The organism is Streptomyces sp. NPDC005706, from assembly GCF_040631045.1.
Classification (GTDB): Bacteria; Actinomycetota; Actinomycetes; order Streptomycetales; family Streptomycetaceae; genus Streptomyces.
Map to the genome: position 1 here is coordinate 55323 of NZ_JBEXYS010000014.1, position 56832 is coordinate 112154.

Sequence of the window (56832 nt, forward strand, 5' to 3'; positions counted from 1 at the left end):
CGTACCGGCGGAAATCTGGGAATCGGGCTCGCCATCGAGGCGAGAATACGCGGCTATGAGCTCGTACTGATCACCGACCCGGGATATTCGAAAACCAAGAAGCGGCTGGCCGCCCGGCTGGGTGCGACGGTAGTGGACCGGGGGGTCAGCTTTCCCGACTGCGAGGACAACGAAGCCGCTGTGCAGCGGATGATGCGCAGTGAACCCGGGCGTTACCACTATTTGAACCAGTTCGGGAATCACGCGAATCCCACGGCTCACGAACGGGGTACCGGAGCGGAGATCCTGGCCCAGCTCATCGGTCGCGGATACGGCCGTGACACCACGGTGAGCATTGTCAGCGGACTCGGCACCGGAGCGACCGCGCGAGGCGTCTCGTCGACCCTGCGGCAATGGTTCGAGCGTGTCCGTGTGATCGGAGTCGAGCCGCCGAACTGCGACCTCAAGACCGATGTCCATGGCAGTCACGGCCTGCAGGGATTCTCGGTCGGGCAGCCGGCTCCCTTTTTCCCGAGCGGTGAACTGGACGGCATCGTGCCCGTCACGGACGAGGAAGTCACCGCGGCGGAGCGCACGCTGTCCGCGACACACCGCCTGTTCGTCGGCCCCAGCAGCTGCGCCAATTTCGCGGCCGTACTCAAGGTCCGTCCTCCGGGTACCGGAAGTCCTTCCTCCCGGGGCGTGTGCGTCTCCTTTCTCTTTGACCGCGGGGAGGACTACGAATGAAGGACACCGTGCCGATCCGGCGGATCCAGGCGGACATCAGAGGGATCCTGCGTCCGGTGAGCAAGGGGCTCGCGCGCAGCGGACTCGGCCCGGCGGCAGTGCAGGAGCTGATGGCGGACGTCCCGCTGAGGGTGCTCGAGGACCTCTACGCACTGGTGGTCCGGGACCCGGCGGCCGCCTCGAGCCCCGTCTACGCGTACGAGAGCTACCTCAGCTTCCGCGCGCTGCTGGCGCACCGCGTGGCCCACGTGCTGCATCGGACAGGCGCCGCCCTTTCCCAGGGCCGGCAGACGGACAACGGGATCGCGATCGCCGCCCGGTGTGTCGCCGAGACCGCCAAGCGGCAGAGCGGCGTGGAGATCCACCCGGCGGCCGTCATCGGCAGCCGCGCGGTCATCGACCACGGCTACGGCACCGTCATCGGCGAACAGGTGCGCATCGGCAGCGACTGCTACCTGCTCCAGAACGTCGTCCTGGGCAGCCGGTCGATCCGGAGCGGCCCCGCTCAGTGGGCGGGCAGGCGGCATCCCCGGATCGGGGACCGCGTCGAGATCGCCGGGAACGTCTCCGTCTACGGACCGGTCAGCATCGGTGACGACTGCCGCATCGAGTCGGGCGCGCGGATCACGACCGACGTCCCCTCGGGCTCCCGCATCCGGGTGATCTCCGTCCTCCAGGTCACGAGCACCGGCGCGAGACGTCCGGCGGGTCTCGCCGAGGACATCGAGGACATCGACGGCGTCGAAGAAGCCGTGTAGGGGGCGTGCGTCCATGCGTCTGATCGCGCTCAGCGACGACCAACTGCGGGCGGGCGGTGGCCTGAAGTGGGGCCGCGCCCCCGACGACGTCGTCCCGGCGGACATAGCGGAGCTGGACTTCGCGGTGGCACCGCCCATCCGCGCGGCGCTGTCAGCCGCCGTCGAACGCTCCGCGCTCGGCTATCCCGACTACACGGCAGGCGCTCCGGCGCGCCTGGCCGAGCTGTTCGCCGACCGGACGCGGCGCACCGGCGGCTGGCGCCCGGACGCGCGGGCGGTGGAGGTCTGCGCGCAGATCGTCCAGGGCTTGTGCTGCGTGATTCTCGCCTTCACCCGAGATGGTGATGAGGTGCTCGTCCACACTCCCACCTATCCGCCGTTCCTGGAGGCGATCCGCTCGCTAGGGCGCCGCCCGCTGCTGCTGCCCGTGGGGAACATCGGCGACGACGCCGTGGCGGCCGCCTGGGCCGGCGTGGAACGGGCCCGGCGGTTGCGCCTCATCCTGCTCTGCCAGCCGCACAACCCGACCGGTCACGTCTTCGACCCGGCCACTTTGGAGGCGCTCGCCGGCCTGGCCGCGCGCCGGGACACCGTCGTCTTCACCGACGAGGTCCATGCGGAGATCGTCTACGACGGGACGGAATGCCGTTCGATCGCCTCCGTACGTGAAGCCGCCGAACGCACTGTCGTGTTCACTTCGGCGGCGAAGAGCTTCAACATCGCCGGGCTCCGCTGCGCCGTCGGCCACTTCGGCAGCGACGAGCTGCACACGAGGTTCCGGACGCTGCCGTGGCACCTGCGCAGCGGGGCCAGCGCGCTCGGGGTCGCGGCCACGATCGCGGCGTGGGAATCATGTGGAAGCTGGCTGGATCAATTACGGGCGCAATTGAGCATCAACCGAGCCAGATTGGCAGATTTCATATCAACATTCGAGCAAGTGCAATACACGCCGCCGGCTGCCACCTATCTTGCGTGGATCGATCTTCGGGGTGCGGGTGTCGACTGCGACGCCCGTGACGTCCTGATGAAAGCGGCAAAAATCTCGGTGTTGCCTGGTAGTGTCTTTGGCGCATCGCTGGGCGGATTTGTCCGTTTCAATTTCGGCACGTCGGAAGCCCGCCTCGAAATTCTGCTGCAAAGATTTGGTCACGCTCTCGACGCGTGCGACGGGAAAGGATGAAAGTAATGAAGGTCATTGGTCTCCTCGGCGGCATGAGCTGGGAGTCGACGGTGTACTACTACCAGGAGCTCAACCGAGGGGTCCGGGATCGCCTGGGCGGTCTGCACTCGGCCCGCTGCGTGCTGCACTCCGTCGACTTCGCCGAGGTGGAGAAAATGCAGGAGCGAGGAGACTGGGCGCAAGCGGGAGAGTACTTGGCGAAACACGCCCGCCAACTGGAACTGGCGGGCGCGGACTGCGTACTGATCTGCACCAACACAATGCACCGTGTCTACCCCGCGATTCAGGAGGGCCTCGGTGTTCCGGTCCTGCACATCGCCGACGGTACCGCGGACGCCCTGGAGCGGGCCGGAGTGGAGAAAGTCGCTCTGCTCGGCACGCGGTACACGATGGAGCAGGACTTCTACCGGGACCGCCTGACGGCGCGCGGGTTCGACGTCCTCGTCCCGGAACCGGAGGAGCGGGCCCGCGTCCACAAGATCATTTACCATGAGCTGTGTCTCGGCCACGTTCTCGACTCGTCCCGCGACACCTACATCAGGATCGTCGAAGGGCTCGCCGCCCGCGGCGCCCAGGCGGTCATCCTCGGCTGCACGGAGATCGGCCTGCTGATCGACGAACAGACCAGCCCGCTGCCGGTCTTCGACACCACCCTCATCCACGTTCAGTCAGCCTTGGACTGGGCGCTCAGCTCGTGACCGCGCGGGCGCGCACGGAGCCGCTCGACAGGCTTGACGCCACGCTCCGCGCCCGCAAGGGCCTGCGGCTGCGCCTCGTGTGCCCCTCGCAGGAGTTCAGCGCGGAGGAGATGTCCTTCGGGGTGGGCCGCTGGCTGTCCTCCTCCCGGGGACTCTGGGAGTCGCTGCGTGTGGCATCGGAAACCGATCTCGCCCTGGTCATGCTGCAGGCCCCCGCGATAGGCGCCGATGTCGAGGACTACCTCCTGCGCATCCTGCCCGCGAGCCCGGCGTCCGCCGCCGACCGCCGTGCGCGGCACGCCCTGGTCGAGATCGACGACGACAGCGACCGGCACCTGAGCGAGAAAGTCCTCGACGACGCCCGTCTCGTCCGGCGCCTGCGGCGGACCGTCGCGCTGGCACGCCGCTCCGGGCACACCGTCGAAGGCCTGGCGTGCTTCGCCTCAAGCCCGCGCATGGCACACCTCGCCCAGGCCCTGGGAACCGACCTGCTGGAGGCCGATCCCCGCACGCTCGGCTGGGGCCACAAGTCGGGCAGCAGGCAACTGTTTCGGGCGGCCGGTGTACGCCACCTCCCCGGCTCCTACGTCGCCGAACACGGTGTGGCGTCGCTGGCCGTCCGGCTGGCGACGCTGGTGCGCCTCCACGGCCCCGGCCACTGGGTCGTCAAACTCGACCACGGATTCGGGTCCGGGCACGGCAACGCCTTCGTGGCCGTCGACTCGGACCGCCCGTCCATCGTGGAACGGGAACTCTGCGCCTCCCTGAGCCCGATGGGCGCAGGCGTCCGCCGGGCACACTTCCTGCGGTGGCTCGGCACGGTGGGCGCCGTCGTGGAACGGCGTGTGGAGGCGGGGCCCGGCGGCGCCGTCCAGCACCCCAGCGCCCTGGGGCACTTGCGTCCCGAGCCGGACGGATCCGTCCGAGTGGAACTGCTGGGCGTGCACGACCAACTCGTGGGAACCGCCGGTGACTACCTCGGCTGCCGCTACCCGGCCCATGCCGGGTACCGCGACGAGGTGGAGCGCCAGGCGCTGAAAGCCTTCGCCGCGCTCGCCGCGCGGGGCGTCCGCGGCCACGTCGGCATCGACTTCATGGCGGTCCGCGCCGGCCGCCGGGGCGAGGGCACCGCACTGTTCGCCACCGAGATAAACATGCGGCAGACGGGCAGCACCCACCCCAACCGCACCGTGCGGGCCGTACTTCCCCTGCACGCCGCCGTACCCGATCGGCTGGTGGCCCCTGACGGCCGCGACGTGTTCTTCCGCGCGACCGACAGCGTACTGTCCCCGTCGAGCCGCGGAACGTCCACCGCCACACTGATCACGGCCCTGCACCAGTCCCCCCGGCTCCGCCTCGACCGCGACGCCGGACGGGGTGTCGTCCCACACCTGTGGCCGGCGCTCGCCCGCTACGGGAAGATGGGGGTCACGGCCATCGGCAGGTCGGCGGCGGAGTGCGAGCAACTCGTCAGGGAGTTCAACCAACTGCTGGACACACTGGGTGAGTCCAGGCCGCGTCCCCGGCCCGCGTGACCCGCCCAGGGGCTCGCCCCGCCACCCCGCGCCCCCTCCGCACCCCGCGCTCCGGCCGGCTGCCCCGAGGTCCCGGCCCTCACCGCCGGCGTCCGCCGCGCCGCAGCGACTCCCTCGCACGCACCGTACGGGGATGTTCGGCCCCGAGTACCTGGATGAACCCTTCGAGGACGGCACGCAGTTCGGCCTCGGCCTCGGCGACGGAACCCCTGGAGTGCAGAGCGGCCGCACGGTTCGACCGGCTGGACAACGTCGACGGATGCAGGGGACCCCGCAACCGTGTGAACCCGGCGGAAACGGCCCGCAGTTCGGCCTCGGCCTCCTCGTAACGGCCGAGCGCGTGCAACACCACGCCCAGGTTGCCCCGGCTCGTCAGCGTCGAGGAATGGTCGTCGCCCAGCACGCGACGGAAACCGTCGAGGACGGCCCGCAGCTCCGCCTCGGCCTGCACCGTCCTGTCCAGCGACAGCAGCAGCGCCGCGAGATAGTTGCGGCTCGTGAGCGTCGAGGGGTGGTCGGGGCCGACGACCCGGGAGAACGCCTCGACCACGGCGCGGTGTTCCTTCTCCGCCTCCGGTGCCCTGCCCAGGGCCTGCAGGACGACTGCCAGATTCGACCGGCTGGTGAGAGTCGAGGGGTGGTCGGGGCCGAGCACCCTGGCGAAGTTGTCGACCACGGCCCGGTGTTCCTTCTCCGCCTCGTCCACCTTGCCCTGGGCGTGCAGGACCACCGCCAGGTTCTCCCGGCTGGTGAGTGTCGACGGGTGGTCGGGCCCCAGCACGCGCGCGTAGCCCTCGTACACCGAACGGTGCATCTCCTCCGCCTCGTCCAGTCGCTCCACGGCATGGAGCACCAGGGTGGGGCTGCCGCGGCTCGTCAGGGCGTCGGGATGGTCCGGATCGAACACCCGAGTACTGGTGTCCAGCACGGTCTGGTGCTCGGCCTCGGCGTCCTCCAGCCGGCCCAGCGACCTGAGCACCGCGGCCGTGTTAGGCGTGCCGGCGGTCAGTTCGGCCTCCGCGGTCTCGAGCAGCCGCTGGTAGGCCATCAGCACGGCGCAGTGCTCGGCCTCGGCCTCGGCCACCTGACCGAGATCGTGCAGGACGAAGGCGTGATTGTTGCGGTTGGTGAGGGTGGCGGGATGGTTGTCGCCGAGGTCGCGCATCCGTACGGCGCTGACGATGCGGTGCTGTGCCTCGGCCTCCTCCAGCCGGTCCAGATCACGCAGCACCAGGGCCAGATTGTTCCGGCTCACCAAGGTGGCGGGATCCTCCAGTCCGAGCACGCGTTCCCTGGCTTCGAGGACGGCCCGGTGCTCGCACTCCGCCTCGTGCAGTCTGCCCAGTACCCGCAGCACCGCCGCGTAGTTCCCTCGGCTAGTGAGCGTGTCGGGGTCGTCCTCCCCGAGCGAGGCGATCCGGGCGTTGCGCACTCCCTCGTACGCGCTCAGCGCGATGGCGTACCTGCCGTGCGCGCGGGCGATGGTGCCGATGCGCATGGAATCCGCGGCGTCCGCGAAACGCAGGGCCGCCACGAGCACCGTGTCGGTGACCGGAGAGGCGGCCGTGCGGATCGTCTCGTCCACGAGATAGTCGTAGACGTCGAAGGAGTCGGTGCCCACCGGGGTGAGCAGGGCGGTGGTCGTGCGGACCTCGTTCGCCCACTCCCAGGCCTGCGCCGGGGCCTCACCCGGGACGGGAGTGCCGCCTCGTCGGGGAAGGTAGTGGACGGCCAGTTCCTCCAGCGCGGCGCGCGGCAGGGGAGCGGTCACGCCGGCCCTGCGGTAGTCGACCGCGGCGGAGACCAGAGCGGCACCGAGCACGTGGTCACCGCCGTCGCGCGCGGCATGCCACAGGTGCAGGAGCTCCGGCCCGGCCGACAGGTACTCCGCGATGCCGAACCGGTCGGCGTGGTCGAGCGCGGCGGTGATGCGGGGATCCCAGGTGCGGGTTGCCGCACGGCCACGTTCGGCCAGCGAGAACATCCGGGGCAGGTCGATGCGATGGGCCAGCGCGAGCGCGTCCAGCACTTCGCGGTTCAGTGGGCGCGAACCGTTGTCCGTGCGCAGATAGGTGTTCAGTTCGGAGGCCCTGATGGTGGCCAGCACGACGCGGTGCTGCCCCTTGGTGTCGAGGAACCTGGTGATCAGGTTTCTCGACAGGCCGCCGTCGCCGAGGAACCGCTCCAGGTCGTCGAGCCAGAGCACCGCGCGAGGCGTGCCGTTCGTCTGCTCGATCGCGTAGGGGAGTGCCGTGCGCGCCTGGGGTGCGATGAGAGTGTGCTGAGGAAGCGTCGCGGTGAGCGCCTCGTACGCGGCGCGCGACTTCCCCGCCGTCGAATCACCGACGATCAGGACGAACGCGCCGGCGGCCGCGAGGTGTTCCCGTAACTCGTCGTCGATGTCACGGGGCACGTACGGAGGCTGGCCGGTGGACGTTCGGCCGGTTGTGCGGCGCGCCGCGTGCACACCGAGCCACGTCGGCTCGACGACGTCCCGGACGAGCGGCAGTTCGCCCTGGGTGGTCAGACACCCGTCGCGCACGAAGGTCGCGTTCTCCAGATCCTTCTGGAACCTTTGCAGCAGACTGTCCTTGAAGAATCCGGCGAACACGCCGACCACGGCCGCCAGTCCGGCGGCACTGGCCGCGACGGCCGGGGACTTGAGCTGGGCGGCGGCGAAGACACCGGGGAGCGACACCGCGACGGCTGCGCCCGTGGCCAGCAAAACGGGCCTAATGTTCTTGGCCATATTCCCCCGTACCGGAACCGGCGATCGATGTCCTGCGTACGACGCAATCCGTACGACTAAATCATCGTCAGGCCCTCGTGCCTAGGCACGCAAGAGAAACGACTCTCGTCGTCCCGGCACTTCTGTCGCGCTGTCCTCACGAGGAATCAGTTGTCCGCCGAGGCGCGGAGGAATGCTGAAATCGGGAGAGTCGTGGCCAATGATTCTGGCCAATTCTCCGTCCGAAACGCCTCCGTGGAACTGGGTGTCTCACGAGGACAAAAGTGCGGCGCCGATGATGAGCCGTCACTGTGGTGGGTGCTTCACCTCACGATGCAGACACGCGCTCGCGCGCGCGACCTACCGCAGGCTGTCGTGCCGACTTGCCCGAGTCGGAAAGCCGGAACACTCCAGAAAGGACCCTCGTGCACCGAGTTCCCACCTGCATCCTGAGCAACGCCGCTCCACCCGCAGTCAGTAACGGCCATGCCGTCGACCGCTTCGTCGAAATCGGCTCTCTCACCAAGGTCATCACCGGCACCGCTCTGACCCGCATGGCCGAGGGCGGGCTGCTCGCGCTCGAAGACCCCCTCGAGCGGTGGCTTCCGGCGACTCCCGGAACGGGGATCACACTGCTCCACCTTGCCCAGCACACGTCCGGCCTGCCGCGTCTGCCGCCTCGCCTCCCGCGCCGGAACCCGTACGCGACGTTCGACCGTCGTACCGCTCACCAGTTGCTGAACCGGCTCGACACCGTCGTCACCCGCCCACCCGGTCGGCATGAGGAGTACTCCAACCTCGGTTACGCCTTCCTCGGTGAAGCCCTGACCACTGCGGCCGGCACCACCTATGAGGAGTTGGTGACCGAGTACGTCCTGCGCCCGCTGGCCATAACAGAGGTGACCGCGAGCCCGGACCCGGGCCGCCGCCTACTGGCCCGAGGCCGCTTGGGAAGAGTTCGCAAACCCTGGACCATGGACGGCGCGATCCTGCCCGCAGGGGGCCTGTGGGCCACCCCTCGCGCGGCCGCCGAACTGGTCGAACGAATCCTGGTCGAACGCAGGTTGGGGGAGCCCGCGCCATCCTGGCAAACGGCGGGCCCGCTGCGCTGGCACAACGGCGCGACGCGCGACGCCTCCCTGTTCACGGGAGCGATGGACGACGGTCGCTGGGTCGTGATCCACCGCCTCGGTGGAACACCCGAGGACACGGACCAGGCCGGCATCGAGGTATTGAGGCGAAGCTGAGGGCGGCCCCGATGGTGGGACCGCCCTCACGCGCGCCGTAACCGGTCCGGTGCGGCCGTGCAGCGGTGGGCCCGTCGGTGGACGGGCCCGCCGGGTCCGGGGTGACCGTGACCTGTGGAACCGCTGTCGGTCACCACCGCAATGGTCGCGGCACCCGGACCTCGAGCCGAACAGCCCCGGCGGGATGAGAGGGGCTTGCGGGGAGGAACGTGTCGTCGGAGCCGCGGGACGGGGTCACTGGCGGATCCGCAGGCGGTCTCGCCACGAGGTGCGGTCGGCTTCGGCGTCGACCGATTCCGGGGCCTGGTGAGCGGGGGCAGGTTCCGGGAAGTACGCGCTGTCCTTGGGACGGTTCCGGTCCGTGGCCGAACGGGGGCGTGGGGCGGGCTCGAGGTGGGGGATGTGCTTGGAGCAGTGGACGTAGGCTTCCTCGACGGTGAGGTGCACCCACAGGTGAGGTTGGCGGCCGGGCGCGGGGTCGGTCGGCAGATGGGGGTACCACGTGCGGAGCTCGTGGTCCGTGTACAGCCTGACCGTGCCGTTCACGTGCAGCCCTATGTGGTCATGGGTGAAGTCCATGAACAGCATGCCGAGGTGGGGGTTCTCGGTCATGTTGCCCGCACTGGCCAGGACACCGTTGCCCCGGTATTCGGGGTAGGTCAGAGAGCGCTCGTCGGGGGAGACGCAGAAGCCCGGCGGTCCGGAGCGGAAACTGGCGTCGCAGGCTCCCCCGGAGTCCGCGGTCGACAGGAACACCATGTTCTGCCGGGCTATGAACTCCCGCATCGCGGGGGTCAGATAGGGGTGCACCTGACGGTCGTAGAAGGCGGCCGCCCGGTCGGTGGTGCCGAGCTGCTGCTGCAGCAGTCGTTCTCCGGAAGAGCCGGGCGTCTCGGGGCCGTTCACAGCTGGTCCGTCTCCTCGTCGGGCGGGGGCGGCCCCAACGGGGCCGTCAGCACGGGGGTGTCCCAAGGGTCGTAGTGGATGTGACGAGACGGGACACCGTGGCGCCGCAGGGCCTGCACGGCTTCGCCCAGCATTTGCGGGGGGCCGCACAGGTACGCCTCATGCCGGTACCAGGGGCCGAATTCCGCCAGTACCTCGGGCAGCGTGCCCTCCAGTCCCACGATGCGCTCGTGGGAGACCGCCGCCCGGACGCGCAGCCAGTGGTAGCGCTGGGACATACGCAGCATGTCATCGAGTCCGTACAGTTCGTCCGCCGTCCTGGCGCCGATGAACAGACTGACTTGCCGTGCGTCACCGATGCCGTCCCGGGCCGCTTCCTCGATCAGGGCGCGAATCGGAGCGAGGCCGGTGCCGCCGGCCACGAAGAGCAGGTCCCGTTGGGGGGTCGGACGCAGGACCATGTCGCCTTCCGGCGGACCGAGCCTGACAGGGTCTCCCGGTCGAGCTTGGTGAACGAGCGCGTTGCTGACCTTTCCTCCCGGTACGGCACGTACGTGGAAGGTCAGCTCGGAATCGGGCCGTGGGGCGTGCGCGGGGGAGTACTGGCGCCACAGTCTCGGTGCCCACGGCGTTTCGATGCTCACGTACTGGCCCGCCACGAACGGGTACGGCAGCTGTGGCCGGACGGTGATCTCGGCGATTCCGTGTCCGCGGTGCACGTGCCCGACGATGTGCGCGTCCCACACGGCCGGGCGGTCCCGGGCGTCCTCCTCGGCGGCCCGGGCCATCACGTCCGCGGCAGCGGTGTAGGCACGCTGCCATGCCGCCGCCAGCGCCGGGCTCCATGCCGGGCCCGCGAAGTGGGAGAGGGCCAGCAGCAGGCATTCGCCGACGGCCGGGTAGTGGGCGCTCTGTGTGCCGAACTTGCGGTGGCCGCGCCCCAGGCGGGAGCAGAACGCCACGAGGTTGTCGGTGTCGTCGACCAGTTCCACGATGCGCAGCAGGGCGCGCACCAGACGTTCCCGCTGGACGTCGAGATCGGCCGGAAACAGATTCCTGACCTGGGGGTAACGCGCGAACAGGATGCTGTAGAAGTGCGCTGCCAGCTCGGCGACATGAGGAGAGACGACAGCGAGGCTGGCCCGCACCAGCGCGACGTCCTCAGCACTGACAGGGGGCTGGGCGGCTGCGATGGGACCGGGTGCGGCAGGGAAGGCCGGGCGGGTTGTGGCGGTGCTCCATCCGTCCGCCGGCCCGGGCGGTCTGACGGGGTGCGAGGTGCGTTGCATGAACTCGAACCTGCCCGTCACCGTCCGTCCCAGACGTGTTCCGCTGCCGAAGCGGCGTGAACCCGGAGACAGGGCACTTGTTCCGAGGCCGGAACTCCTCCACTCCCGTCGCTCGCTCGTTTCCGCACGCTGAGCGGGACATCCGGCCTGGGCGGGTTGCGGCGCTCACTTCGGGTACCTGCCGGCGCCTGGCGATGTCGACCCGACGGCGTCCTCGCCGGGGACGTCTGTCCGAGGGCAGAGGCAAGGGCAGGGACCGGGGCGCGGGCGGGGACGACCGCCGGGGACTCTGCCGCTGGTGCCGTGGGATGGCTTTCGGTATGGAGCCCACCACCAGGCGGCATGGGTGCGAGATGGGTGACGCCAGTGCGCCGGCGAGCGCTGTGTATGGAACTCACGTGCCTTCTTCTCTCCACGTCGGCACCCGCGACAGGAGCGGGGCGACGTCGTCGGACGCTGGACCGTAACCGCCGAGAGCCCCACGTATGCGTGAGCAGGTGCCTACGCAGGCAGCCCGGCTGCCTGGGACGGGCAACCGTCAGGCGCCCGTCACCCTAGCGTTCGAAGGAGCCGACGTATGACCCAGGAGGGTGCGGCAAGAAAACAGGCACGGGGCTACCGGACGGTAGGAGGTCGCCCGCGACGCTCCGCACAGACAGGCGGGGCATGCGGGCGGGAGCCCGCATGCCCCGCCCGATCACGGGCCGACTGCACCGGAAACGGGCAGCCCTCGCCCCGAGGGTGCCGGCGCCGAGCGAGCGCCGCCTCCGAGGTCAGCCCGCGATATCGAAGAAGCGGACGTCTGTCACGCACTGGGCGATGGCGAGGACTCGGGAGCCGGGCTGCCGCCGGGCGAGCCTCCGCCTTCGTTGCTCGCGGTGGGGTCCACGGCCATCGTGATGGAGCCGAGGACACCTTGCTCGATCCCCCGGCGGTCGTAGACGAGCCGGAGCAGGCCGCCTTGTGTGCCGGTCCCCGGGTAGAGCATGTCCTCGTCGAGGGTGACCCGGGCCACGGTGTTCGCCGCGTAGGGGGCGATGCCCTCGGTGGCCTTCACCGCGTTCTCCGCGAAGTAGAACTGTCCGGTATGGCAGGTACGCCCGCCGGTGTAGCCGGTGGAGGTCCGGCTGCCGCCGGTGTGCACCTTGGTGTGGATGTGGACGGCACGGCCGGTGTACCAGCCGGGGAAGACGGTCCGGAAGGTGACGAAGCCCTGATGATCCGTCATCTGGATGCCGCGCAGCCAGGTGAGGTCGTCCGTGGGCGTGGCATGGCCTCCGCCACCACCGCCCGGGGGCGGCCCCGTCGGCGTGCCGGAGGGCGGAGGGCTCGGCGGCCGGCCGGTAGGAGTCCCGCCGCCTCCGTTGCCGTTCCCGGTGTAGCCGGAGTAGACGCCGGATGCGTCGCAGTGCCAGATTTCGATGGCCGAGTTGCGGATGGGCCTGCAGGTGACGGCGTCCACGGCGCGGAGGCGGAGGAGAAGCGGTATGCCGGTGCGGTCCTCCACGACGTTCTTCCGGAAGAGCTCGTAGTCGATGTAGTAGGGACCTTCGATCTGCTCGGTGGTCAGTCGCATGCACGCACCGGCGGCCAGGGCGTTGGCCTCCGCCGCGTCGAGAGTGCCGAGGTCGGTGGCGGTGTCGCCGGTGGAGGCGTTGGCGGCGGTGGCGATCCCGGCAAGGGCGACGGCTCCGGCCCCGCCCAGGGCAAGCATGCGGCGGCGTGACAAGACTTGTGAGACGACGGCGTTGTCGGGCTCATCGAGAGGTGGATTGGTCATGGCCGCGACAGTAGGAAGGCCGGCTGTGAGAGCGATGTGAATCAGCGACCTGATCCGGTCAACCTCCGAACGGTCCTCGCCGCGGCCTGTCGGCGGGCGAGGATTCCCAGTTCGGCTGAGCGGCAGGCCGCGCGGGTGGGCCGACAACCGGGGAGGACCTCGATGACCGGAACATCTTCGACCGCGTGCGTCGGATCGCTGGCCCAGGGAACCTGTGCTCCAGATGGAAGAAGGAATGTCCGGAACGGTCGTCCCGGCGGTGCGGGCCGCTGACGCGATGGTGTGCCGGGGTGCCGTCCGATCCGTACCGATGAAAGGGGCGAAGTGGTGAGTACTTCCGAGGAGAAGGACACCGCGCAGGTCGACGAGGAGACGAAGGAGCGGTCCGCGGAGCAGCGGAACATCACCGCGCCCACCCCGCCGGACGTGCGCGCCAAGGGCGAGGACGACGACACCGCCCCGCCGGCCGCCGAGGGGGAAGCCCCCTGAGGCGCGGACCCCGAGGAACCGCCGGCGGGCGTGCCGCCCACGATCTCGCACGGCGCGGACCCCGGGTACTCGGAGCGAGACGGCCTAATCCATCCGGCCGAGCAGGTCCCGCGCGCGCCGTACGTCCCGCAGCCGCTGTTCGTACGTCGCGCCGACGGCGAGCAGCAGCACTCCGGCGAGTGCGGGAGGCACCCAGCGGGGGAGGAGGCCGGTGATCTGCATCAGGTAGGGGGCCAGCTCGTGCAGCGCGTCCAGCACGAGCACCCCGCCGCCGAGCAGCAGCGGTGCCCGCAGCCGGTGCCGGGCGCCCACCAGCGTGACGAGCAGCGCCGCCGCGCCCAGCAGCAACGGGCGGGTGGCGTGGACGTCGGTCCAGGCGGCCGCGAGGCTCGGGATGAGCGCGGTGGCCAGACCGGGGCCGTACGCCGTCCACGACGACGCCTGCGGGTCACGACGCCGCCGTAGCGCGCCCATCACGAGCGCCGGGACGGACAACGGCACCATGTACGCCTCCGGCGCCGTGACGCCCCAGGCCGCCAGGCGCACCCAGGCGGCCAGTGCGAACAGCGCGGTGGCCGCGTACGCGGCGGGGCGGCGGTCGGCGCGCAGGGCCGTCCCGGCGACGATCGTCCCGGACAGGGACAGCGCCAGGGAGAGCATCGCCGGATCGCCGACCGTCAGCGCGAGCGCCAGGAGACCGGCGGCCGTGCCCGTCACCTCGGCCGTGACGGTCGTCCGCGCGTCGGCGTTTCGTGCGGCGCACAGCGCCGCCACCGCCGGGGCCACGAGTACGAGGAGCGCGGTGTGCTGCGGTGCCCAGCCCGCCGCGGCGCCCACGGCGCACGCCCAGGCGGCGCCGTACCCGAGCGCGGCCGGGACGGTGACCGTGGTCAGCCGCTGCTTGAGGGAGACGGCCGCGAAGAGTGCCGTCAGAGCGGTGAGCACTCCCACGGTCGCGGATCGCGTCGGCAGCGAGAGGAACGCGAGCGAGAGGGAGGTGAGGAGGGCGAGCACCAACGCCGGGAGCGGGCCGGTGCCTTCCGTCGAGCGGGGCCGTGCCGCCACCGCGAGCAGGGCCGCCGTCGCCAGCACCTCCACCACGAGCGACGCCGGGTAGGGCAGGTCCGTCACCACCGGGAGGAGCATGAGCGCGGACCACCCGAGCACGAGCACGCCCGTCAGCGCCTTGGGCCGCCACGCCGCGGTGCGGACCGCGAGTGCGAGGACGGTGGCGACGGCCGCAAGGACCAGCGGCGCCGACTGCGACTGCGGCAGCCACGGCGCCCCCACCGTCACGGCCTCACGGGCACCGGCCGGTGCCCCCGACCACACCCGTGCCGCCCAGCCGGCCGGCCCCAGCAGCGTCAGCGCGAGCAGGGGCAGCGCCCACAGCACCGCCAGGCCCTGCACGGCGGCGGAGGCGAGGGCGAGACCGCGCCGCACCGGCTCGAGGAGACGCTTGACCCGTACCGCCGCCAGCAGCGCGACACCGAAGGCGAGATGGGCTGGAACGGCCCAGGTGGACGGCAGCGCCGGGTGGACGATGCCGCCGAGCGCGGTGACGGCGAGCAGACCGGCCGCGAGGGACAGCCCGACGGCGTGCCCCGCGGCACGATCCCGCCATGCCGCCGTCAGCGCGACACCGGCCGCGAACAGCAGCAGCGCGGCCGCCCGGGTCGCGGCGCCCGGACCGCCGGCCGTCCACGACAGCCAGCCCGCGCTCAGCGCGCCCCACACCCCCATGCCGTACGCGCCGGCCGTGGCGGTGATCCGCACCGGCCCGGCCGGAGCGCGCAGCGCCACCGTCGTGTCGCCCATGGCCGTCAGAAGCAGCGCGCCGGTGATCCCGTACTGCCCCGCGCCGGCTGCCACCGCCCACAGCAGCAGCGGCAGTTGGGCGACGGTCACCGCGGCCGGAAGAGGCAGCCGCAGCGACCTCAGACGCGGCAGGAACCCGTATCCCGTCCATACGGCGGTCAGCACCGCCGACGCTCCGGCCGTGTACGCCGTGGCGTCCATGCCGGTGAGGGCGACCGCGTACAGCGCGTAGGCGTCGAGCACCGTGAGCGCCAGCGCGAGCCCCGCCACCGCCTCGGCCGTCGAGCGCAGGCCACGACCCAGCAGCGGCAGCGGAGCGGCCAGGGTGGCCACCGTGACCGCGCCCAGCACCAGCGCACGTCCGGCGATCCCCAGATGCCCCCAGCTGACCAGCGTGAACGCGATGGCGGCGATGGTCAGCAGCAGGCCGCCCAAGAGCAGCAGCACATTCTGCACACGCGGTGCGGTGGTCTCGGGGGTTTGCGGCGAGGGTGTGGCCGCGGGCGGCACCGGACCGGGCTGCGGGAACGACGAAAGCCGGCCGACCAACCAGGCGCGGCGCGCCAGCAACTGGACGCGACGAGCGTCCAGTTGCCACAACTCGGTGTCGATGAGCCGCAATTCCTCGGCCGGTGGCGGAACATGTGTCATGGTTCGGAGTGTGGTCCCTGCCACCTCGTGGAACATGAGCGCGCCTACTCAGAAGGTACTCAGGTCCGGGGGAGGAGCCCCGTGGGGCGAGCGCACTCGGCTCACGGACGGGACGCGTCGCGCTACCGCCTGCTCGGCCCCCGGCCCCCGGCCTCAGCCCCGCTCGCCGGCCACCGCCTTGGTGCGGGTGCGCCCCAGGCGGAGGGCGGAGACGAGGAAGAAGACGCCGCCGACGAAGGCGTAGCCGGCCAGGTCGCTCAAGGAGGCGCCGTCCTCGCCCGCCTGGGCGATGAACGAGGCGCCGGCGAGGGTGGAGAGGGAGCCGCTGGCGATCATCGCCCACTGGCCGCCGAGTCGGCGTCGGGCGGCGCCGACGATGACCTGGACGATGCCCGCCGTGACGGCCCAGGCACCCCAGACCCGCAGGACGGCGGGGATGCCGGAGGCCGCGGCGATGGCGAGACCGATGGCGGTGAGGGTGCTGAGCGCGATGTTCACGTGAAGACCACGCACCGGCCGCCCGTTCACCTGGGCGGACCTGATGTCGATGACCGCACACGCCACGTCGAACAGGGGATAGATCACCAGCAGTGCGGCAGTGAACGCGCCCAGGGTGTCGGCGGTCGAGAACAGCAGGGCTGCCCACACAGCGGCGAACACGAAGCGCGTGAGGTACAGCCTGCGCAGGGCTGCGGGAGCGCTGGTGGCGGGGGTACCGGCAAGGGTGTCCATGGGAGGTTCCTCTCACTGAAGGCGTGCGTATCCCCGACGAGGGGGAGAACGTTCGGTCTCTTTCGGTATCCAAGAGGGCGAGAGTGGCGCCTGTCAAGACCGAACGTTCTCCCTCACGGGTGGGGTAGTCTGGCCGCATGAGCGAGGGATCAGGGGGCGGGAGCACGTCGGCGGCGCGGGCGCGGCTGCTCGGCACGGCGACCAAAATCTTCTACGCGGAGGGAATCCACTCCGTCGGCGTCGACCGGATCATCGCGGAGGCGCAGGTCACCCGTGCCACGCTGTACCGGCACTTCGCCGGCAAGGAAGAACTCGTCCTCGCCTACCTCGATCAGGCCGACCGGGGAATCCGGGCCGGGGTCGAGGCCGCTCAGGCGGGCGAGCGGTCGGCAGCGGACAAGGTCCGGGCGGTCGGCCGGTTCATCACCGAAGGCATCCAGGGCCCCGGGTTCCGCGGCTGCGCCTTCCTCAACGCGGTGGCCGAATATCCCGACCCCACGCACCCCATCCACCGAGCCGTGCTGGCCCATCGCCGGTGGTTCCTGGACACCGTGACCGAGTTGCTGGCGCAGGTGGGCGACGCTCCCGCCGACGAAGCCGGACGGCACCTCGTCATGCTCCGGGACGGCGCCATGGCCGCCGGCTGCCTCTTCGACCCGAAACTGATCTCCGAGACCTTCCGGTCGGGCGTCGAAGGCATTCTGCGAGCGCGGGGAGCCTGAGCGCCCTTATTCGATTGCGGTTCCTTCCGCGTGTCCGGTGATATTCGCCCATGAGCAGATTCGCCGAGGTCATCGTGTTGGCCAGTGACGCAGAAGAGATCATGGAACCGCTGACCCGGCCGGACGACAGCCGCGAGTGGGCTGGGCACTTCACCGATATCGGGCACGGCATGTTCGGCGGCTGGGCCATCGAGTTCATACGGCGGAGCCGATGGATCGGACTGCTGCCACACCTCGAGTCGCTGCCCTGGCCATCGCCGCACTCCGTGCAGGTGCTGATCCACGATGAGGAAGACGACTGCTTCGGCCTGTGGATGATGCGTGACGGCCGACTCGTCGAGGTGCCCCTGCCCCGCACCCGGCGGTACTTCTGGCCGGACCACTACACGGGCAAGGTCGATCCCGACTCCCCTGGAATCCTGGTCCACACGGACCGGTCCGGTGGCTTGCTACCAGAGGGCTGACCGGTCGGACCTTGGCCGTCCTCACCGGCCGGATGCATCGTGCGGGTCACCCCGCCGCGCCGTGGTCCAGGGCCTCATCAGGACGGTGTTGTATTCAGATCCACGGGTGAAACCTGCCCCTCACGGTGACAGCAGTCGGCTCCGCGCCGAGGAGGGTGTGCTTTCGGACAGTACTGGCCGGTACGGGCAGTGCGGTGGGTGATCAGGGGCATGATCGCACCCATGTCCCGTGAGAGAGACCCCGGCTGTCTGGTGTGGGAGGTCCAGCTGTACGAGCCGTTCAGCCGTGTGTGGATCTGCAAGGGTTACGGCCGTGCGATCACCGACGCGGACCCGGCCGAGGTGGGCCGTGCGGTCCTGGCCTGCCAGCTCGCCCGGGCTCCGGTCCGCGGTGGGGAAACGTTCAGGGCCGTGGTCCGCACCGGCAGCGGCGGCCCTCTGACCGTCCTGGCGGATGAACTCGCCGACCGGAACTGGACGGCGGATCCCTCGATCTGTCGGCTGCTGCCCGCCTACCTCCGCGACGCCCTCGCCTGACCCTCCGCAAGCAGGCCCGGACGAGTGGGGCCCGGCCAAGACCGAAGGGCCAGGCCGTCCTCAGCGGTTCGCGACGACTTCCAAAGTGATCTCCAGGTGGCGGCCTGTCATGCCCTTGGCCCTTGTGACGCCGAAGGCGTATCTGTCTACCGTGGCGGTGCCGTTGACCGTGATCCGCTTGCCTTCGCCGGCGACGGTGTTGATCGTGACGCGAACCGGCCGCGTCACTCCGCAGACACTCAACTGTCCGCGCAAGGAGGCACCCTGGCCCGATCTCTCCAGGCTCTCGCTCCGGAAGGCGATCTCGGGGTGTCGCGCCACGTCCAGGTAGTCGGGGGACCTGACGTGATCGTCGCGCTGCTGATTGCCCGACTCGAAGCTGGCCGCGTCGATCGCGACTTCCACCGACGACTCCTCCGGAGTCCCGGCAACGGTGATCCGGCCACGACGGACAGCGAACGTCCCACGCACCGGTAGCAGCCCGAACATGGCACGCGTGCCGAACCGGACCGTCGACGCCACCGGATCGATCTCGTAGGTGCCCGCAGGCAAGGACTGCTCTGGAGTTCCGGGCATTGCCATGGGCGCATGGCCTCCGTGTGCTGATGATCGATTCGGATGGACCAGCGTCTCGCACACGGCGGTGGCGCACCAGACCCCGTTGCCTCACCAGCGGTGCCCCGGCATCTGCCCCCGACGGGAGCCGCCCCGGCCGGCCGAGCGCGTAGTGTGACAAGGCAGGGCGAGATGGTGCTCTCGGAGAGCGGCAAGGTCATCGACCTGATCACCGTGGGCATCGACGATCCGCGCCTGTGCTCCGCCATGGGTCTGCCGCAGGGCCATGGCCTGCTGCACACGATGGTGGACGACCGGGAGCCGTTGCGCGTGGCGGACGTGGCCGCGCAGCCTCGCTCGGCCGGCTTCCCGCCCGGGCATCCGGTCATGCGGACGCTGCTGGGCGTTCCGCTCATGGTGCGCGACACGGTCTACGGCGACCTCTACCTCGCCGACAAGCTGGACGGTACGCCCTTCGACGACGACGACCAGGGCCTGCTGACGGCTCTGGCCAGTGCCGCGGGCGTCAGCCTCGAGAACGCCCGCCTGTACGAACAGCTCAGACGCGCCGCCGAGCACTTCCAGCTCCGCATGCTGCCCGTCCTTCCCGACCTGTCGCCGCTCAACGTCGAGGTCCGCTACGAACCCGCGTCCGAACTGCCGAGGCTGGGCGGGGACTGGTACGACGCCATGGTCCTGCCCGACGGCGCCATCTGCGTCGTGGTGGGTGACGTGACCGGCCACGACGTCGAGGCCGCCCCCTTGATGGGACAGGTCCGCAACATGCTGCGGGCGATCGCCCTCGACCGGTGTGGGCCGCCCGGCCTGATCATGTCGAGGCTGGATCACGCGCTGACGATGCTTGCCGACCCTCCCACGGCCACGCTGGTGCTCGGCCGCGTCGAGCGCCGCCGTGGAGAGGGTGGGGAGTACACCTTCGGCTGGAGCAACGCCGGGCATCTGCCGTCGCTGCTGGTCGGCGCGGACGGGAGCCGGTGCTATCTGGCTCCCGCCCGGCACGGGATCCCGGTGGGCATCGATGCGTCCGTCTCCCGGTTCAGCCACGAACACCCCCTCCCACCCGGCGGCACGCTGCTGCTGTTCCCCGACGGGCTGGTCGAGCGCCGCGGCCAGGACATCGACACCGGGCTGGGCGACCTGGCCGAGCAGGCCGCCAGCCTGGCCACCGCACCGCTGGAGGAACTGTGCGACATCCTGATCGGCCGGAGCCGCCAGGTGTTCGACGACGATGTCGCCCTACTGGCTCTGCGTACACCGTCCCTGGTCGGTGAGCAGGACTGAGGCGTGTGCCCGTTCCTGGCCACCGCGGACGACGCGAACGCTGCCGGGTGCTCCGGCGCCCGTTCTCGCGCCGTGTCCGGGGTGCGGATACTCGCGGGCGCGCGCCGTACGCCCGCGCGGAAGGCGCGTGGCCGGGCCGGGACGACGTTCCCTTCGCTCACGTCGCGTCGCCCCCGGCCGGTACGGGGACGGCGGAGGTCATCCGGTGCGGGGTGCGCGCGTCCAGCCTCAATCGCAGCCGGCGCGGGTGGTAGACGGTGGCCAGCGGGACCGGGCGGACGTCCATGCCGGGCTCACAAGTGACCCGCCAGCGGCTGAGGATGGTGGCGAGCCCGAGGGTGGCCTCGGTGCGTGCGTAGAGGTCGCCGATGCACTTGCGGGCGCCGGTGCCGAACGGCACGTAGGCGTGGCGGGAGGCCGGCGCGATGCGGTCCGGGAGCCAGCGGTCGGGGTCGAACTTCCCGGGGTTGTCGAAGGCGTCCTCGAACCGGGCGACCGCGGCGGGGCTGAAGACGACGGTCGAGCCGGTGGGCAGCCGGCGCCCCGCGAGTTCGGTCGGGGAGGTGGTGAGCCGGGTGAACAGCCAGGCCGGCGGGTGCAGTCGCAGCGTCTCGGTGATGATCCGGTCGGCCAGGGAGAGTTTCGGCAGGTCGTCCCACTGCGGGGCGCGGCCGTCGAGGACGGTGTCGATCTCGTCGTAGAGCGCGGCCGCGATCTCCGGGTGCTGGGAGAGGAGGTAGAAGACCCAGGTGAGGGTGCCGGCGACGGTCTCGGTGCCGGCCGCCATGACGGTGATGACCTGGTCGTGGATCTCCTTGTCCCCGAGCCGGCCGCCGTCGTCGTCGCGGGAGGCGATCAGGGCGGCGAGCAGGTCGTCGCGCTCGGTGTCGGAACTGCGGTAGTCGTCGATGAGCCGCTGGGTGGTCTCGTGCAGGAAGTCCAGGTTGCTCCTGTACCGGCGCTGGGAGGGCAGGGGCAGCCGGCGGACCGAGGCCGGCAGGAACATCTGCCGGAACAGGCCGTTGAGGACGACGTCGAAGGAACGTTCCACCTTGGCCGCCATCTCGGGGCTGACGGGTGTGGAGTACAGGGTGCGGCCGACCGTGCGCAGGGCCATGCCGTACATCTCCGGGAAGGCGTCGACGACCATGCCGTCCTCCCAGCGCGACGTCGTGTCCTCGATCTCGGCGTGCATGGCCTCGGCGTACCGCTTGAGCTGGCCGCGGGTGAACGCCGACTGCATCAGCCGGCGCTGGCGGCGGTGGTCGGCGAACGGGCAGGTGACCAGGCCGTTGCCGGCGATGTCACGGGCGCGGTCGTAGAAGACGCCGCCCTTGTCGAAGATGCGGTCGTTGGTCAGGACGTGCCGCAGCAGTTCGGGGTGGGTCGGGACGTAGGCCGTGGTGGGGCCGATCCTGATCTCGACGAGGTCGCCGTGGGCCGACAGCGAGGTCATGAAGTTCACGGGGTGACGCATCATCTGCAGGGCGTGTCCCACGACGGGGAGCGCCCCGGGCGCCGCTCCCGCCGAGAAGGTGGTCTGCTCGGTCATTCGATTCTCAACTTCCCGTCTCTGCTGATCCGTTGACAGCCGTTCCGGTCAGCCCACAGCCGTGCCGCCGCCCACGCCGGCCGGGCGCGGTGCGAGGTGCCGGTGGGCGGTGCCGCTAGCGGGCGGTGCTGCCGAGCTCCTCCAGATACCCCTGGGCACCGGCGGCGAGCGCGAACTCGGCGTCGTAGCGGCCCGAGGAGCGGTGCCAGTCGTAGGAACCGCGGATCACGGTGCGTACGGCGTCGTCGCGGTAGCGCTCCAGAGCCTCGCGCTCGGCACCGTCGAGACGGTAGATGTCGCCGACCCGCGGCAGGCAGGACTCCAGCAGGAGGTACTGCTCCAGGCGGACACGGACCTCGCCCTGGATGTGGGCGACGCTGCGGTCCTTGGACCAGCCGTGCTCCCGGCGCAGGATCATGACCATGTTGTTCTGCTCGCCGCGGGCCTCCTCCTTCTCCAGCGAGGCGATGTCGTTGAGCAGCAGATTGACGTCGACGGCGATCTGGAGCATCGCGGAGAGGACCGCGCTGTCGAAGACCCGGTGCGGCACCTCGAAGCGGCCCGCGCGCTCGGCGAGGTCGACCGTCGGCTGCACCCCGATGGTCTGCCGGCGCACGGCCAGGTACTGGGCGGCGCAGTTGTACGGCGTGTCCCAGAAGCGGCTCTCCGCCTCGTCGACGTAGCCGTCGAAGTAGCTGCGCCAGTGCCGGGCGCTGCGCGCGCACCAGGCGGGTGTCATGCCCTCGCGGGTGCGCCGCCAGATGTCGGCGAAGCCGTGGGCGATGGGGGGCGCGGTGTCGGGGAGGGGGCCGTCCAGCGCCGCCGCGACCGCGTCGGTGAGCTGTTTGGTCTCCTCCGGGTTCTCGCCGCGCGGCCCGTCGAAGAGGTCGTCGAAGAGGAAGAACCACGACATCAGATCGACGCCCAGGTCCAGGTCGGCGCCGGTGGCGTGGGGGTAGAAGCGGGACGCCAGGTCGGCGTAGCCGCCGCGCAGATGACGCTCGGCCGCCGCCTCGGACTTGATCAGCCCGAGCGAGCGCGGCCATATGAGCTGCTCGGCCTCGGCGCGGGCGTGATCCGGGCTCTGCCGGCCCGGCAGGGGTATGTGGAAGTCGACGTCCTGGGGCATGGGGGGAATCCTTAAGGAGTGGGTTACGGAGAAGCGGCGGGCACGGGGAGGCCTTGACGGGAGTGCTGCGCTGGTCAGAAGGGGGATACAGGGAGGCCCTGACGGGAGTGCTGCGCTGGTCAGAAGGGGGGATACGGGTACGGCGGCCGGCCCGGTCTCAGACCTCGCGGTCGACGACGAACCGCCCGAGCGCGAGGAGTTCGCCCCGCGCCCCGGCGTCCAGCTCGGCACCGCGCAGCGCGTCCTCCGCCAGCGCCATCCGCCGGGCGGCCTCGGCCAGCGCCCAGTCCCGGCCGCCGGCGTCCTCGATCAGGCCGGCCACGCGCCGCAGTTCCTCCTCGTCGGGTTCGCCGGGGGTGGTGAGCCAGGCGGCCAGCTCGTCGCTGAGCGGGCCGTCCTCGTTCAGCGCGCGGCTCACCGGCAGGGACTTCTTGCGGGAGCGCAGATCGGAGTGGACCGGCTTGCCGGTGACGGCCGGGTCGCCCCAGATGCCGAGAACGTCGTCGACCAGCTGGAAGGCGATGCCGATCTGGTCGCCGTAGAGCGCCAGCGCGTCCACCGTCGCCTCCGGTGCCCCGGCGAGGACGGCGCCGATCGCGGCGCTCGCCGACAGCAGCGCACCGGTCTTGCCGGCGGCCATGTCGACGCACTCCTCGACCGTGACGTGCGAGCGCTGTTCGAAGGACAGGTCCTGGACCTGGCCGCGGATCAGATGCCGGGTGGTGCGGGCCAGCAGCCGGGCGGCGGGCGCCGCCGTCGGCAGCCCGCTGTCCAGCAGCACCTCCTGGGCGAGCGCGAGCATCGCGTCACCGGTCAGGATGGCGCTGGAGGGACCCCACAGCTTCCACACCGTGCGCCGGTGGCGGCGCTCCTCGTCGCCGTCCATCAGATCGTCGTGCACCAGGGAGAAGTTGTGCACGAGTTCCACGGCGACCGCGCCGGGCAGGGCGACCTCCGGCGGGGCGCCGACCGCCTCGGCCGACAGCAGCGCGAGCGCCGGCCGTACGGCCTTGCCGGCGTCGGCGCTGGTGGGCGCGCCGCCGGCGGTGGTCCAGCCGAAGTGGTAGGCCGCCTGGTGACGTGAACGGTGGTCGAGCCGGTCGACGGCGGCGCGCAGCGCCGGGGTGATCGTGACCCGGCTGTTGCTGAGGCAGGCCGGGGCGGTGCTCATGCGGCGACCTCCGCGCGCCAGGGGGCGGCCGGGTCGTCGAAGATGCTGACGACCTGCCGCATGATGCGCCGTTCGGCCGGGTCGAAGGCCCGCTTGGCGTGCACGGTGCCGAGCTGGTCCCACATGACGATGTCCCCGGGCTGCCAGACGTGGCTGTAGGTGTACTGGGGCTTGCCCGCGTGGGCCAGCAGTTCGTCGAGCAGCTTGCGGCTGTCGTCGGGGGCTAGGTCGACGATCCGCTGGGTGTTCAGGCTGCTGATGTAGACCGACCGGCGGCCGGTGCGCGGATTGCGGGCGATGAGGGGGTGGATGGTGGAGGTGCCGTCCTCGGGCTGGATCTGTCCGGAGCTCTCACCGAGGGACACCTCGCCCTGGAGCTCCTCCTCGATGGTCTCCTCGTACCCGGTGCGCAGGGCGTGGCGGACCCGGTAGGAGTGCAGGCGGCTGCGCTCCTCGGGCGACAGCGACTCGTACAGGGCGTACATGTCGGTGAAGAGGGTCTCCCCGCCGCCGGAGGACGGCACTTCCACGGCCTCCAGGAAGCCGATCTGGGAGACGCGGGGGCGGAAGGAGTAGTCGGTGTGCCAGCCCATCCACTCGGCGTCGCCGACACCGATCTTGCGGCCGTCCTCCACCAGGTTGGAGACGATCAGGATCTCGTTGTGGCCGGGGTGGGCGCCGCTGGTCAGACCGGTCTTCGGGATGTACCCGAAGTGGCGGCCGAAGGCCAGGAACTCCTCGTAGGAGGGGGTCTCGTGGCCGCGCAAGACGAGGACGAGATGCGCGTCGAGCGCCGCCCAGATCGTCTCCAACCGGCTGTTGTCCATGTCGCCGGTGACATCGGCGCCGTGCACGACGGCGCCGAGAGCGGCGCCGGGTATCGGCGTTACGTCCATGGGCGTTGCCTCCTTTCGCTGAACGGTGGGGTGATCAGCGCAGTTCGAGGCCGGCGAGGTCGCCCGCCTCGCGCCAGCGCCTGAGGATGTTCACGAACTCCACCGAGCCGCCGCCGTAGCTGGAGTTGAGCAGGGGCAGTCCGCTCGGGTCGCCCTCGTTGTTGTAGAGGCCGGGCGTGCAGTTCTCCAGGAAGTCCATGTCGTTGGCGGCGAGCCGCAGGATCTCCTCGACCCATTCCTTCTCGCCGGCCTCCGAGGCCTCCACGACCCGGTGGCCGCGCTCCTCGACGCAACGGACGATGTGCGCGAGGTGCCGGGTCTGCTCGCCCAGCATGTAGGCGATGTTGACGTGCCGGCCGGCCTGCACCTTGGACAGGATGAAGCAGTTGGGGAAACCATTCACCTGGAGTCCGTGCAGCGTGTGCGCCCCGCCCGCCCACTTCTCCGACAGCTTCACGCCGTCGCGCCCGACGATGTCGTACCCGGCGCGGTCGGTGTACGGGACGGCGAACTCGTGCTCGTAGCCGGTGGCGAAGACCAGGCAGTCGACCGGGTATTCCCGGCCGTTCGCGACCACCCCGGCCCGGGTGAGCCGCTGAACGCCCTGCCCCTGGGTGTCGACCAGGGTCACGTTGGGCCGGTTGAAGGTCTGGAGGTAGCCGTCGTGGAAGCAGGGCCGCTTGCAGTACACGCGGTAGTACGGCTTCAGGGCGGCGGCGGTCGCGGGGTCGGTGACGATGTCGTCGATGCGGGCGCGCAGCTCCTCCATCTTGAGGAAGTCCGCCCGTTCGGCCGCGAGCGCCCGCTCCTTCGGGTCGCCCCCGGTGTCGCCGGTGGGCAGGATCGCTGCGGCCAGCTTGGCCGTGGTCTGGGTCCAGCGGTCCTGGACCAGGTCCTCGTCCTGCGGGACGCCGGAGGTCAGCGCGTGGAAGTTCTCCATCCGGCGCTGCTGCCAGCCCGCTTCGAGGCCGTCCGCCCAGCCGGACGGGGTGGGCCGGTTGCCGCGGACGTCGACCGCGGCCGGGGTGCGCTGGAAGATGACGAGCCGCTCGGCCCACTCGGCGAGGTGCGGGGCGAGCTGGATGGTCGTCGAACCGGTGCCGATGACGCCGACCGTCTTGTCCTTCAGCTTGGTCAGGCCGCCGGTGCTGTCGCCGCCGGTGTAGTCGAAGTCCCAGCGGCTGGTGTGGAAGGAGTGCCCGGCGAACGTCTCCAGGCCCGGCAGGGCGGGGAGTTTGGGGCGGTGCATGAGACCGATCGACATGGCCACGTACCGGGCCCGGATCAGATCGCCGCGGTCGGTGCTCACCAGCCACTTCCCGGCGGCCTCGTCCCAGCGCAGTTCGGTGACGGTGGTCTGGAAGAGGGCGTCGCGGTAGAGGTCGTACTTGTGGGCGATCCGTTGGAGGTGGGCGAAGATCTCGGGCCCGGTGGAGTACTTCTCGGTGGGTATCGTGCCGATCTCTTCGAGCAGTGGCATGTAGATGTAGCTCTCGACGTCGCACCGGACGCCGGGGAAGCGGTTCCAGTACCAGGTGCCGCCGACGTCGCCGGCCTCGTCGATCAGCCGGATGCGCTCGAGGCCGGTCTCCTTGCGCAGATGGGCGCCGGTCAGCAGGCCGCCGATGCCGGCGCCGACGACGGCTATGTCCACCTCGTCGGTGAGCGGCTCGCGCTCCTGCCGCTCGGTGTAGGGGTCGCGGGCGTAGCGGCTGAAGTCACCGCGCGCGAACCGGTAGGTGCGGCCGACGGTGCGCTTGTCGCGTTCCCGCCGGTACTTCTCCCGCACCGCTTCCAGGTCGATGCTCAGTGTTCCATCGCTACGGTCGTCGCTTTCGGCGCGGGCCACAGCTCCTCCTCGGGGGAAGGGGGCGGAAGGGAAACATGACGCCATACGTCGTCGAACTGATCGCGCAGCCGCAGCGGGGCGTCGGAGTTGCTGAAGAGGTAGAAGCGGTCGGAGCCGAGCGCCTCCCACACGAGGGAGGCGACGTCCTCGGCGCTCACCGAGGTGTCACCGCCCGCGCCGCGCGGGGCCGTCAGACCTTGGACCATGGGAGTGTCGACCCGGCCGGGACACAGCACCGACACCCGGACCCCGGTGCCCCGCAGATCGGCGCGCAGACTGCGGGCGACGGCGAGGTCCGCGTGCTTGGAGGCGGCGTAGGCGGCGCTGCCCGCGCCGACGACGAAGGCGGACATCGACGCGGTGTGGATCAGATGGGCGGGCCGGCCGCGCTCCAGCAGCCGGGGCACGAAGGCGCGGGCCACCAGGACGTGTGCCCAGTGGTTCACCTCGAAGACCTGCCGCATCCGCTCCAGCGGCACCTCCCACAGAGGCTGTCCCACGGGGCCGAGGACCCCGGCGTTGTTGCACACCACGTCGACGTCGCCGAGCACGTCGAACGCCGTTTCCGCGAGCCGTCCGACGGCGTCCGGGTCGGTCAGGTCCGCGGTCACGGCGGTGACCCGACCGCCCTGTGCGGTGAGTTCGGCGGCCCGGCGGTGCAGTGCGTCGCCCTCGACGTCGGCCATGACCACGCCGGCGCCGGCCCGTGCGAAGCGGGCGCTGAGGGCGAGGCCGATGCCGCTGGCCGCGCCGGTCACCACGGTTGTCCTTGTCTGTAGCTGCACTTGGCTGTCTCCGCTTCTGCGCGCGGGCCCGCCGAACGACGGCGCGCCCCTGCCGACGAGCAGGTCTGGACCGGATCGCGCCGTTCGAGGGGCGCGGGCTGTCACCGGGGGTCGGGGAGCTTCAGGCTGATCACCAGTACGGTCACCGCGAAGCACTCCAGCAGGGCGACGACGAGCACGGCCGCCGAAACCGTCGACAGCCAACCGGACAGGGAGACATAGAGGGTTCCGCCGACGGTCGCGCCCAGCGCGGTCGCCATCTGCTGGCTGGTCACCAGTACCCCGCTGCCCATGCCGGCCTGCGCGGGAGGCACGTCGGCGAGGATCATCCGGAACAGCGTCGGGCCGGTCAGCGCCGCGCCCGCCCCGAAGAACCCGATCCCGACGAGCACGAGCGCCAGGGAGGGATGCGGCCAGCCCAGCCGGATCACCAGCGCCAGCAGCAGCAGACCCGCGCACTGGACGAGGGCGCCCAGGGTGACGATCCGGCCGCCCAGGGCCGCCGCGATCCTCGGGGTGAACAGCGTCACCACGAAGAACGCCGCGGCGAACGGCACCAGCACCCCGCCGGAGGCGAGCCCGTCCAGGCCGAAGTGGCCCTGCGCGACCAGCGCGTAGACGAACAGGAAGGCGCCGAAGCCGGCCGAGAACGGCACCATCGCCGCCAGCCCCCTGCGCATCCCCGGATGGGAGAGCACGGACGGGGACAGCAGCGGCGAGCCGCCCCGCGCCTCGAGCCCGCGTTCGGTACGCACCAGCGCCAGCGCCGCCACCGCGGCGACCGCGAGCAGCGACCACAGCCACAGCGGCCAGCCCAGGTCGGGCCCCGCCACGACCACGGCCAGGACACAGACCATGGTGACACCGAACAGCCCGGTGCCCACCGGATCGAAGGCCGGCCTGGCGCCGGCCCTGGTCGCGGGGACGCGCCGGACGGCCAGCAGCGCGGCCACTCCGATCGGCACATTGATCGCGAAGACCGACCGCCAGCCGATGCCGGCGACGTCCAGCGAGACCAGCAGCCCGCCCAGGATCTGCCCGACGACCATGCCGAGGGCCGCGGTGGCGCCGTACATGCCGATCGCACGGGCGCGCGCCTGCCCCTGGGTGACCGCCTGGATCGTCGCCAGCACCTGCGGTACGAGCATGGCGGCGGCGGCGCCCTGCAGCAGCCGGGCGGTGACGAGGAACTCGATGGTCGGGGCGAGTCCGCACAGCGCCGAGGTGACGGTGAACGCGGCGAGCCCGCCGGCGTACAGGCGCCGTCTGCCGAAGGCGTCGCCCAGCCGTCCGCCCAGCACCAGGCCGAGGGCGTAGGTGAGGCCGTAGCCGGACACCACCAGCTCAAGCGCCGCTGGGCCGCCGTGGAGGTCGTCACTGATCGAGGACAGCGCCACATTGACGATGGAGGCGTCCACGATGGACAGGGCGTAACCGGTGAGCACCACCACGAGGGCGATGCCACTGAGCCCCGCGGCGGCCGGTTCGACGCCGGCCCGTGGCTCCTGTGCCGCGTCGGGCCCCGTCAGAGGGGGGAGACCCTCGCGTTTCGTCATGTGCTGCCTACCCGGGCGTTCGTGGGGGACGGTTGAGGCGGGTGAGGGCGACGCCGTCACTCGGTGGTGGTGGGCGTGCCGGTGATCTTCGACATGATTCCCTTGGAGGCGTCCTTAGCGGACTCCGGCCAGGGGGTCAGAGCGTTGAACCCGCGGTGCGAGGAGGCGGGCTGGATGCGGGTGTCCATCGACATCCGCATGCCGGCCGGGTCCACCGAGACGTTCGGCATGGACTTGTGACACATGAAGGCGTGGAAGAGGAGCACGTCGCCCGGCTCCATGGGCGAGAACAGCAGCCGCTCCTCGGCGCCGAACTCCTGCGCCGGGATTCCGCGCACGGCGTGGCCGAAGCGGCGGAAGTTCTCGGTGACGACGTGCTCGCGCGGGCCCTTCTTGTGGCTGCCGTCGGCGACGGCGACGCCGCCTGTGCCGGGAGTCGTCGGGAGCAGCGGTATCCAGGCGGTGCGGAAGTCCTTGTTCGGGCCTATGTAGAAGCCGTCCTGGTGCAGCGGCGTCAGGAAGTGCGGCTCCAAGGTGTCCGGGGCGGAGGGGTAGTAGCGGATCGTCGTCGACTTGAAGACGAAGACGGCCTCGCCGAAGACCTTCTCCCAGACCTTGAGGGACGAGGGGTGGTTCCACAGGTCGTCGTACTTGACGTGGTCGTGCATCGCCACCTCGTCGACCGCCTCGTAGGAGTCGATGGTGAGGGTGTCGAGCGTGGTGCCTGGAGCGGCGTGGCCGAGTGCGATCAGACCCTGGAGCATCTGCTCGGCGGCGTTCGCCACGAGTTCACGGTCCAGGGCGCCGCGCAGGTAGAGGTAGCCGTGCTCGTCGTAGAACCGGTCGAGGGCCTCACGGTCGTCGAGAAGAGGCGTGCAGTCGACGTAGTCGCTGAAAGTGTCCGGCATGGTTCCTTGTCCTCGTGACGTCTGTGCATGGGGGAAGGAGCGTCAAACATCCGGGCGGGCCGACAACTTGGAACTCGCGGCAGGCTTGCCTGTGACCAAGAACGGTGGACGGCTGTGCTTTCGCTCGTGCGACGCCACTCAGAAGGTGACGGGAATTTCGTCGAACCCGCCGGTGATCCGGTGCTCCTGCCAGCGCACCGACTCCTCGGGTACCGCGAGCCGCAGGTTCGGCAGTCTGCGGAACAGCCGCTCGAACACCGCGGTCAGCTCGATCCGGGCCAGCGTGCGCCCGATGCAGTGCCGGGCGCCGTGCCCGAACGCCAGGTGCGACTTGGGCTTGACCCGGGCCAGGTCGAACAGGTCGCCGTCGGGGTACGCCCGGCCGTCGTAGTTGGCCGCCCCGATGGCCAGCATCACCGCGTCTCCGGTCCGGATCACCGTGTCGCCGACGGTGATGTCGCCGTGCGCGTAGCGGGGTATGAGCGCGTTGGATCCCTTGCCGCCGACCCCCAGGCGCAGGATCTCCTCGACCGCGGCCGGCGCGAGTTCGGGACGCTCGGCCAGCAGGGCACGCTGGTCCGGATTGCGCAGCAGCAGCAGGGTGCCCAGGTCGATGCGCACAATGGTGGTCTCGTAGCCGAACAGCAGGACGGCGTTGCCCAATTGGGCGATGTCCGCGTCGGACAGCGTGTCGCCCGCCGCGGCTATCAGCTCGGACAGGATGTCGTCGCCCGGCTCGATCCGCTTGCGCGCCACCAGTTCCATCATGTAGTCGACAACCTGCTGAAAGGTGTTGGCCGAGTGCTGGTTGTCGCTCTGGTCGAACGTGCCTCTCGCCCACTGCCCGAACCGTTCCCGGTCGGCCAACGGCACGCCGAGCAGATCGCAGACCACCATGGTCGGCAACGGGAACGACAGCGCGCGGTGCAGGTCGACCGGCGGAGCACTGGCGGCCAACTGGTCGAGGAGTTCGTCCACATGGTGCTCGATCCGGGTCTTCATCAGGCGCATACGGCGCGTGGTGAAGCGGGGCACGAGCAGTGCGCGCATCTGCGCGTGCCTGGCGGGCTCGGTTTCGTGGTCGTCCCCGGCCATCAGCGCGACCATGAAGGCCCTGGCCGCGCTCTTGGCCGACTGCTCCGGCTTGGGATCGCTGAGACGGAGCCGGGGGTCGGCGAGCAGCGTCCTCACCTCGTTGTAGCGGGTGACCAGCCAGGCGTCTTCACCGGCGGTCCCCACCCTGGTGATCGGCCCCTCCCGCTGCAGTGCGAGCATCTGGGGTGCGATGCCGATGATGTCCGGGTTGTCGAACGGTAACCTCGGAAGTGCCGTCATGTGGCCTGTCCTCGTGGCGTCGTGCGTGGGATTCGTCGGGCATCCGGGCACTCCGGCGGCATCGGTGGCGTCGGGTGCGCTGCGCGCCGGTTCATGGGCGCGCCGAAGCGGCGGCCGCCGCTTCGGCGGACGACGGTTGCTGACGTGCGGGTGGTGCAGACGCCGGGCCGGCGAGAGACTACAGAGTCGACCCGATGAGAAGTGAGAGGTCGATGAGGCGGTTCGAGTAGCCCCACTCGTTGTCGTACCAGCCGACGACCTTGACCTGCGGGCCGGACACCCGGGTGAGGCCGGCGTCGAAGACACAGGAGGCCGGGTCGCCCACGATGTCGGTGCTGACCAGCGGGGCGTCCACGTAGGACAGCAGGCCCTTGTACGGGCCCGAGGCCGCAGCGGTGTACGCCTCCTTCACCTCGTCCACCGTGGTGCGGCGGCGGGTGGTGACCGTGAGGTCGGTGACCGAGCCGGTGGGGACGGGCACCCGCAGGGCGAAGGCGTCCAGCCGGCCGGCGAGTTCCGGCAGCACGAGGCCGATGGCCTTGGCGGCGCCGCTGGAGGTGGGCACGATGTTCAGGCCCGCGGCCCGGGCCCTGCGCAGGTCCTTGTGCGGGGCGTCCTGGAGGTTCTGGTCCTGCGTGTAGGCGTGGACCGTGGTCATCATGCCGGAGTCGACGCCGATGGCGTCGTGCAGCACCTTGGCCAGTACGCCGAGACAGTTGGTGGTGCAGGAGGCATTGGAGATGATGGTGTGGCGCTCGGGATCGTAGTCACCGTCGTTGACGCCCATCACCACCGTGAAGTCCTCGCCGCTGGCCGGAGCGGCGATGATGACCTTCTTCGCTCCGCCGTCGACGTGGGAGCGCGCCCTCGCGGCGTCGGTGAAGATGCCGGTGGACTCGATCACGATGTCCACCCCCAGGTCGCCCCAGGGGAGGGCGCCGGGGTCGCGCTCGGCGAGGACCTTGATCGTCCGGTCGCCCACGCGGATCGCGCCCGGTTCGGCGGTGATCTCCTCGGGGAAGCGCCCCAGAATCGAGTCGTAAGCGAGCAGGTGGGCCATCGTAGGCACGTCGCCCAGGTCGTTGACGGCGACGATCTCCAGCTCCGAACTCCGCGAGGCCGCCGCGCGGAAGACGTTGCGACCGATGCGCCCGAAGCCGTTGATGCCGATTCGCACAGTCATTGGTGTGTTCCTCACCTAGCGCTCTACAAGTCCATTGACGCGCCATTGCGCCGAGGTGCAATGCATACCGTGCGCCTGGACGAGGCCCCGGCACGCAATCGATCAGGAGCTTATATAAGTCTGCGATACATTTCCAGGGTGACTCCTACTCAGCGTGCCGACAGCAACACCGACTTGGATGTCGGCGACCTCACCAGAGCGATCGAGAACTTCAATCGCTACTACATCCGGCTCCCCGCCGTGCAGAAGCTGTCGTTCACGACACTGTCCGTGCTGGACACCCTGGCCGTCAGCGGGCCGAAGCGGCTGACCGAACTCGCCAAGACCGAGCAGATCAGCCAGCCAGGGCTCACTCAGCTCGTCACCCGGCTCGAGCGCGACGGTCTGGTGGAGCGTCGCCCCGACCCCACGGATGGCCGTGCCGTCCTCGTCCACATGACCGACAACGGCCGGAAGATCGGCCAGTCCCGGCAGGAGGACCGGGGCCGGCACCTGACCCCGCTGATCGCCCAGCTGACGCCCGCGGAACGACAGGCGATCGCCGCGGCCCTGCCCGCCCTGACCCGCCTGGCGGAACTCGGCGCCGAAGCCGGCCGGTAGGGCCGCGGCAGCCGCGCCGCCCCACTGGCTGCGAGCCCGCAACCCGCCGGACACGCCCGCCCGGCTGCCGGACGCGCTCAACGCCCGCCTGAGCGACGCCGATCGCCCCATCGGCCCGTCCCATCTGATGAAGGCGAGCGCCAGCCGCCCGGAGGGGCTTGACCCCATCTGGCGCACCCAGATCCTGCCCCTGCTTGAGGACCGGCTGTACGGCACCGGCATCGACGTGGCGGACGAATACGGCTTCGCCGCCCTCGGGGACTCCCTCGGCACCGAAGGCACCACCACCGTCGACCCCGGCCGGCCGAGCACGGAGGACGCGTGACCCACAGGGCCGGTCCCGTCCCCATCACGGTGAACGAGACCGGCCCCGGCACCATGCTGCCGCTCACCGGCGACCAGGTCGCCGGTCTGCTGCGCGTCCCCGGACTGGTCCGGCCGCACCCCGGCATCGGCGCCGACGCCAACCCCGACGTCGTACGCGTCCGCGACACCCTCCGCCACGCGGCCCTCACCTGGTAGGACCGTCGGAACGGGTCGGCATCAACCGGTACGACCCGTCTGGCCGAGGTAATGGACCAAGTCCGGAAGGATCGCGGAACTCACCGGAGCCGTCAGCCGGAACTCGATCAGCCGGGCTGGGCAGCCCTTGGCGACCAGCTGCGCGAGAGCGGTCAATCGGTGGTTGCCGTCGAGCACCAGGGCACGGCCCGGATCCAGCGCATAGGTCGCGAGGACCAGCGAGATGCCCTGGCCGTCGAGCCGGGTCGCGTACTGGTCCCGCAAGGCCTCGATCCGCAACCGTCGATCTCCCTGGAGGACGGACAGGTCCGTCACAAGTTCTGTGTGCCGGATGGGCACCGCCTCCTGATGGTCGTATTCGACCTCCCCGGCCGCGGAGGCGTCTCGATACCAGGGCGTGTGATAGCCCCCCAGGGCGGCCAAGCCGTAAGGCGCGAGGTCGGTGGAGATCATGGAGAGCCGGACGGTTCCATCATCCCGTAGGGCCATCTCGGACAGCGCTTGCCAGTCGAGGGTGGTGCGGATACGGTCCGCTCCCTCGGTGAAATGGGCGTGGAACACCTCGAATGACACCGGAGCGGTCCCGATCCGCAGCAGCTTCTGTGTCGTCGTGTCGATTCCGTCGGCCCAGTGAGCAGCCACGATCTTCGATCTCTTCGCATGGAACACGGCAGTTTCCCGCAGTGTCGCCACCACCGTGCAGAGATTGAACCAGTCGTCATGCGTCCACTGCGCATGGGAACGAAGCGAGGAGCCGAGCCCGTCCGTGATCGTCTCCAGCACCCGCGATACCGTCCGCAGATACTCTTCCTGCATCGGTCGCCGGGCGAGAGGCACCAGTGACAGGCCGGCTCTGCAGTCGTACAACGCCCGGTAGGTCAGCTCCGGGGCACTTGCGTCGCGCAACTGTGACACGGAGAAGGTCAGATAAGCGACCTTCTCCGTCAGTTCGAGATCGGCGAGTGCCTCCTGGATGTTTCCCTGACGCCGGGCAAGCAGCATGCCGACGACCATCGTGGTGACAGCTCCCAGACCGAAGCTGGATGCCCAGTCAGACCAGCTCCAGGGCTCGCCGCGCCACCACAGGAACAGATCCATGGCCCCGGCGGCGACGGGGAGTACGGCCAGGGGCCAATAGTCCGTCCATAACGACCGCGCTCTCGGCATCCTCGCTCCTCCTCCGGCCGCAAGGCCGCGGCCCCCTACGAGGAAGACAAGCCGTGCCGTCGGGCGGTTGCACCGCCGCCCCGTGTGCCCCTCCCGACCGGCCCCCGTCCGCTCACCGGGCGACGGGCCGTCGGCAACCGCTGTGGGCGTCACAGCGGTTGCGGGACGCGGCACCCCCTGTGGTGGCGCACCGATACGGCGGTGCCGTCCAGGATCTGCAACCGCTCGGCCGCCTCCCAGCGGCAGCCGCCACACCCATCCGCACGCGCAGCCCTCGCCACCCCATGCCCGGACTGCTCTCGGCAGCCGACCGAACTGATCGGCCCACAGCCCGTGAACGTGTTCACCCACACCCGCTCGGCCCTCAACCCACCATCCTCTGCGGGCTAAATATTCCCTTCACGGCCTTGCGCAAGAACTTTCGGGTCGGCGGCGCATTCAAGTGCACTTCTGGGTGAATCGGCACCGCCAGACTGATCAGTCGACGGTGACGGTCAAGATCTGGGAGCCGGTGTACTGGTGGATGGCGTTCTCGGCGTAAATCTTGACGTACGCGGGAGCGGTGTTGGGCGCCTTTTTGAAAGAGAAGGAGTTGCCCAGAATGACCTGGGGCGCAATGAAGCAGGGGTACTGCGGCGTAGGACCGCAAGAGCCTGGCCGGTAGTTGCGCGTGATGGTGTCGGCCGGGTCCTTGGGATCCCAAGTCACCGTGACTGTCTGGCTGGCGATGTCGTAGGTGTAGGCGAGCCCTGTCGGGGCGGGAGCGGCCGCGTCCTGCGTCTGAGCGGCCAGGAAGGAGCGTTGCGGCTGTGCCATCACCGGTGCCGCCACCACACCCAGCGTCAGAACCACCCCTGCACTCAACACACCCATGCGCATCACGTGCGTCATTGAACCCATCAGCCTTCTCCATGGTTGATGACGTCGACCGAGGCACGGGCCGATCGCCAGGTGTCGAATCCCGGCGGATCGTAGACACCGTCCCGCGACCAACACAGAGACGTCGAGTGATCACGCAGTGAACGTCAACTTGCCACCAGGTACGCCGGTTGTCGGTGAACGCCGTGTCTGGCGTTCACCTGTCCCAGCGACGCCGGCTGCCCGATGCCCGCGTAGGGGTCTGGTTCGCCAGTCATCGGGTCCTGGCCCGCGTGGAACCGGCGTTCCTGCTCCTCGTGATGGATGAAGGTGCCCACTCGTCCCCACAGTGAGAGATCGCTCAAACGCCGGCAAGCGCGGCCGCCGGTCGTTGCCGCCCGCGGACCGGACCGGCCGGCATCAGCGGCTCGATCCGGTCACATCGCAGCAGTCCCCGCTGTACTCATGGGCGCAGGGACAGTGGTCGGCCGGCTTGTGATGACCGAGGACTTGGCTGGTTCACACGGTTCACGCCTGGAACTCGGTGAGATCGATGGCGTGAACGCGCAGTGGGTAGCCGTACACCGGGTGTGTCGTCTCCCGCTCAGGCACCATGCCGAGCTTGCGGATGACGTTCTCGGAGGCGTTGTCCCCCACCCGGTTGATGCTGACGACGCGGTCCAGGCCGCGGTCCTGGAGGGCGAACTCCAGCGTGGCGTGCGCGGCTTCGGACGCGTATCCCTGGCCCCAGAACTGTGAGCCGAGCCGCCAGCCGATGGCCACGGCGGGCATCACCTCGGGCACGAACTCGGGCACGTACAGTCCCGTGAAGCCGATCAGCTCGCCCGAGGCCAGCAACTCGACGGCGAAGAGACCGAAGCCCTCCTCGTCCCACTCCTCCTCCCATCGCTCGATGTCCTCGGCCGTGTGGTCCAGGTCGCGCACCGAGCCGTCGTCGATCCAGCGCATGACCCGTGGGTCCGCGTTGATGTCCGCCATCGGCGCGAGGTCGTCGTCGTGCCAGCTACGGAGGAGGAGACGGGGTGTGATGATCTCGGTCATTCGCCCATCCTCCCGAAGGTGCCCGCCTTATCGGTAATCCGAATGCCGGTGTCGGCGAGTTGGTCGGCCTGGGTCCGGAGGCCACTTGGACAGAGAAAACGCAACTTCGACATGGCCCGCAGAGGCAGGTACCTTCACTTGGCCTTCGGCGATCGCCCACGGTCGCAGCGGAGTTGCTTCAAGCTGAGCCACTCGTGACGGGATGAGTCGGTCACCCTCGACGAGTCCTCGCCGCCATGCGTAAGCCACCGAATCGGGTCCACACCAGGCACCCCAACCAGGGAGAGACGTATGCCCCATCTTGCGCTGTACACATTCGGTGTCCTGAAGTCACCTCTCGCCGATCCCGCACCTGAGACGCGAGAGTTATACGACATTGGTGAGGCCGTCTACCGGAAGTTCAGTCAGCAACCCGGGTACCTCGCTCGCGCTGAAGCGGCAGGCGGTGACCGGGGCATGCTCTTCGAGGCGGACTGGGGTGCGTGGGGAGAGTTCGCCGTACCGACCTGGTACGGCAAGGGCCGTACCGTGGAAACCACCGCCCTGGCCGCGACTCTCTCACTCTGGACCGACCCGCGCCCCGCCTTCGACGCCATCTGCACCGGTCTGCACCGTGAGGCGCTGAACAGGCGCTACGACTGGTTCGAGAGGACAGGACACCCGAATTACGTGCTCTGGTGGGTCTCCGACGGCGTGATACCCACCTGGCAGGACGGGGTCTCCAAGCTGGAACACCTCCGCGACCACGGCTCCGCGCCGCACGCCTTCACCTTCCACCACTCGTTCACCCCGGAGGGAACCCCGACCAGGATCAAAGGCATCGGGCCGAAGAGAGACCAGGTTCGCTGACAAAAAGCCTTAACGACCGCATGTGCTGTCGAACGCCTTGGCCGGCCACCGACGCCTACCCGCCAGAGGTTACCGCGCGCGGTGCACAGCGGACGCCGCATCTGGTCGAGGCCGGAGCGGCCGCAGTACCGCCATCCCCTCCTCGAGGCCGACCTTCATGGCGAAGTCGAACCGGTTCACCTCCAGACACAACTCCACATCGGCGGGGTGAGCACCGCGGCGCCGCCCGCCGCGCAGGTCGTCCGCGGCTGGGGAGGTGCGGGCACGGAGCAGATATGGGTCGGGGTCGGGGCGATCTCCGGTCAGGAGCCGGCCCAGGTACTCGGCGCAGGCCAGATCCTCCGCGGCCCGACCGTCCTCGCCGGTGGCAACAAACGTCACCGAGTCGGCAACATCCGCCAGGGCACGAGCCGTTGCGCCGGCCACGGCGAAACTGGCGCACAATGCCAGTTTCGCCTCGACGACCGCCAGGGCACCAACGGTTCCCGCAGTGGTCTTCTGGATCACGGTTCGGCCGGACAAGTCGGTGTCCCGGATCACGCCAGGGGAGTTGACCAGGTCGAACCCGTGAACCGGTGCCCCGTCCTTGAGCGCAAGCCAGCCCGGGTGACACGCCTTGATCGCCAATGCCTCGCCCACGTCCGCAGCGAGAACGATCTTGTCGGCCCCGCGATGGAAAGCCCAAGCGGCGGTGGTGAACGCCCGCATCACATCGATCACAACGGCCACGTCTTCGGTGCCGTCCACCTCGGGTATCCCGACTACGCGCGAGTCCATGCCGGGATGGTCGCAGGCCAATAAGGCAGCTTACAAGGCACATTGACGGCCTTTCGGTGACTCGGGACCTGCTGGGCTCCTCAGCTGCGCTCGCGCTCGTGCGGGGCCGCCGTCGGTTGCGGGCGGATGGTGAGGATCTGCTGGGCGTGGCCGAGGGGGCCGTGGACGTCGTGCAGGACGCTGGTGGTGACGCCATGGCCGGTGGCGCCGAAGGTGACGGTGGTGTCGAGGCCGGTCCAGCGGCCTTCCGGTTGGCGGTGAAGGTGGATGGTGAGGTCGACGTTGGGGAACATCCAGGCGGTGGGTGGCTGGCGTATCGCGATGCCGTTGGCGGTGTCGACGAGCGCTACGTAGGACGCGAGCGGGCTGGAGTTTTGTCCGGCGACGAGGTCGAGGCCGGTGGAGATCCAGGCGGTCGTCCGGCCCGGCTGTGGGGCGGCGAGGGGCCGTACGTCCAGGGAGGCGATGTAGCCGCCCGGCCACACGTCGGTCAGGGGCCACGAGGCGAGTTTGTCGGGAGAGGTGAGCGGTGCCGGGGCGCCGCCGGCGACTGCGGTGGTGTCACCGGCGGCGAGCAGCCAGGCGCGAGCCCGCACCACAGGGCGGTCGGCGATGAGCGCGGTGGCTTCGATCAGTTCGATCGTGCGGCCGGGCCGGATCGTCTCCACCCGGATCTCGCACTCGTCGAGGGCGAGGCGGCCGAGGATGTCGAAGCTGATCCGGGACACGACCAGGCTGTTGTCCGCCCGCCTGGCCAGGTGGCGGTCGATGGCGTGCACGACGAGGCCGCCCAGCGGGCTGAAGTGCTGTTCGTCGGGGTCCCACGCCCCGCTCGCGTGCGCGGTGGGCTTGTAGCGGCTGGTGTCGATGGGCTCGTAGTAGCTGCCGGTGCTCAACGGGGTGTCCTTCTCAGTGGGTGAAGACCGTGCTGGCCAGGGTTACATGGACGGCTGTGCCGCCGAGGATGCTCAGCCGGGCGTTACGGCGCCACAGGTGCGGGCCGGGGGTGACGGCCGGCGCGGCGAGCGGGGCGGCGGCGCGGGCCTCGGTCACCGGCAGGTCGTGCAGGCGGTGGACGACCAGGATCACCATGACGCCGGCGGGCATGCGCATGCTCAGGGCCTGCACGGTGGCGCCGGCACGCAGCGGGGCGAGGGCGGCGAAGGGCGGGGCGGTCAGAGTGCATAAGGGCAGAGACTGACCTTGTCGCGCTCGATGAAGAGCTCGACCCACGTATCGGCGACATCTTCGGGCAGCGGATCAGCAAGGTCCAGCAGGATGTTCGTGCCATCGAAGTCCAGCAGAGCCGCACCGTCCTCCGTGACGGTCAGACGTCCCCGCAGGACCACGCAGTGCCCGCCGGTGCGGAGCCCGGGACCGGCACCACCGGTACCGACAGCGGGGCTGGCGTTCCGCCCCCAGACGATGTCCTCGTCGATCGTCCACTCGACGTGGTACTCGCCGGGCTCCGCGGCAGGATCCCCGCACCACCGGACCGCGGTGTGACCGAACGGTGTCCGGACATCCGCAAGCCAAGGCCTTGCGGGAAATTTCGCGACCTTCACCAGTTCGATCAGCACCTCTCGATCATGCGGCATCCGCGTTGCCGGCGGAACGCGTGAAGTGTCGGCGCTGCCTGACACGGGTCGTCGGAACATGTGCGCTTGGCGCGGCCCCGGGCGTCACCCGGGGCCTGCCATGGTGTGCGCCGCGGACAGCTGGGTGTACGCGACCGTCGGTCAGGCGGTGGGCGCGGTGTGGACGCGCTGTCCGTCGATGTAGGTGAGATGGACACGGGTCTCGGCGATGGCCTCGGGCGGAACGCTGAAGGGGTCCCGGTCGAGGACGACGAGGTCGGCCCGGTTGCCGGGGCGCAGGCTTCCGGCGTCGTCGAGGTGGTTCACGTAAGCGCTGCCCGCCGTGTAGGCGGTGAGTGCGGCGGTGAGATCCAGGGCCTGCTCGGGCAGGAACGGCTTGTCGGCGGCGCCGGGCAGGGTGCGGTTGACGGCTACATGGATGCCGGCCAGGGGATCGGGGCTGGAGACGGGCCAGTCGCTGCCGGCGGCGAGGGTGGTCCCGGCGCGCAGGAGGTCACCGAAGGGATACTGCCAGGCTGAGCGTTCCGGGCCGAGGAAGGGGATGGTGAGCTCGTCCATCTGGGGTTCGTGGGCGGCCCAGAGGGCCTGGATGTTCGCGGTGGCTCCCAACTGCCGGAAGCGTTGGATGTCCTCGGGGTGGACGACCTGGAGATGGGCGAGGTGGGGGCGGGTGTCACGGTAGCCGTTGGCGGCGCGAGCGGCGGCGACGGCGTCGAGGGCTTCGCGCACGGCGCGGTCGCCCAGGGCGTGGAAGTGGACCTGGAAGTCGGCGGCGTCCAGGGCGGTGACGTACTGCTTGAGGGCCTCGGGGTCGACGAAGCTCAGACCGCTGTTACCCGTGGCGCATCCGCAGCCGTCGAGGTAGGGGGCGGTCATGGCCGCGGTGTGGTTCTCCGCGACCCCGTCCTGCATGATCTTGACCGTGGAGCAGCGGAGGTTGCCGTGGGTGAGGCGTTGCCGGTCCTGCAGCAGGTCGGGGATCTGTTCCTCGCCCACGGACCTGCGCCACCACAGCGCGCCGGTCACCGAGGCGGTCAGGGTGCGGTCACGGGCCGCGGTGAGATAGGCGTCGGAGGGATCGGGGTAGCCGTCCGCCCCGCACAGCAGGGCGTCCTGCCAGGCGGTGATGCCGAGGCCGTGCAGGAGTTCCTGGGCGCGCAGCAGTCCGGCGAGACGGTCGGCCGCGGTCTTGGGCGGCAGGTGGGCGCCGACCAGGGACACCGCTCCTTCCTGGAGCATGCCCACGGGGCCGCCGGCCGGGTCGCGTTCGATGCGGCCGTCCCGCGGGTCGGGGGTGGCGGCGGTGATGCCGGCGATGTCCAGGGCCCGGGTGTTGACCCAGGCGCCGTGGTGGTCCCGGTTGAGCAGGTAGACGGGCCGGTCGGGTACCAGGGTGTCGAGGAACTGCCGGGTCGGTATGCCGCCCTCGAAGCTTTCCATGGACCAGCCGCCGCCGGTGATCCACTCCCTGTCCGGGTGGGCGTCGGCGTAGGTGCGGATGCGGCGGGCGTACTCGTCGGGGTCGGTGGTCCCGGTCAGGTCGCACTCGCCGAGTTCGATGCCGCCCATGACGGCGTGGATGTGGGCGTCCTGGAAGCCGGGCAGCAGCAGGCGGCCGTGCAGGTCGACGACTTCGGTGCGCGTTCCGATGAGGTCCTTGACCTCGTCGTGGCCGACGGCGGTGATACGGCCGTCGGTGACGGCCAGGGTGGTGGCCCGGGTGCGAGCCGGGTCCGTGGTGAGGACCGGGCCGTTGGTGAAGACAAGGTCCGCGGCGGGCTGGGACATGAGGTGAGGAGGTCCAATCGCTGGGGTGTGCGGCGGAGTCGGAATGGCGCCGGAGTCAGGACAGGGAGTCGGCTTCGGCGGCCGGGACGGCGACGTTCGGAGTCCTCCGGGCGAAGGCGGGGGCACGGCGGTACCACTTGGCGATCGCGGACACCACGAGGCCGGCCGCGAGGATCACGGTGGGGCACAGCAGGTTGAACCAGCCGTTGTCCACGCTGACGGCGAAGGTGTCGCTGAGGGTCGCGTAGTACAGCGCGAGGTAGGCGCCGAGGGCGAACAGAAGGACGGCGCACACGGACGGCACGAGGACGGCCAGGACGGCTTCGCCCGGGCTGGTGCGGATGAGGCCGCGGAAGCGCAGGGCGCAGGCGATGGCGGTGAGTCCGTAGTACAGCGCGACGAGGATGCCGATGGCGTTGACCGCGGCCAGGATCGCCTCGTTGAGCTTGGGAATCACCACGGTCAGGACGGCGACGGCGGCGGAGATGACCGTGACGATGACAGTGCCGGCGGTGGGCCCGCCGTGCCGGGCGCTGATGCGTGCCCAGACGGGTCCGAGGGTGCGTTCGCGGCTCATGGCGAGGGTCAGCCGGGCGGTGGGGATGATGCCGGCCTGCAGGGAGGCGACGGCGGAGAACATGAGGGCGATCAGCGGCAGGGTGGCCCAGGGCTCGTCGGCGAGCCGGGAGGCGTAGTAGGTCAGGCCCTGGGGGCCGGTGTCACTCATCTCGGAGGCGGTCATGACCCGCTGGAAGGCGACGGCGCCCAGGAGGAACAGACCGAGCATGGTGAACAGGGCGATGTAGCTGCCCCGGGCCGCGTCACCGGTCTGCTCCGTCTCCTCGGTGACCGAGAACGCGGCGTCCCAGCCCCAGTAGAAGAAGACCGCCAGGACCAGGCCCTGGGCCAGGGCGGAGGGCGAGTCGAAGGCGAACGGGCTGAACCAGGACAGGGAGAAGGACTGGTCGCCCGCGATCAGGCCCCAGCAACTGAAGACCAGCAGCACGGCGTACTCGAAGACGAGCAGGTAGGTCTGCAGACGGGTGGCCTTGTGGACGCCGGTCACGGCGGTCACGGTGACCGCGGCCAGGACGAGCAGGCCGATCAGGGTGCACTGGAGAGTGGAGTTGGCGTCCAGGTGCCGGCCAAGAAGGCTGTCGACGCCGGCCCTGTGGGCGCACTGCACGAGGACGGAGCCGGTCACGGACGTGGTGTAGGCGAGGAAGACGACGCCGCCGGCGAGCGGGACCCAGCCGGCGATCATCCCGAGCCACGGGCCCATGCTGCGTCCGACCCATACGTATCCGGCGCCGCAGTTCGGTTCCGCCTTGTTCAGTCGGGCGTACGCGCTGGCGATGCCGAGCATCGGCAGGAAGCCGAGCAGCAGGATCAGCGGAGTCTGCCGTCCGGTGATCGAGGCGAGCACGCCCATGCCGATACCGATGCTGGTGGTCGCGGCGGTACTCGACGCGGCCAGTACGACGCCGTCGACGACGCCCAGCGATTTCTTCAGCTGTGGGGACGAAGTGGTGTGTTCCATGGGCAACCGGTCCAGGGTGGCGGGACGCACGCGCGGCGTCCGTGAGCGGTGGAGGAAGGGGTACCGGTGCGGCGGCTGGGCCGCGGTGGTGCGCGGACCGTCGCCGCGTTGCGACGTAGGAGTGGTGGGTACGTCGGACCCGCCCGGGCGCAGCCGTGCCGCCGGACTGCCGGTCAGGTCGGCCCGGACCGACCCGACCCGCGCAGTGACCGTCGGTACGAGCCGCACGGACGTGTCGCGCTGGTGGAGCCACATCAAACAGCTCTGGACTTTTAAGGTCAATCGCGTTGTCATAAGAGCGGTCTGCCGCACGTTCCCTCATGGATCGGAGTCCGGGTGAGCACCTTCGATGACGCGGATGACGCCGTCCCTGCCAGCCGGCTCGCGGCCGGGCGGCGGCGCCGTACGACGCGGGCGGGCACGGTGCTCAGCCAGGAGCTGATCGTGCGGACAGCGATCCGGCTGCTGAGCCAGCACGGCCACGACGCGCTGGGCGTGCGACGCCTCGGCATCGCGCTGGGGGCCGACCCGTCGGCGCTGTACCGCTACTTCCGCAGCACCGACGACCTCGTCCTCGCGGTCGCGGACGAACTGATCGGGATGAGCCTCGAAAACGTGCGGCCTACCGGCGACTGGCGTGATGACCTGCGCCTTGTCGGGATCAACCTGCACCGCACGTACACCGCCCACCCTCATGCCGCGGTGCTCGCCGCCTCCCGGGTCACCCGTCGCCCCAACGAGATGAGAGGCGTCGAGCTCGGCCTGGGCATCCTGCGTGGCGCCGGCTTCGGACTGGAGGACGCGGCCCTCTACTACCACCGGTTCATCGACTTCACGCTGGGCTTCGCAGCCATCGACGCGGCCGCCAACGCCCTGCCGACGGAAGCCGGCGCGGCCGACCGCGCGGCCTGGCGCGAGGTGTACGCCTCCCTGCCCCCCGACCAGTACCCCCGCATCGCCGAATCCGCCCACACCCTGGCACGGACCATGAGCACCAGCGCCTACCCAGGCGCGCTGGAGGTCTTCCTGGACGGACTGCAGGCCGCACTCGACCGGCACGCCCGGTGACGGCGTGCGGGACGGACCGATGCCGTCGCCCGCCGGGCCGAGCGGGCGCCGAGTTCGAGAGTGACGTCCCGGGCGAGCGCGCCGAGGCCGCCGCCGCATGAACCCGCGTCCCCCGAACCACCGCTGCGGTGGGGGAGCACTGCGACGCGGCGGTTGGAACCCACCCGAAGCAGTACAAGGTCTGGCAGTAGTGCGTCTGGGTCCGGCCTCCCGGGGCACGCGGAGGGGAGATCACCGGACCCGGTGAAGAGGTGGAGAGGCGGGGCGCGTGGCCGAACAGGAGCAGGTGCTGGACGCACAGGGGAGTCGGAGCACGGGGCGGGAGGACGACCTGTTGCACGGGCTCGCGGTGGACGATCGGCAGCCGGAGCGGCCGGTGCTCCTGGACGGCGACGGTCGGCCGATCGAGACCTGGCGGGAAAACCATCCGTACGACCACCGGGTCGGGCGACGCGAGTACGAGCGGACCAAGCGGATCCTGCAGATCGAGCTGCTCAAGCTGCAGCGGTGGGTGAAGGAGACGGGGCAGCGGATCGTCGTGGTCTGCGAAGGGCGGGACGCGGCCGGCAAGGGTGGCGCCATCAAGCGGTTCACCGAGCGGCTGAACCCCCGTGGCGCCCGTGTGGTCGCGTTGGACAAGCCCACCGAGCGGGAGGCGGGGCAGTGGTACTTCCAGCGGTACGTCACCCACCTGCCGGCTCGCGGCGAGATCGTCTTCTTCGACCGGTCCTGGTACAACCGGGCGGGAGTCGAAAGGGTCATGGAGTTCTGCTCGGAGGAGGAGTACCGGCAGTTTCTCCAGCAGGCACCGCTGTTCGAGAGGTTGCTGACCGACGACGGCATTCTGCTGGTGAAGTTCTGGTTCTCGGTGTCGCGTGCCGAGCAGCGCACCCGGTTCGCCATACGGCAGGTCGATCCGGTGCGCCGCTGGAAGCTGTCCCCGACCGATCTGGCCTCGCTCGACCGCTGGGACGACTACACCGCGGCCAAGGTCGACATGTTCCGGGCGACCGACACCGCGCACGCGCCCTGGACGGTCGTGAAGAACAACGACAAGCGGCGGGGTCGGCTGGAGGCGATGCGCAGTCTGCTGAACCGGTGCGACTACCCGGCCAAGGACCTGGCGGCGGTGGGTACGCCCGATCCGCTGATCGTCGGTGCGGCTGACACCCTGCTGGAACCGGGCGAGCAACCAACGGCTCTCTCGCCGACACCGCTGGCAGGACCCGGCGGCGGACCCGGGAACCATCCGGACCCGAGCTGACGGTCGGGTGGCTGACCCCCTTGGAGAAGAACTGGCGCGCCGGTCCGCGGTGTCTGCCCGCATGGCAGCTGAGTTCCGCCCCGTTCCTGGCCGCTGCTCGCATGGTCCCGGTACGGAGCGGGCGGTTCGTCTCCGGCAGGTTGGTCGGCTGCGCCGGGCGCCGTCACCCGGGCGCCGGCAGTGTCAGGGCTCCGGGGCGTGCTTCGGGGTTGCGTGCGGTCGTCGGGGTGCGGTGGCTGCGGGAAGGCGCAGTTCGAAAAGGGCACCTCCGGACGGTGCTTCACCTGCGGTGAGTGTGCCGCCGTGACGGCGCGCCACGTCGCGGGCGATGGCCAGGCCGAGACCGGCACCGCCGTCGTCACGGGCACGGGCGTCGTCCAGTCGTACGAACCGTTCGAAGATCCGGTCGCGTTCGGCGGCCGGTACACCGCTGCCGTCGTCCGCGACCGTGAGGACGATCCGGTCGCCTTGCCCCTGGACGCGCACGACGACCTCGGTGCGGGCGTGCCGTTGGGCGTTGTCCAGGAGGTTGCCGATCACCCGGTTCAACTGACCGCGTGAGCCCGTCACGTGGTGTTGCTCGCCGGCGTGGACGGACATCGGTGTGCGGTCCGCGGGACGGCGTCCGATCTCCTCACGGACCAGCTCGCCGAGGTCGACCGGTGCCTGCCCGGGCCGCTCGCCGGCGTCGAGCCGTGCGAGGAGCAGCAGATCGGCGGCGAGGTGCTGCAACCGTTCGGTGTCCCTCACGGCGCCGGGCACGTCCAGGAGCTGCGGGTGGGCTGAGCCGACTTCGAGTTGGGTGCGCAGCGAGGCGATGGGGCTGCGCAGTTCGTGGGAGGCGTCGGCGACGAAGCGGCGTTGCCGGTCGACGGCGGCCTCCAGCGCGGTGAGCGTCTCGTTGGTGGTGCGGGCCAGGTGGGCCACTTCGTCGTGCGAGGCGGGTTCAGGCACGCGCCGGGAGAGATCCTCGGAGGCGGTGATCGCCGCCATCTCCCGCCGGATGCCCTCCACGGGGGCCAGAGCGCGCCGTGTGACCAGCCAGGTCACGCCGCCAACAGCCGCCAGGACCAGCGGAAGTCCCGCCAGCATCGCCAGCGCGGTGCTGCGGACGGCGCTCTCGCGGGTCGTCAGTGAGGCGCCCGCGTGGACCAGGACCGTCCGGCCGCCGAGGTCGGTGGCCTTGATGGTGGCGAACCGGTAGGGGGCACCGCGGCCGTCGACCACCGCCCGCCCAGAGCCTTCCTGAACGGTGTCACCGATGGTCCCGATGGCCGGGTCCTTCGCCTGGGGCGTCGGGTCGGCGACGCCGCCGTGGTCGTCGGAGCCGTGGTCGTCCGATGCGCTGTCGTGCGAGCCGCTGTCGTCGCTGCCGCGGTCCTCGTCCCGGCCGCGGCCCCCGCCGTGGTCGTCGGCCGTTTCACCGCCGAACCGGGAGGAGGAGGCCGAGGACGGCGATGGCATTGGTGTCGGGGAAGCGGACGGGGACGGGGGAGGGGTGGAAGCGGCGGTCCGCGGCACGCGCACGGCTGTCACACCGGTGCCGCTGATGCTCTCCAGATCCTTGCCGACGGCCAGCAGGCGCCCGTCCTTGTCCGTGACCTGGACCGGGATTCCCTCCTGGGCGCCGTCCGGCAGCGGCAGCCGGGCCTCTCCGCCGCGCCAGGTGGCGACCTGGAGGGCGATCCTGCGGGCCGTGTCGTTGGCCTCGTTCTGCGCCTGCTCGGTGAGGTTCATGCGCAGCGACACCAGCACCGCGATCCCGGCGGCCACCAGCGCGACCGTGACGACGGCGGTGGCCAGAAGGACCATCGTGGCCTTCACGGAACCCGGCATCCGCCGCCTCACGAGGCCACCATCCGGTAGCCGGCCCCGCGCACCGTCTGGATCGTGTCGGTGCCGAGTTTGCGGCGCAACGTGCTGACGTACACCTCGACGATGTTCGGGTCGCCGTCGTAGGCGAAGTCCCAGACACGCTCAAGGATCTCGAGCTTGCCGACCACCTGTCCGGCCCGTGTCACGAGCTGTTCCAGCACGGCGAACTCCTTCGCGGTGAGCGTCACTTCCCTCTCACCCCGGCATACCCGGCGGGTGGCCGTGTCGACGACGAGACTCCCGACGCGCAGAACCGGCGACGCGCCGGCGGAGCCGCTGCGGCGCAGCAGCGCCCTCACCCGCGCCACCAGCACCATGTAGGAGAACGGTTTCGTGAGGTAGTCGTCGGCGCCGGTGTCCAGGCCTTCCGCCTCGTCGTACTCGCCGTCCTTGGCCGTGAGCATCAGGATCGGCACATCGTGGCCCGCCGCGCGCAGGGCCGCGCAGACCCTGTAGCCGTTGAGGCCCGGCAGCATGATGTCGAGCACGACCAGATCGTGGACGCCCTCGGCAGCCAGACGCAGGCCCTCCCTCCCGTCGTGGACGACGTCCACGGCGAAGCCCTCGGCCCGCAGGCCCTTCGCCAACGAGAGCGCGAGCCGCTTCTCGTCCTCCACGATCAACAGGCGCATGGGCCAAGCCTCCCAAACGGAACCTGAAGGGATCTTCAGGTGGCTTCAGGTCCCCTTCAGCTTCCCCCCGGCACATTGGCGTCACCGAACAGACAGGACACAGAACAGCTACGACACGGGCCGGGCAGCCGTCCGGCCGGGGAGGCTCGACATGAAGCGCACCACTTCCATCGCCACCGTCCTGGCGGCCGCCGTACTCATCGGCGGCAGCGGGTACTCGGCGCTCGCCACGGGCGGCACGGACCGGCACGGCGGCGGTCCCGAGGACCGACCGTCCGCCACGGCTTCGCCGGCACCCGCACTGTCGACGTCGTCGAGGTCGCTCACGGCCGCCCAGGCGGCGGCCGCCGCGCGCAAGGTGTACCCGGGAACCGTCACCGAGGTCGAAGTCGACGGCGACCACCCGGGTTACTGGGAGGTGCACATCGTCGGTGCCGACCGCATCCGGCGCGAAGTGCGCGTCGACACCCGCACGGGCGCCGTCATCCTGGACCGGCGCGTCGGCGACCACCGCCCGGGCGACGACCACGCAGGCTCCACCGGCACCGGCACCGGCGGCGACCGTCGGGGGAGTGGCCAGGGCGGATCCACCAGCATCGGCGACGACCGCCCGGGGGATGACCACGGCGTCCACGGCGGCGGAGACGACCGCCTGAAGGCGTGGGACGATCAGGCCGGTGACGACGACGGACGCGGGCGGGGCCGGGGCCGGGGCCGGGACCACGACCGTGGCGGCCACGGAGTCGACGACCACTGACGTGACGGCGCGGGCGGGGCGGTGTGCGGCGGGTCGCGTGTGTGCGACGAAGTCCGGTACTCCGCTCCGCTGCGCCGTCACCGCCGGCCGACGTCGGCTTCGCCGCACTCACCTGGCTCGTGCCCGGGCGCGCTGGACCATGTCCAGCGCATGCCGATGGCGGAGAGTTGCTCGACGCGTTCCGGTGACAGGGCCGCGGCCCTGCTTCGCTGGTTGCTGACCCATGCTCCGAGCTTGATCGCCCGCACCTCCTGGTGCTCACCGCTCCCGTTCACGTCGCCGTCGCCGTTCACGTCGCCGTCGATGTGTTTGCGGGGTACGCGAAGATGTCCTTCGCGCTCATAGAACTGCTTGGCGGCGGCGAGGTTGAGCGCCCACTTGTCGGCCTGGGTGCGGCGCGGCTTCGGTCTCTCGTCGTCGTCGGCGGGTTGGACGCCGAGGACGTGTTCGAGCATCCACTGTTGTACGCCGGTGAGTTCGTCGAAGCCGACCCGCTGGGCTCGTACCCACGCGGCCCGCGCACTGCCTCGGAACGCCCGTCCGCTCCGAGGAGCAGGGCGGCCTGGAACTGAGTGTCGGTGATATCGACGCACACCACCTGGTAGGGGGCACAGATGCCTCGGTCGATCGCCTCGGACAGCGTGAGTGTGTAGCAGCGGGCTCCGAACGGCCCCTTGGGGTCGTCCTCCATCGAGGCGACCGGTTCGCCCGGTGCGCCCGGCGCCTCCTGGTCAGGGTCTTCGCCCGTCTGCCAGAGCCGGGGAGTGGCGGTCATGTAGAGCCGACGCAGGGCGGGGATGCGGGTGTTGTCGTGGACGACTGCCCAGGGCTTGCCGATCCGTCCCGAGGCCCTGTGGGCCTCGTCGACGACGATGAGGTCCCAGCCGGGCAGGCCGGCGGCGTGGGCGCGTTCGAGTGTGCCGAGTCCGAGGGACGCGTATGTGGCGAACACCGTGACCTTGTCGAATGGCTGCACCCAGGCGACGAGCTCGCTCACGTCCGTGGTGTTCGGAAAGCCCGCCTCGCCTCCGCGCAGGGAGGAGATCCCGATCATCGGACCGGTGCGGCCGCCCTCGCGCCAGGCCGCCTCGGTCTGGGTGAGCAGGTCCAGCGAGGGCACGAGCACCAGCACACGACCCGCCTGCAACTCCTCCGCGCCGCGCACGGCGACGAGGGTCTTCCCGGAGCCGGTCGCCATGACCGCCTGCGTCCGCAGACCCCCCCTCGGGCACGGTCGACCGTGCGGGCAGCTCAAGAGCGCGGAGCACCGCGTCCACGGCCTCGCGCTGGTGTGCGCGGAGAGTCTTCGTCACGCGTTACGTCCTGGGCTTGAGCCGGTGTGGTTGCGCATGCGCTGGGCGCAGGGGAGGTCCGGGCCAGTGCGGCTGGAGCGTCGCCTCGCCCCTCATGCTAGGCGTGTGACGGCCTGGCACCGGGCCCGCTGTGTGGCTCGGGGGTGGATCTCCGCGCGGCCGGGTCCGGCTGCGCAGTGGTGGGTGGCCGGGTGCGCGTCTGGCGGGTGACCCACCAGGCCCCTGCCGTCCGTCGCGAACCCCACTTGTATTAGCCCGCGTCTGCAATTATTGTCGAACGCATGTAAGGCGCTTCTGCATCTAAATGGGCCGCCCGAACGGCCTCACGGATGACCCACCTCCGTGCCCCGGCTCCATCTGCCGAGCCGCCGCACCGGCAGGAGGCATCCGCTCCCCACCGGCCTCACCCCCCATGACCGAGGCATCGATCGAAAAGGCACTGCTCATGTCACTGAAGGAAATCCTCCCCGGCCGTCTCGGCTTCGGCACCGCCCCGCTTGGCAACATGTTCCGCGCGATCGCCGACGAGGACGCCCGGGCCACCGTCGAGGCCGCCTGGGACCAGGGCATCCGCTACTACGACACCGCCCCCTTCTACGGCGCCGGCCTCGCCGAGGAACGCCTGGGCCAGGTGCTGTCCACCAAGCCCCGCAACTCCTACGTGCTGTCCAGCAAGGTCGGCCGGGTCATCCTCGACGAGCCGGAGACCAATGTCCCCGACTTCGGTGAGAAGGGCGGACTGTTCGAGCACGGCAACCCCAACAAGATCCTCCACGAGTGGACCGCCGACGCCACCGAACGCTCCATCGAGGGCAGCCTGAAGCGTCTCGGCGTCGACCGGCTCGACATCGTCTGGGTCCACGACATCGCACAGGACTTCCACGGCGACCTGTGGACGCAGAAGTTCGAGGAGGCTCGTACCGGCGCCTTCCGTGTCCTGTCCCGCCTGCGTGACGAGGGCGCCATCAAGGCATGGGGCCTGGGCGTCAACCGCACCGAGCCCATCGAGCTGACCCTCGCCCTAGACGAGCCGCAGCCCGACGGGTTCCTGCTCGCCGGCCGCTACACCCTCCTCGACCACGAGCACGCCCTCCAGCGGTTGCTGCCCATGGCCCAAGACCAAAACGTCAGCATGGTCGTCGGCGGACCCTACAGCTCCGGAATCCTCGCCGGCGGCACAAACTTCGAGTACCAGCAGGCACCGCCGGAGATCATCGAGCGGGTCAGGCGCCTCAAGGCCCTCACCGACAAGCACGGCATCAGCATCAAGGCCGCCGCCCTGCAGTTCTCCCTCGCCCACCCGGTGACCGCCGCCGCCATCCCCGGCGCCTCCCGCCCCAGCCGGATCGCTGAGGACACCGCCGCCCTCAACGAGTCCATCCCCACCGCGTTCTGGACGGAACTCCGCGCCGACGGCCTGGTCAGCCCGGCCGCGCCCCTCCCCGACGGCGCCTGACCCGAACACACCACCAGCACCACCTCTCCAGGAGAAAGACCAGGTATGGGACCTCATCGGCGGTTTCGACGCCCTGCCCGACTGGCTCCCCTGCATCCCCGAGAGCACCGCACTCGATGGCGGCCGGGTCCGCCGGCTGACGAACTCAGACGGCGAGGTCATCGTCGAGCGTCTCGTGGACTTCAGCGAGACCGAACACCACTACAGCTACGCCATCCTCCAGGCGCCCTTCCCCGTCACCGGCTACCTCTCCACCCTGCGGGTCCACCCGGTCCCCGGCCGGCAGGATGCCGCCGAGGTGCAGTGGTCCGGACGCTTCGCCCCCGACGGCACCAGCGACGCCGAAGCAGTCGACCTGTTCACCGGGATCTACCGTGACGGCCTGGAGGCCCTGCACAAGACCGTCTCGACCTGAGACCGCAGTGGAGAGGGACCCGTCAAGTCGTGGAAGGAGGCCCGAAGGCGGGAGCCGCTCCTAAGGGCCGTCCCGCAAACTGCCTGTTCAGGGCCCGATGGCATGATCGGCACGTGATCAGTGAACCCCGCCCGTCCGGTGCCATGAGGTATGTCCTGTTTGATGTCGATGGCACGTTGATCGATGCTCTGGGCAATCAGCGCCTGGTCTGGCGAACGTGGGCAGAGCGATACGGGCTGGACCCTGATGACGTCTATCGAGTGGCCCTACGAATCCGGCCGATGGAGACCTTCGCGCAGATCGCTCCGGACCAGGATCCTCGAAAGTGCCTTGCCGTATTGCACAAGTTGGAGGACGAGGACGTCCGCAGCGGGGTCTATGCGGCTTTCGACGGTGCCTCGGAACTGCTCAACGCTTTGCGGCCCGGAACCTGGGCACTGGTGACGTCGAACTACGAGCACCGGGTGCGTGGCCGTTTCGCACGGACGGACCTGCCGGTCCCGGAGGTCGTAGTGGACGCGGCCGCTGTGAAGGAAGGCAAGCCGTCACCGGTGCCGTATCTGCAGGCGGCCGCGCGACTTGCTGCCCAACCGAAGGACTGCCTGGTCATCGAAGACGCTCCCTCTGGGGTGCAGGCAGGGCTGCGTGCCGGGATGACGGTGTGGGGCGTCAACACCTCGGCAGCGGTGGACGGCGTGCATCGCCACTTCGGCACCTTGCGCGAAGCAGTCGGCGACATCCTCGCTTTCGCTTCGGGATCCCTCCCTCACCGGCTGGAGGGGGCAGCCACAGTGGAATGATCTCTCCCTGGCTGGTGTGATCACGGCGCCGGATCCGTCTTGGACGGTCGAGAGTCCCGTTCACCGGACCGAGTCCGCCCCAGTTCGCGAAGTCGGTGACGACGCTGCGTCGCACGCGGGTCACAGCGACTGCGAGGCGTAGGAGCAATCGGGCGCCAAGACCGCTGTCGGGAGGACGCCGACGATCGCCGACGGCGTCTACCCGGGCACCGGACTCGTGATGCCCCACCGCCGCCGCCGCGCCGGCCGAGCCGGTTCGTGGCGGACCCTACGCGCGAATCCGATCACGTCCCGTCCGCCGCCCAGCAGCGGGCCGAGTAACGCGACCGCCGCCGCCCCGCACCTGCCATACCCGGCCGACGTGCCGCCCTCGCACGGGGGGAGGGGGGAAGCGGTGGCGGGTTCATGGGCCGGTTGGCGGGGTGGTTCCGGACATCCGGCGGATGTTCCAGCGGGGCGCTTCCCATCACCCTTGAGCTCATGAGTCACGACGCGGCGCCGCCCGTGTCATGCGGTGCTGCCCCCGTGGTCTCACGCCACCGGACTCATGCCGGGCCAAGAAGGAGGTCGGTCCCATGATCCGCCTGACGTTCCTGTGCGCCCCCGACACGGACGCCGCCGTGGATCCGTCGTTCGGCGACGCCCCCCTCAGTGACCGCAGCGTGTGTGAGGCAAGCGTGATGGGAGCGGGGCTCCCATCGCACGACATGGCCGTCCGGGCTCCTTCCATCCGCTGCTCGCAGGCCGCCGACGCCTTGGGGCTGGCGGCAGCGTCCGAGCCCGCGCTGCGGGACCTCGACGTCGGCAGGTGGTGCGGTCGCGCCGTCGGCGACATCGCCGCAAGCGACCCCGACGGGTTCACCGCCTGGCTCACCGACCCCGATGCCGCACCGCACGAAGGTGAGTCCGTACGTCAGCTCTGCAGCCGCATCGCGACCTGGCTGAGCGGCGTAGCGTCCGGCACGGGCCACGCACTGGCCATCACCGAAGCGGCCGTCGTGCGGGCCGCGCTCATCCACGCGCTGGCCGTACCGGCAAGAAACTTCTGGCATGTCCATGTGCCACCCCTGTCGGCCGTCTCCCTCACGTGGCGCGACGGGTGCTGGGACGTACAGCTCGGCCACGCCCCTGTCCCGGAGGCCCGCCCGTGGCCCGTCCCGCGTTCGGCGATGTCCGTGCCCGCCGCAAGTGATCGCCACTTGCCGGTGGCTCGCCTTGGCGGCGGGGAACGATCAGGCTCCTCCCGGGAGGCGATGTCCGCCGGCCATGGGTAGGTCCTGGGACGGAGCATCCGGGCCCGGCGCAGCGGGGAGGCCGTGCCTCACCTGTCGCGGGCCGTCGCCCCGGCGCGCTCGGCAGGGACGTCGCCCGGGCGGCAGACTGTGAAGTGGCCTGACTGGAGACGAGAGCACATGTATTCCGATGCCACCGCCAAAGGCACGACGAGTGCGGCGACAGCCACCGAGACGCAGCTGGCGGAGGTGCTGGCCGGCGTTCTGCGTGCCGAGCGGGTTCCGGTGGACGGCGACTTCTTCACCGATCTGGGTGCTGATTCGATGGTGATGGCGCAGTTCTGTGCTCGGGTGCGGAAGCGGGAGGACCTGCCGACGGTGTCGATGAAGGACATCTACCGGTACCCGACGATCCGGAGCCTGGCCGAAGCGTTCACCGCCGGCGCTTCCCCCCAGGCGCCGGCGGGCACTCGATCCGCCGCTGAGCCGACGACGGATTCGTCCACCGGCACAGAAGGGCTTCTGGCGGAGGTGCTGGCCGGCGTTCTGCGTGCCGAGCGGGTTCCGGTGGACGGCGACTTCTTCACCGATCTGGGTGCTGATTCGATGGTGATGGCGCAGTTCTGTGCTCGGGTGCGGAAGCGGGAGGACCTGCCGACGGTGTCGATGAAGGACATCTACCGGTACCCGACGATCCGGAGCCTGGCCGAAGCGTTCACGGAGGCTCCCGCTGACGGCCGGTCCTCGGAGCCCTCGCATGCCACCTCACAGACCGCATCGCGCGTCCCTGCGGAGAGCGGCTCCCGATCCGTCGTGTCGGCTGCGCCCCAGTGCAGCCCATGGCGGCATGTGCTGTGCGGGACCGCTCAGCTACTGATGTTCCTCGTCTTCGCCTCCCTGGGCGCCACGATCGCCGTACTCGGGTACCAGTGGACCCTGGAAGGTTCGGAGACGGCCGGCGTCTACTTGAGGGCGGTTCTGTTCAGTGCGGTGCTCTTCGTCGGCGCCTGCGCGTTGCCCGTCGCGGTCAAGTGGCTGCTCATCGGCCGCTTCACCCCCCGCAGCATCCCTCTGTGGAGTCCCGCCTATCTGCGCTTCTGGTGCGTCAAGACCCTCGTCCGCGCCAGCCCGGTACGTCTGTTCACCGGTTCACCGCAGTACGTGCTGTACCTCAGAGCGCTCGGCGCGCACATCGGAAAGGGCGTCACCTTCCTGTCCCGGACCGTCCCGGTCGGCACCGACCTGCTGACCATCGGTGACGGCACGGTGGTCCGCAAGGACGTGCTGTTGTCCTGCTACCGCGCGCATGACGGCTGCATAGAGACGGGTCCCGTCGTCCTCGGCGCCGATGTGACCGTCGGCGTTCAGGCAGTCGTCGACATCGACACGTCGATGGGCGACGACAGCCAATTGGGCCACGCCTCCTCCCTGCACTCCGGGCAGGCGATTCCGGCCGGACAGTCGTGGCACGGCACACCGGCGGAGCCGACGACGACCGACTTCCGCACCGTCGAACCAGCCGTGTGCGGCCCTCTTCGCAGGGTCCTCTACAGCCTGTCGGAACTGCTCGCCCTGCTGCTGGTGTACCTGCCACTGACCCTGGCCGGCGTGAGCCTCGTGTTCACCGCGGTCCCGCAGCTCAACGCTGTGTTCACCCCGGGACCCCAAGCCTTCACCAGTCCCGCGTTCTACATCGAGGCACTGGCCGCGTCCCTGGTGGCCTTCTTCGGAGGCATCGTCGCGGGACTACTGGTCGTGAGCACGGTCCCGCGGCTGCTCAGCCTGGCGATCGAACCGGGCAGGACCTACCCGCTGTACGGCTTCCACCACGGCGTCCAGCGGGCGATCACACGGCTGACCAACATCAGGTTCTTCACCACACTCTTCGGCGACAGCTCCGCGATCGTGCACTACCTGCGGTGCCTTGGATACGACCTGTGCCATGTCGAACAGACCGGGTCGAACTTCGGCTCGCTCGTCAAGCACGACACCCCGTACCTCAGCACCGTGGGCACCGGGACGATGGTCGCCGACGGCCTCTCCATCATCAACGTCGACTTCTCCAGCTCGTCCTTCCGTTTCGCCCCCACCTCGATCGGGCCGCACAACTTCATCGGCAACCGCATCGCCTACCCCTCCGGCGGCCGGACCGGCGACAACTGCCTGGTCGCGACCAAGGCCATGGTCCCCATCGACGGCCCGGTACGCGAAGGCGTCGGACTGCTCGGCTCACCCAGCTTCCAGATCCCGCGCACGGTACTGCGCGACACCCGCTTCGACCAGCTCGCCCAGGGCGGTGAACTGCGCCGCCGGCTCGCCGCCAAGAACAGGCACAACGCCGTGACCGCGAGCCTTCACCTGCTGGCACGCTGGTTCCACTTCTTCGTACTCGTCCTCATCGCCATGACCGCCGTCGAGCTCTTCTCGACCGTCGGTGTGCCGGTCTATGCGCTGGGGGGCCTGCTCACCATGGCGTTCACCGTCTTCTACTTCGCTCTGATCGAAAGGGTCGTCACGGGATTCCGGCCGCTCAGACCGCTGTACTGCTCGATCTACGAGCCCGATTTCTGGGGCCACGAGCGCTACTGGAAGCTGACGTCGCACGAGTACGTGCAGGTCTTCAACGGCACCCCGTTCAAGACCCTGATCTGGCGGCTGCTGGGCGCCAGGATCGGACGGCGGGTCTTCGACGACGGCTGCGCCATCACCGAGCGGACCCTCGTCAGCATCGGAGACGGCAGCGCTCTCAACGCCGGCAGTGTCATCCAGTGCCACTCG

51 protein-coding genes and 3 pseudogenes (2 of these 54 running past the window's edge) are annotated in these 56832 nt (G+C 70.1%); 24 read left to right on the forward strand and 30 right to left on the reverse strand.

The annotated features are described in order from the left end of the window. The 5 genes in view from ABZ478_RS22465 to ABZ478_RS22485 are tightly spaced (at most 13 nt apart) and all read left to right on the forward strand, a layout consistent with a single transcriptional unit that may run on beyond the window. Positions 1-726, forward strand: the 3' portion of a protein-coding gene (locus ABZ478_RS22465) for a pyridoxal-phosphate dependent enzyme (protein WP_359552153.1). It extends 174 nt beyond the left edge of the window; 726 of the gene's 900 nt are visible here — the last part of the coding sequence; its start codon lies beyond the left edge, outside the window; the stop codon is at positions 724-726. Beyond that, positions 723-1484, forward strand: coding sequence for a DapH/DapD/GlmU-related protein (locus ABZ478_RS22470; RefSeq protein ID WP_359552155.1), 762 nt, complete (start codon positions 723-725; stop codon positions 1482-1484). Before ABZ478_RS22465 ends, ABZ478_RS22470 begins: the two co-directional genes overlap by 4 nt. A gap of 13 nt (positions 1485-1497) precedes the next feature. Further along, complete coding sequence (locus tag ABZ478_RS22475; RefSeq protein WP_359552157.1) at positions 1498-2664, forward strand: aminotransferase class I/II-fold pyridoxal phosphate-dependent enzyme; 1167 nt, start codon at positions 1498-1500, stop codon at positions 2662-2664. 5 nt (positions 2665-2669) lie between these two features. Next, positions 2670-3362: an aspartate/glutamate racemase family protein gene (locus tag ABZ478_RS22480; RefSeq protein WP_359552159.1), complete on the forward strand. Its 693-nt coding sequence runs from the start codon at positions 2670-2672 to the stop codon at positions 3360-3362. Beyond that, positions 3359-4897 carry a hypothetical protein gene (locus ABZ478_RS22485; protein ID WP_359552161.1) on the forward strand — a complete coding sequence of 513 codons (1539 nt, stop codon included), beginning with the start codon at positions 3359-3361 and terminating at the stop codon, positions 4895-4897. Before ABZ478_RS22480 ends, ABZ478_RS22485 begins: the two co-directional genes overlap by 4 nt. A gap of 79 nt (positions 4898-4976) precedes the next feature. On the opposite strand, the gene ABZ478_RS22490 is transcribed toward ABZ478_RS22485, so the two are convergent. Further along, complete coding sequence (locus tag ABZ478_RS22490; protein ID WP_359552163.1) at positions 4977-7646, reverse strand: tetratricopeptide repeat protein; 2670 nt, start codon at positions 7644-7646, stop codon at positions 4977-4979. A 362-nt stretch (positions 7647-8008) separates the two neighbouring features. Here ABZ478_RS22490 and ABZ478_RS22495 point away from each other — a divergent pair, with 362 nt between their 5' ends. Further along, the gene (locus tag ABZ478_RS22495; protein WP_359552164.1) at positions 8009-8872 is read left to right on the forward strand and encodes a serine hydrolase domain-containing protein; all 864 of its coding nucleotides are present in this window, start codon (positions 8009-8011) and stop codon (positions 8870-8872) included. A 234-nt stretch (positions 8873-9106) separates the two neighbouring features. On the opposite strand, the gene ABZ478_RS22500 is transcribed toward ABZ478_RS22495, so the two are convergent. The 3 genes from ABZ478_RS22500 to ABZ478_RS22510 form a co-directional block, all read right to left on the reverse strand. Continuing rightward, complete coding sequence (locus ABZ478_RS22500; RefSeq protein WP_359552166.1) at positions 9107-9778, reverse strand: pyridoxamine 5'-phosphate oxidase family protein; 672 nt, start codon at positions 9776-9778, stop codon at positions 9107-9109. Continuing rightward, positions 9775-10926 carry a globin domain-containing protein gene (locus ABZ478_RS22505; RefSeq protein ID WP_359552168.1) on the reverse strand — a complete coding sequence of 384 codons (1152 nt, stop codon included), beginning with the start codon at positions 10924-10926 and terminating at the stop codon, positions 9775-9777. The genes ABZ478_RS22500 and ABZ478_RS22505 overlap by 4 nt, the downstream gene beginning before the upstream one ends. Before the next feature lie 946 nt (positions 10927-11872). Continuing rightward, positions 11873-12781, reverse strand: a complete 909-nt coding sequence (locus tag ABZ478_RS22510; RefSeq protein WP_359552354.1) for an intradiol ring-cleavage dioxygenase — start codon at positions 12779-12781, stop codon at positions 11873-11875. A 393-nt stretch (positions 12782-13174) separates the two neighbouring features. Between ABZ478_RS22510 and ABZ478_RS22515 the strand changes: the two genes are divergently transcribed. Further along, entirely contained in the window at positions 13175-13336 is a 162-nt protein-coding gene (locus ABZ478_RS22515) for a hypothetical protein (protein WP_359552169.1), read from the forward strand. An 84-nt stretch (positions 13337-13420) separates the two neighbouring features. Here the strand turns inward: ABZ478_RS22515 and ABZ478_RS22520 are convergent, their stop codons facing one another. Together ABZ478_RS22520 and ABZ478_RS22525 are read right to left on the reverse strand one after the other, a co-directional pair. After that, the gene (locus ABZ478_RS22520) at positions 13421-15805 is read right to left on the reverse strand and encodes a hypothetical protein (protein WP_359552171.1); all 2385 of its coding nucleotides are present in this window, start codon (positions 15803-15805) and stop codon (positions 13421-13423) included. Between the two features lie 153 nt (positions 15806-15958). Beyond that, a complete protein-coding gene (locus ABZ478_RS22525) occupies positions 15959-16537 on the reverse strand; it encodes a hypothetical protein (RefSeq protein WP_359552173.1) in 579 nt (192 codons plus the stop codon). A 137-nt stretch (positions 16538-16674) separates the two neighbouring features. On the opposite strand from ABZ478_RS22525, the gene ABZ478_RS22530 reads away from it, so the two are divergent. From ABZ478_RS22530 to ABZ478_RS22540, 3 genes are all read left to right on the forward strand, one after another. Continuing rightward, positions 16675-17259, forward strand: coding sequence for a TetR family transcriptional regulator (locus tag ABZ478_RS22530; RefSeq protein WP_359552175.1), 585 nt, complete (start codon positions 16675-16677; stop codon positions 17257-17259). Positions 17260-17309: 50 nt separating this feature from the next. Next, the gene (locus tag ABZ478_RS22535) at positions 17310-17723 is read left to right on the forward strand and encodes a hypothetical protein (protein WP_359552176.1); all 414 of its coding nucleotides are present in this window, start codon (positions 17310-17312) and stop codon (positions 17721-17723) included. A 222-nt stretch (positions 17724-17945) separates the two neighbouring features. Further along, positions 17946-18260, forward strand: coding sequence for a hypothetical protein (locus ABZ478_RS22540; protein ID WP_359552178.1), 315 nt, complete (start codon positions 17946-17948; stop codon positions 18258-18260). A 60-nt stretch (positions 18261-18320) separates the two neighbouring features. Here the strand turns inward: ABZ478_RS22540 and ABZ478_RS22545 are convergent, their stop codons facing one another. Beyond that, positions 18321-18842 (reverse strand): YceI family protein, encoded by a 522-nt coding sequence (locus ABZ478_RS22545; RefSeq protein WP_359552180.1) that lies wholly within the window; start codon positions 18840-18842, stop codon positions 18321-18323. 165 nt (positions 18843-19007) lie between these two features. Here ABZ478_RS22545 and ABZ478_RS22550 point away from each other — a divergent pair, with 165 nt between their 5' ends. Next, complete coding sequence (locus ABZ478_RS22550) at positions 19008-20117, forward strand: GAF domain-containing SpoIIE family protein phosphatase (RefSeq protein WP_359552182.1); 1110 nt, start codon at positions 19008-19010, stop codon at positions 20115-20117. 157 nt (positions 20118-20274) lie between these two features. On the opposite strand, the gene ptlI is transcribed toward ABZ478_RS22550, so the two are convergent. The 10 genes from ptlI to gap all read right to left on the reverse strand — a co-directional run bounded on the left by ptlI (position 20275) and on the right by gap (position 32481). After that, a complete protein-coding gene (gene ptlI / locus ABZ478_RS22555) occupies positions 20275-21669 on the reverse strand; it encodes a pentalenene oxygenase (RefSeq protein ID WP_359552184.1) in 1395 nt (464 codons plus the stop codon). A gap of 115 nt (positions 21670-21784) precedes the next feature. Continuing rightward, complete coding sequence (gene ptlA, locus ABZ478_RS22560; protein WP_359552186.1) at positions 21785-22798, reverse strand: pentalenene synthase; 1014 nt, start codon at positions 22796-22798, stop codon at positions 21785-21787. A 157-nt stretch (positions 22799-22955) separates the two neighbouring features. Next, positions 22956-23969, reverse strand: coding sequence for a polyprenyl synthetase family protein (locus tag ABZ478_RS22565; protein ID WP_359552188.1), 1014 nt, complete (start codon positions 23967-23969; stop codon positions 22956-22958). Beyond that, the gene (gene ptlD / locus ABZ478_RS22570; protein WP_359552190.1) at positions 23966-24865 is read right to left on the reverse strand and encodes a neopentalenolactone/pentalenolactone F synthase; all 900 of its coding nucleotides are present in this window, start codon (positions 24863-24865) and stop codon (positions 23966-23968) included. Before ptlD ends, ABZ478_RS22565 begins: the two co-directional genes overlap by 4 nt. 34 nt (positions 24866-24899) lie before the next feature. Next, complete coding sequence (ptlE, locus tag ABZ478_RS22575; protein WP_359552192.1) at positions 24900-26714, reverse strand: neopentalenolactone/pentalenolactone D synthase; 1815 nt, start codon at positions 26712-26714, stop codon at positions 24900-24902. Then, a complete protein-coding gene (gene ptlF / locus ABZ478_RS22580) occupies positions 26672-27499 on the reverse strand; it encodes a 1-deoxy-11-beta-hydroxypentalenate dehydrogenase (RefSeq protein ID WP_359552194.1) in 828 nt (275 codons plus the stop codon). Before ptlF ends, ptlE begins: the two co-directional genes overlap by 43 nt. A 101-nt stretch (positions 27500-27600) precedes the next feature. After that, on the reverse strand, positions 27601-29055 hold the full coding sequence (locus ABZ478_RS22585; protein ID WP_359552196.1) for an MFS transporter: 1455 nt from the start codon (positions 29053-29055) through the stop codon (positions 27601-27603). A 56-nt stretch (positions 29056-29111) separates the two neighbouring features. After that, positions 29112-29963 (reverse strand): 1-deoxypentalenic acid 11-beta-hydroxylase, encoded by an 852-nt coding sequence (gene ptlH / locus ABZ478_RS22590; protein ID WP_359552198.1) that lies wholly within the window; start codon positions 29961-29963, stop codon positions 29112-29114. 138 nt (positions 29964-30101) lie between these two features. Next, a complete protein-coding gene (penM, locus tag ABZ478_RS22595) occupies positions 30102-31298 on the reverse strand; it encodes a pentalenolactone synthase (RefSeq protein WP_359552200.1) in 1197 nt (398 codons plus the stop codon). A 178-nt stretch (positions 31299-31476) separates the two neighbouring features. Further along, positions 31477-32481, reverse strand: a complete 1005-nt coding sequence (gene gap, locus ABZ478_RS22600; RefSeq protein ID WP_359552202.1) for a type I glyceraldehyde-3-phosphate dehydrogenase — start codon at positions 32479-32481, stop codon at positions 31477-31479. Positions 32482-32619: 138 nt separating this feature from the next. On the opposite strand from gap, the gene ABZ478_RS22605 reads away from it, so the two are divergent. The 3 genes from ABZ478_RS22605 (at position 32620) to ABZ478_RS22615 (ending at position 33603) form a co-directional block, all read left to right on the forward strand. Further along, positions 32620-33081, forward strand: coding sequence for a MarR family transcriptional regulator (locus tag ABZ478_RS22605; protein ID WP_359552204.1), 462 nt, complete (start codon positions 32620-32622; stop codon positions 33079-33081). A 127-nt stretch (positions 33082-33208) separates the two neighbouring features. Continuing rightward, on the forward strand, positions 33209-33406 hold the full coding sequence (locus ABZ478_RS22610) for a hypothetical protein (protein WP_359552205.1): 198 nt from the start codon (positions 33209-33211) through the stop codon (positions 33404-33406). After that, a complete protein-coding gene (locus ABZ478_RS22615) occupies positions 33403-33603 on the forward strand; it encodes a hypothetical protein (protein WP_359552206.1) in 201 nt (66 codons plus the stop codon). The genes ABZ478_RS22610 and ABZ478_RS22615 overlap by 4 nt, the downstream gene beginning before the upstream one ends. Positions 33604-33624: 21 nt before the next feature. Here the strand turns inward: ABZ478_RS22615 and ABZ478_RS22620 are convergent, their stop codons facing one another. The 3 genes from ABZ478_RS22620 to ABZ478_RS22630 form a co-directional block, all read right to left on the reverse strand. Further along, positions 33625-34701: a hypothetical protein gene (locus ABZ478_RS22620; protein WP_359552207.1), complete on the reverse strand. Its 1077-nt coding sequence runs from the start codon at positions 34699-34701 to the stop codon at positions 33625-33627. A 546-nt stretch (positions 34702-35247) separates the two neighbouring features. Beyond that, on the reverse strand, positions 35248-35670 hold the full coding sequence (locus tag ABZ478_RS22625; protein WP_359552209.1) for a hypothetical protein: 423 nt from the start codon (positions 35668-35670) through the stop codon (positions 35248-35250). A 486-nt stretch (positions 35671-36156) separates the two neighbouring features. Further along, a complete protein-coding gene (locus ABZ478_RS22630) occupies positions 36157-36690 on the reverse strand; it encodes a GNAT family N-acetyltransferase (protein WP_359552211.1) in 534 nt (177 codons plus the stop codon). Positions 36691-36981: 291 nt separating this feature from the next. Here ABZ478_RS22630 and ABZ478_RS22635 point away from each other — a divergent pair, with 291 nt between their 5' ends. Further along, positions 36982-37539: a DUF3291 domain-containing protein gene (locus ABZ478_RS22635; RefSeq protein WP_359552213.1), complete on the forward strand. Its 558-nt coding sequence runs from the start codon at positions 36982-36984 to the stop codon at positions 37537-37539. 69 nt (positions 37540-37608) lie between these two features. Here the strand turns inward: ABZ478_RS22635 and ABZ478_RS22640 are convergent, their stop codons facing one another. The 6 genes from ABZ478_RS22640 to ABZ478_RS22665 form a co-directional block, all read right to left on the reverse strand. Further along, the gene (locus ABZ478_RS22640) at positions 37609-38316 is read right to left on the reverse strand and encodes a 2-phosphosulfolactate phosphatase (protein WP_359552215.1); all 708 of its coding nucleotides are present in this window, start codon (positions 38314-38316) and stop codon (positions 37609-37611) included. 80 nt (positions 38317-38396) lie between these two features. Then, positions 38397-39212 (reverse strand): thioesterase family protein, encoded by an 816-nt coding sequence (locus ABZ478_RS22645; RefSeq protein ID WP_359552217.1) that lies wholly within the window; start codon positions 39210-39212, stop codon positions 38397-38399. Between the two features lie 13 nt (positions 39213-39225). Beyond that, positions 39226-39510, reverse strand: a complete 285-nt coding sequence (locus tag ABZ478_RS22650) for a branched-chain amino acid ABC transporter (protein WP_359552356.1) — start codon at positions 39508-39510, stop codon at positions 39226-39228. Continuing rightward, positions 39492-39896 (reverse strand): hypothetical protein, encoded by a 405-nt coding sequence (locus tag ABZ478_RS22655; protein WP_359552219.1) that lies wholly within the window; start codon positions 39894-39896, stop codon positions 39492-39494. Before ABZ478_RS22655 ends, ABZ478_RS22650 begins: the two co-directional genes overlap by 19 nt. 159 nt (positions 39897-40055) lie before the next feature. Next, the gene (locus ABZ478_RS22660; protein ID WP_359552220.1) at positions 40056-41702 is read right to left on the reverse strand and encodes an amidohydrolase; all 1647 of its coding nucleotides are present in this window, start codon (positions 41700-41702) and stop codon (positions 40056-40058) included. Between the two features lie 55 nt (positions 41703-41757). Beyond that, entirely contained in the window at positions 41758-43242 is a 1485-nt protein-coding gene (locus ABZ478_RS22665; protein WP_359552222.1) for an APC family permease, read from the reverse strand. Positions 43243-43578: 336 nt separating this feature from the next. Between ABZ478_RS22665 and ABZ478_RS22670 the strand changes: the two genes are divergently transcribed. Both ABZ478_RS22670 and ppk2 read left to right on the forward strand, forming a co-directional pair. Beyond that, a complete protein-coding gene (locus ABZ478_RS22670) occupies positions 43579-44310 on the forward strand; it encodes a TetR/AcrR family transcriptional regulator (protein ID WP_359552224.1) in 732 nt (243 codons plus the stop codon). Between the two features lie 268 nt (positions 44311-44578). After that, the gene (gene ppk2, locus ABZ478_RS22675) at positions 44579-45574 is read left to right on the forward strand and encodes a polyphosphate kinase 2 (protein WP_359552226.1); all 996 of its coding nucleotides are present in this window, start codon (positions 44579-44581) and stop codon (positions 45572-45574) included. A gap of 183 nt (positions 45575-45757) precedes the next feature. Here ppk2 and ABZ478_RS22680 read toward each other — a convergent pair whose 3' ends face one another. Together ABZ478_RS22680 and ABZ478_RS22685 are read right to left on the reverse strand one after the other, a co-directional pair. Next, positions 45758-47410, reverse strand: coding sequence for a HAMP domain-containing sensor histidine kinase (locus ABZ478_RS22680; protein WP_359552228.1), 1653 nt, complete (start codon positions 47408-47410; stop codon positions 45758-45760). An 8-nt stretch (positions 47411-47418) separates the two neighbouring features. Continuing rightward, entirely contained in the window at positions 47419-48081 is a 663-nt protein-coding gene (locus tag ABZ478_RS22685; protein WP_359552230.1) for a response regulator transcription factor, read from the reverse strand. Between the two features lie 151 nt (positions 48082-48232). Here ABZ478_RS22685 and ABZ478_RS22690 point away from each other — a divergent pair, with 151 nt between their 5' ends. Next, a complete protein-coding gene (locus ABZ478_RS22690; protein ID WP_359552232.1) occupies positions 48233-48838 on the forward strand; it encodes a PepSY domain-containing protein in 606 nt (201 codons plus the stop codon). Between the two features lie 77 nt (positions 48839-48915). On the opposite strand, the gene ABZ478_RS22695 is transcribed toward ABZ478_RS22690, so the two are convergent. Further along, positions 48916-49293: a helicase associated domain-containing protein gene (locus ABZ478_RS22695; RefSeq protein WP_359552234.1), complete on the reverse strand. Its 378-nt coding sequence runs from the start codon at positions 49291-49293 to the stop codon at positions 48916-48918. A gap of 362 nt (positions 49294-49655) precedes the next feature. Beyond that, positions 49656-50036: pseudogene (locus ABZ478_RS22700) on the reverse strand (DEAD/DEAH box helicase family protein); the annotation flags it as partial. A gap of 560 nt (positions 50037-50596) precedes the next feature. Between ABZ478_RS22700 and ABZ478_RS22705 the strand changes: the two are divergent. The 6 genes and pseudogenes from ABZ478_RS22705 to ABZ478_RS22730 all read left to right on the forward strand — a co-directional run. Next, positions 50597-51607 (forward strand): aldo/keto reductase, encoded by a 1011-nt coding sequence (locus ABZ478_RS22705; protein WP_359552236.1) that lies wholly within the window; start codon positions 50597-50599, stop codon positions 51605-51607. Between the two features lie 37 nt (positions 51608-51644). After that, positions 51645-52022 (forward strand): annotated as a pseudogene (locus ABZ478_RS22710) (SRPBCC family protein); the annotation flags it as partial. A 113-nt stretch (positions 52023-52135) separates the two neighbouring features. Continuing rightward, positions 52136-52822, forward strand: coding sequence for an HAD-IA family hydrolase (locus ABZ478_RS22715; RefSeq protein ID WP_359552238.1), 687 nt, complete (start codon positions 52136-52138; stop codon positions 52820-52822). A gap of 115 nt (positions 52823-52937) precedes the next feature. Further along, positions 52938-53063, forward strand: a pseudogene (locus ABZ478_RS22720) (IS5/IS1182 family transposase); the annotation flags it as partial. Positions 53064-53397: 334 nt separating this feature from the next. Further along, positions 53398-54096: a histidine phosphatase family protein gene (locus ABZ478_RS22725; RefSeq protein WP_359552240.1), complete on the forward strand. Its 699-nt coding sequence runs from the start codon at positions 53398-53400 to the stop codon at positions 54094-54096. Between the two features lie 138 nt (positions 54097-54234). Continuing rightward, a protein-coding gene (locus tag ABZ478_RS22730; protein WP_359552242.1) for a Pls/PosA family non-ribosomal peptide synthetase crosses the window boundary here: on the forward strand, positions 54235-56832 show its 5' portion. It continues 234 nt past the right edge of the window; 2598 of the gene's 2832 nt are visible here — the first part of the coding sequence; its start codon is at positions 54235-54237; its stop codon lies beyond the right edge, outside the window.

Coding starts and splice junctions, on each gene's coding strand:
- ABZ478_RS22470 (WP_359552155.1), top strand. CDS start 723: ATGAAGGACACCGTGCCGATCCGGCGGATCCAGGCGGACATCAGAGGG.
- ABZ478_RS22475 (WP_359552157.1), top strand. CDS start 1,498: ATGCGTCTGATCGCGCTCAGCGACGACCAACTGCGGGCGGGCGGTGGC.
- ABZ478_RS22480 (WP_359552159.1), top strand. CDS start 2,670: ATGAAGGTCATTGGTCTCCTCGGCGGCATGAGCTGGGAGTCGACGGTG.
- ABZ478_RS22490 (WP_359552163.1), bottom strand. CDS start 7,646: ATGGCCAAGAACATTAGGCCCGTTTTGCTGGCCACGGGCGCAGCCGTC.
- ABZ478_RS22510 (WP_359552354.1), bottom strand. CDS start 12,781: ATGCTTGCCCTGGGCGGGGCCGGAGCCGTCGCCCTTGCCGGGATCGCC.
- ABZ478_RS22520 (WP_359552171.1), bottom strand. CDS start 15,805: ATGACACATGTTCCGCCACCGGCCGAGGAATTGCGGCTCATCGACACC.
- ABZ478_RS22525 (WP_359552173.1), bottom strand. CDS start 16,537: ATGGACACCCTTGCCGGTACCCCCGCCACCAGCGCTCCCGCAGCCCTG.
- ABZ478_RS22530 (WP_359552175.1), top strand. CDS start 16,675: ATGAGCGAGGGATCAGGGGGCGGGAGCACGTCGGCGGCGCGGGCGCGG.
- ABZ478_RS22535 (WP_359552176.1), top strand. CDS start 17,310: ATGAGCAGATTCGCCGAGGTCATCGTGTTGGCCAGTGACGCAGAAGAG.
- ABZ478_RS22540 (WP_359552178.1), top strand. CDS start 17,946: ATGTCCCGTGAGAGAGACCCCGGCTGTCTGGTGTGGGAGGTCCAGCTG.
- ABZ478_RS22545 (WP_359552180.1), bottom strand. CDS start 18,842: ATGGCAATGCCCGGAACTCCAGAGCAGTCCTTGCCTGCGGGCACCTAC.
- ABZ478_RS22550 (WP_359552182.1), top strand. CDS start 19,008: ATGGTGCTCTCGGAGAGCGGCAAGGTCATCGACCTGATCACCGTGGGC.
- ptlI (WP_359552184.1), bottom strand. CDS start 21,669: ATGACCGAGCAGACCACCTTCTCGGCGGGAGCGGCGCCCGGGGCGCTC.
- ptlA (WP_359552186.1), bottom strand. CDS start 22,798: ATGCCCCAGGACGTCGACTTCCACATACCCCTGCCGGGCCGGCAGAGC.
- ABZ478_RS22565 (WP_359552188.1), bottom strand. CDS start 23,969: ATGAGCACCGCCCCGGCCTGCCTCAGCAACAGCCGGGTCACGATCACC.
- ptlD (WP_359552190.1), bottom strand. CDS start 24,865: ATGGACGTAACGCCGATACCCGGCGCCGCTCTCGGCGCCGTCGTGCAC.
- ABZ478_RS22585 (WP_359552196.1), bottom strand. CDS start 29,055: ATGACGAAACGCGAGGGTCTCCCCCCTCTGACGGGGCCCGACGCGGCA.
- ptlH (WP_359552198.1), bottom strand. CDS start 29,963: ATGCCGGACACTTTCAGCGACTACGTCGACTGCACGCCTCTTCTCGAC.
- penM (WP_359552200.1), bottom strand. CDS start 31,298: ATGACGGCACTTCCGAGGTTACCGTTCGACAACCCGGACATCATCGGC.
- gap (WP_359552202.1), bottom strand. CDS start 32,481: ATGACTGTGCGAATCGGCATCAACGGCTTCGGGCGCATCGGTCGCAAC.
- ABZ478_RS22610 (WP_359552205.1), top strand. CDS start 33,209: ATGAAGGCGAGCGCCAGCCGCCCGGAGGGGCTTGACCCCATCTGGCGC.
- ABZ478_RS22620 (WP_359552207.1), bottom strand. CDS start 34,701: ATGGATCTGTTCCTGTGGTGGCGCGGCGAGCCCTGGAGCTGGTCTGAC.
- ABZ478_RS22625 (WP_359552209.1), bottom strand. CDS start 35,670: ATGGGTTCAATGACGCACGTGATGCGCATGGGTGTGTTGAGTGCAGGG.
- ABZ478_RS22630 (WP_359552211.1), bottom strand. CDS start 36,690: ATGACCGAGATCATCACACCCCGTCTCCTCCTCCGTAGCTGGCACGAC.
- ABZ478_RS22635 (WP_359552213.1), top strand. CDS start 36,982: ATGCCCCATCTTGCGCTGTACACATTCGGTGTCCTGAAGTCACCTCTC.
- ABZ478_RS22640 (WP_359552215.1), bottom strand. CDS start 38,316: ATGGACTCGCGCGTAGTCGGGATACCCGAGGTGGACGGCACCGAAGAC.
- ABZ478_RS22660 (WP_359552220.1), bottom strand. CDS start 41,702: ATGTCCCAGCCCGCCGCGGACCTTGTCTTCACCAACGGCCCGGTCCTC.
- ABZ478_RS22665 (WP_359552222.1), bottom strand. CDS start 43,242: ATGGAACACACCACTTCGTCCCCACAGCTGAAGAAATCGCTGGGCGTC.
- ABZ478_RS22680 (WP_359552228.1), bottom strand. CDS start 47,410: ATGCCGGGTTCCGTGAAGGCCACGATGGTCCTTCTGGCCACCGCCGTC.
- ABZ478_RS22685 (WP_359552230.1), bottom strand. CDS start 48,081: ATGCGCCTGTTGATCGTGGAGGACGAGAAGCGGCTCGCGCTCTCGTTG.
- ABZ478_RS22690 (WP_359552232.1), top strand. CDS start 48,233: ATGAAGCGCACCACTTCCATCGCCACCGTCCTGGCGGCCGCCGTACTC.
- ABZ478_RS22695 (WP_359552234.1), bottom strand. CDS start 49,293: ATGCTCGAACACGTCCTCGGCGTCCAACCCGCCGACGACGACGAGAGA.
- ABZ478_RS22705 (WP_359552236.1), top strand. CDS start 50,597: ATGTCACTGAAGGAAATCCTCCCCGGCCGTCTCGGCTTCGGCACCGCC.
- ABZ478_RS22725 (WP_359552240.1), top strand. CDS start 53,398: ATGATCCGCCTGACGTTCCTGTGCGCCCCCGACACGGACGCCGCCGTG.